The sequence below is a fragment of the uncultured Alteromonas sp. genome (assembly GCF_963976965.1).
Taxonomy (GTDB): Bacteria; Pseudomonadota; Gammaproteobacteria; order Enterobacterales; family Alteromonadaceae; genus Alteromonas; species Alteromonas naphthalenivorans.
Genome location: NZ_CAXBMP010000027.1, coordinates 1 through 57671 on the forward strand (window position 1 = coordinate 1; position 57671 = coordinate 57671).

The window sequence follows — 57671 nt, forward strand, 5'->3', positions numbered from 1 at the left end:
CTACCATCTAGTACCGCTTTCCACCAACCTTCGTTGTTTAAGTACCATTCAACGGTTTTGCGAATACCGCTCTCGAAGGTCTCTTGGGGTGACCACCCTAACTCGCGTTCAATTTTAGATGCATCAATCGCGTATCGCATATCGTGACCAGGGCGGTCTGCAACATAAGTGATTTGCTCTGAATACTTACTGTCTTTAGGTTGAACATCATCCAAAATGTCGCAAATTGTATTCACTACTTCAATATTTTGCTTTTCGTTATGGCCGCCTATGTTATAGGTTTCGCCAATTTTTCCTTCAAGAGCCACTAGCACCAATGCACGGGCATGGTCTTCCACATACAACCAATCTCGAATTTGATTGCCTTTACCGTATACAGGCAATGGCTTGCCTGCTAAGGCATTTAGAATAACTAACGGAATTAGCTTTTCAGGAAAGTGATACGGGCCATAATTATTCGAACAGTTGGTTACCAATGTAGGTAGCTTGTAAGTACGTAGCCATGAGCGCACTAACTGGTCGGAAGACGCTTTACTTGCAGAATAAGGCGAGCTTGGTGCATATGGCGTAGTTTCAGTGAATAACGGCAGTTCAGCGCCCTCTTCTACTTCATCTGGATGTGGAAGGTCACCATAAACTTCATCAGTTGAAATATGATGGAATTTAAAGCCTTCTTTTTTCACATCATCAAGCGTTGACCAATAAGCTCGAGCTTGCTCAAGCAAGGTATAAGTGCCTACAACATTGGTTTGAATGAACTCACCAGGGCCGTCAATTGAACGATCTACATGAGATTCTGCCGCTAAGTGCATAATGATATCGGGTTGATGGGTATTAAGAACGGCTTTTACGCCGTCGGCATCACAAATATCGACTTGTTCGAACGCATAGCGCTCGTTATCTGATACAGACAAAAGCGACTCTAAGTTACCCGCGTAAGTAAGCTTATCTACGTTTACGACTTTATGTTCTGTATAATTAATAAGATGGCGAACTACCGCCGAGCCAATAAACCCCGCACCACCTGTTACTAAAATTGTTTTCATACGTGTGTTACTCAATAATTATGCTTTTAACTCATCCATCATGGCAGACAATTGAGTACGCCAATGTGTAAGATTAAGTGATGAAAAAGTATCTCGTGTGCTGGTTTTATCTAGCACGCTATAATGCGGTCGTGAAGCCGGTGTGGGGTACTGAGAAGAAGGAATAGGCAATACCGGAATAGCCGAAGACAACAAACCTTTTTCAATACCAAGCTCTTGAATGGCTAACGCGAAATCGTACCAACTAGCTACGCCTTCATCAGTCCAGTGATATACACCTTGGGTTTTATTTTGCGCTGCACTTACGCACACTTCTGCCAACCCTTTTGCCCATGTAGGCGTGCCGATTTGGTCATCAATAACCGACAATTGAGGCTTATCTGCCATTAAACGCAGCATGGTTTTCACAAAGTTATTGCCATGTGATGAATACACCCACGCAGTACGAATTAAGCAACTTGCGTTAGGAAGTAATTCCAGCAAGGCTTTTTCGCCATCAGCTTTAGTTTTACCGTAAACCCCTTGAGGCTCAATAGTGTCATCAGTGAGGTAAGGCGAACCTTTGTGGCCGTTAAATACGTAATCTGTAGATACATGTACTAAAAATGCACCTGACTGCTTACAGTACTTTGCTAAATTTTCAACGGCAGTAGCGTTGATCGCGTGGCATAAATCGAAATCTTCTTCTGCTTTATCTACCGCAGTATAAGCCGCTGCGTTAATAATGACGCTTGGCGCTAGTTTGCTTAGCGTTTCAGATAATACCGATTCGTTGGTAATGTCAGTATCTTCAGGGCCTAAACATATAGTGTTTTCACCTAGAATACGAACCAATTCAAACGACAACTGGCCAGCATTGCCAATAACTACAATACTCATGTTTAATCCTTAAAACGTAGGGGCATCAACGAAAGCGACGCCATTTTCATCTTTTCCAGATAAAGACGGCTTTTCACCGTTAACTAAAGGCCAATCGATGTTTAAAGTTGGGTCGTTAAACTTAACCGACACTTCTGACTCAGGGTGATAGTAGTCAGTACACTTATATACGAACTCAGCAGACTCACTGGTTACATAAAAACCGTGAGCAAAACCTGCAGGTACCCATAGTTGACGTTTATTTTCAGCCGACAGTAAAACGCCGACCCACTTTCCATACGTAGGTGAATCTTTACGCATATCAACAGCAACATCATATACTTCGCCGCTGACTACGCGAACCAATTTACCTTGGGTCTGCTCCAACTGATAATGCAGCCCACGAAGGATTCCTTGGCTGGATTTTGAATGGTTGTCTTGCACAAATTCAACGTCTGCACATTCTTTTTTAAACCAGTCGGTGCGAAAGGTTTCAAGGAAGAAGCCGCGTTCGTCGCCAAATACTTTTGGCTCAATGATTTTAACGTCTGGGATGTCTGTTGCTATTGCTTGCATGTTTTACTTAATTCCGTTGGTAATACTGTGTACTTGAAAAGTACAACGCACTTAGTAGCCTTACTTAACGCGGTCGTTGATTACTTTTAGTAGGTAATCGCCATAGCCACTCTTTTTAAGTGGCGCCGCTAATTGCTCTAACTGTGCTGCATCGATGTAACCCATTCGATAAGCCACCTCTTCAGGGCAACACACCTTTAAACCTTGGCGCTTTTCAATAGCAGCTACGAAGTTTGCTGCATCTAACAGAGAATCAAGCGTTCCTGTATCAAGCCAAGCAGAACCACGCCCCATTAATTCAACTTTTAAGCTGCCATCTTGCAGATAAAGATTATTAAGGTCGGTAATTTCAAGCTCACCACGGTGTGATGGCTTCACTTCTTTAGCAAAATCAACCACACGATTATCGTAATAATATAACCCAGTAACAGCGTAGTTAGACTTTGGCGCTTCGGGCTTTTCTTCAATTGAAAGCGCGTTCCAGTTGTCATCAAAATCGACCACGCCATAGCGCTCGGGGTCGTTTACATGATAACCAAACACGGTAGCACCATGCTCTTGTTTAAAAGCATTTTGAAGTGAAAGCTTCAGGTCGTGACCATAATAAATATTGTCACCTAGTACTAATGTACAGCTTTCCCCTGCAAGAAACTCCTCGCCAATTAGAAAAGCTTGGGCTAAGCCATCTGGGGAAGGTTGAACGGCGTATTGAACATTAATACCTAATGCGCTGCCATCACCTATAAGTTCAATAAAACGCTGCTGTTCTTGAGGAGTAGTGATGATAAGAATATCTTTTATACCCGACATCATGAGTGTAGTAAGCGGGTAAAAAATCATAGGTTTGTCGTAAACCGGCATTAACTGCTTACTGACTACTTTTGTTAGCGGGTGTAGGCGTGTGCCTGAGCCGCCCGCCAGAATAATTCCTTTTCTCATTATATGCTCTTCTAATAAAACTAAGTTTAGAATTGATATGATAGCGAATAGTTAGCCTAAGTAACAGAGCCCATACAAAATCATAAACGCCAAAACTACTTTGGTTACTGGTTGTAGCGTTAATGGAGTAAGACTGTATTTTTCGTTTGTTATTTTTGCCCTGGCAAGGAGCAAAAAAAAACCTGAATAAATTCAGGTTTTTTTTGATACTTAGTGGTTAGTCGTTCATATACCTAGTTTGGGGCGTACCATCCAAGGCGTGCCCATATAACAACACATCTCGATGCCCGTCACCGTCTTTGTCATCTCCAACTGCAATCAAGGGTTTGGAAACCCAGTCTTTGCCAATAACAAACACTCCATAATCGTTATTAAGTGTATCCCTGACATTGAGCTCCCACACGCCAGTCGTTCGAAGACCATATAGCGCTATTTCAGCTTGACCATCGCCATTCAAGTCGCCCAATACATGGTAGGTTACTTGAGTCCATTTATTGGCCCAGCCAATGTTTGCATAAATAACATCTCGGTTTGCACCATTTTTAACAATGAATTGGTTCCGGTCCTGACTACCTCGATAACCAGATGCTGCAACTTCATCAATACCGTCGCCAGTTACATCAGGGATGATATGAAAATCGGCTGAATTTAGGTCTTCTGGCCATGCAAATATTCCCAACGAGCCGGAAATATCTGTTCCACTTTTAGTTAATAACTGCGGGCGGTTGTCGTCAGTTCGAATACCAAACATGCCCCAATCGTTTTCTCCATCACCATTTATATCCGACAACTCATGCCAACTGTTTTCTACCCAGTAATCTGGATAGTTGTAAGCTGGTAGCTTACCCTCGCTATCAGTTCCGTCAGTAATTTTAATCTGATATTTATCGTTTCGTAATAACTTTCCGAACAAACCAATTTCACGAATGCCATCACCGTTAAAATCACTTAGTTGAACATAGCCTGGCTTATCAAATAAACTTGGGTAGCTATAGGTCAATTCAGAATTACCATTAACCCCATTTTTGACCATAAGTTGCGGTCTAGCATCTTCAATGATAAAACGCCCCTCTAAAGCCACATCTTGTATACCGTCGCCTGTCACATCTTCTAATACGACAATTCCAGCTTCAAGCCAATTTGCAGGCCAGTTATATGTGGCAATCCGCGCTCCTGTAAGAGCATCACGTACATAAAGTTGAGGTTTGATAACGTCGGTATCGTTTTCAGATGTTAGATACATACCAAATACACCAATATTAACGAATCCATTCTCGTCAATATCATCCAGTACATACAACTGAATATCTTGGTACGCTGTAGGCCACTTTATACGCTTGATTAATGAAAGGTCTTCAATATTAACAATATCGATAGTGACAATACCTGCATGAATGGCAACTTCAGAAGCTAGTTCACTAGATTCCACGTACACCATAGCAACATCATCAATTCCATCGCTATTTACATCTCCAATGTTATCCAACACTTTCAATAAGCCATCTTGCGCAGAGTTAAATACCGTTGGCCGGTTATCTAATCTATCTATGATACCGTCGCCATCAGTATCATTACTATTAGGATCTAGACCTAATGCTATTTCCACACTATCGAATAGATTGTCAGTATCAGTGTCCTTAGGGTCACTATTATCTGGCGCAAGGCCATTCAAATATTCTTCAAGATTCGTATAGCCGTCACCATCTAAATCGTCGTCTGCATCAGTTGCATCCAACCAATTAGCAAAACCTGAATACTGAAGTTCCCAGTAATCTGGTATTCCGTCACCATCACTATCGTGCTCCGAGTCCACATCGAAATTACCACCGGCGCCCAACGTAGAGGTCATAACAATATCTGAACTGGGTGTAGAGCTATGCGTCACTCTTACAATAGAAGAAAGCAACTGGCCACTTTCAGGGGCCTGACTGCTTGAACGAAGGTAAGTATTTGCGTTGAATGATATGCTTTCTCCATCATCCATATTACCTAAACTAAAGTTCATCCAATCATATTCGTAACAATAACTTCCATTTGAACAACTACCGGTAGGGTGCTCACTAGCTGGCATGTAGGTTTTTCTTGCAGCCTTAACACTTAAGCTTACATCTGCAACTTGCACTTCACTGCCATTCACTACATCGAGGTTCAATATATATTTACTGTCTTCCACCATGGGAACGGTGTAACTATTATTAATTGACAGAGCAACCCCTGCACTTTCCTGCACAATAACAACATCTGACGCTATGCTGATAGCACCCAAGTTGGATGAATTAAGCAATTTACTTTCCACATGTAAGAGCTCTCCATTAGTTGCACTTGCTGAAATTGCTAGCGTAAGTGACTCTTTCCTCCATGTGCCTATTGGTATATCACCCAGAGGCCAGTACACTTTATCATCAATAACTTCGTACAACCCTGAAGCGCTGACAAATGCCATATTTTCTGGTATTTGAGTAATTACCATTCCGTTTTCTACCACATCCTCAGACGGGTTGCCGATGGCCACCGAAAATGTGACATTGTCTCCTGGATCTTTTATTGCTCCGTCACTTTCAATGTTGACTAGGGGCTTAAGGCCGTCATATTCGCTTCCACGTAAAATGGTTGGGTTAGCACTTAATGTATAACTAGCACTTTGGTCTGAAACCATTACATGTGAAATCCAAGGACTCCCCTCTACCGCATTCGATGCGTAAATAGGTAAGTAAATAGTGCGAGATTCACCCGGTTGAAGTTCATCAAAGGAATAGGTTAACCAGTCTCTAACATAATAATAGGATGAAGATATGGCTGGAGCACCATTGTTTGGTCTTACGCGGCTGCCATAACCAGGAGACAAAACAACTTGAACGTTGGTCTTAGACGTTTCGCCATTATTTGAAATAATGTATCGATAATGTGCATCGTCTTCATTGCCTTCTTCCCAACTTGTACCTGAAGTGGCTACCGCAAGCTGTAAACCGATGTTATTCTGTAGAACTACCGCTTCACTTGCGCGTGAAATGCTTGCCCCTCCTGTATTCAATGTAGCTTTAACAAGAACGACATCGCCTTCCGATAATTCGTCATCTGTAATTGCAGTGAAAAAGCGCTTTCCATTATTAAGTGAGTTAACGGTTCCTATATCCCAGTAAACTTTACCTGATGAGAAATACCCATTATCGCTAATGTCTGTAACCGAGAGTTCATCTGGGATATCTACAATTAATTCAACATTTTGTGTTGCAGAAGACGCTAAATTAGCGAAAGTAGCTTCATACTCAACCTTTTCACCAACCGAAACAGTTTGCTTATCGGCGGATATTGAGGTTAATAAGCTAGCACTACTGTCATAAGTAACCGTAGGTCTCATTGCTTGAATGTAGCTGCTACTGCCGTCGGTCAATACAGCCTGTGAATCTAAAATCATGCCATCTGTAACTTGTCCCGTTGTTAAAAAGGGAATAATTACTGTTTTTGATTGCCCAGGATCTATTTGGCCTAAATCATAGCTAAACCAGTCGGCCATATATTTGTTGCCGTAAAATGAAGGGAGGCTTTCATAAGAGCCCAAGTAGGACCACCCCGCCATACTAATAAATAGTTTCACGTCTGTTCTAGACAATAGCCCATTGTTTGTGACGTTATAGCGGTAAAAAGACTGCTGATTAGGTGTACTCACATCACCAGTCACACTAACGTATAATTCAAGATCTCTATTATTATTAATTGAGTTTATTACCGTACTGTGAGCGACAGCCTCACCGCCCACCTTAGTTGTTAAATGCGCTTTTCGAGTAGTGCCATCTACTAGTCCAATTGGAACATGCATTTTCACGGAGCGCTTTGTGCTTGTTCCTGAATTTACAGTATTAAGACTCCAAGAAATGGTATTCCCTTCATAAACTCCACCATCACTTATATCTGAAACCGTGAAGTTTTGAGGTACATCTAGTTCTACTGTTACATTTTGTGTAGCTGTAGACGATGGATTACCTACAGAAACTTCATACTCAAAGACATCACCAGCGCCTACAACCTCTTTACTCGCAACCAATGTGGCGATAAGCGTATCTTCGATTTTATTTATGATGGTAGGTTTTGTTCCCTGCACGAAGAATGACGTGGCATCAGAAAGAAAAGCTGTGGTTTCCCAAATTTGACCATCGATAGCGTTACTTCTTTGAATAGGTAAGGTAACGGCTTTCGTCTCTCCAGCATTAATCTGCCCTAAACTGTAACTAAACCAATTTCCATAGTATCGGTTTCCGTAGTTACTAGGTAAGTCGTCGTAACTCGTTACAATCGAATTTTTTGCCAGCTTTAAATATAAAGTGACATCGGTTTTAGCTAGTTCGCTATTGTTAGAAATTATGTACCGAACCCATGTAGCTTGATTGTCGCTATTAACGTCTGTACTTAACGCAATGTCTAAACCAAGGGATTGATCATCGTTGATGAATACTATCTCGCTTCCATCACTTAATATTTCATTGCCTAGTTGCGCTGTAATATTTGCTTTTAATTGCGTTCCGTTTTCAAGCCCCTCATCACTAACTACATTGATGCTTCTCTTGTTATTTACACCAGAGTTTAGGGTACTGTAAGTCCAGGTGACGGTATTACCAACGATGGTGGCGTCGCCTTCAGCCGATACTACTGTTACATTCTCTGGCAACTCTGCAATTATATCTATATTTTGAAATGCAGTTGTTCGTAAATTTCCTAAGGAAACGTCATATCTAAACTCTTCATCTGCAGCAACTGATTGCTTACTTGAAGATATTGTTAGTGCCAAGGAGTCGGTTGTATCGTATCTAACTGTAGGTTTAATTGCTTGCCAAGAATCTAACTCATCAATTGTTAGAATAGCTTGAGAAATGAAAGGCTTACCATCTGTTTCATTATATGGCCTAACCGGAACGTAGATAACCTCTGATTCGCCGGGTGCTAATGCATCCACCGTAAAATAAAACCAATTGCTATTATACTTATTGCCGTAAAATGTAGGCATAGATTCATAGGATGCTAAGTAGCTGCCGGTGCCCATTAATACCGAGAGTGTCATAGCTGATTGTGTTGTTGTACCATTATTAGATATTACATATCGATAGTCAGTGCTGGTAGCATCGGTTTGCAACCCACCGGATACGGCAACGGAAAGCTCTACTCCACTATCATCACCTATAACTACATTTTCTGACGTAGTTTGTTGCACTGCGCTCGAACTCGTCTGTGCCCAAGATACTTCAGTGGTATAAATTGACCCCGCAGAACCTGCAGGTAACTGAACAGAAAAGTATCTTCTTTCACTTTCGCCTATGTTTAGCACACTAGAACTGTCCCAAACGACTTTACCATTAGACAACACGCCGTTACCCGATGCGGAAACGAAAGTCGCACCACTAGGAATGTCAGCTGAAATATATTGTCCTACAAACCCTGAAGTTCCTACATTTCCAAACGTTATTTCGTAGTCAACAACATCATTTGCCTTAACTACTTTTTTACTAGCGGAAACCGACATATGTATAGTTTGTGCAGCCACAGCTAGCGTTGATATCTCATCTATTATTGCGTTGGCAGTTCCTGAATGAGTAACTGAAGCAATGAAACTTAGAGAATTCCCTGTTTGATCTGCTAAATTACTTGAATAAAAAGGGATAACTAATTCAACACTTTTTCCGGCAGCTAATGAGTCAAATATCCAGTAAGTTGAGCTACCAGAAGAGCATGTATTACACCCTGAGGCTTGAATGGACGCTTCCGCTCTGGAAAATCGCCAGCCAGAAGGAATACTCAAGTCTAAACGTACATTTGTTCGAGTTACATTATCGGTATTAGAAATTAAGACCTTGTAAACCAACCTACCGTTGCTGTCTTTTTGGTAATTCTCCAAGCTGCTTTTCACTTCAATTGCAGATACTGACATAGAAATAATTAGTGCAGTTAGAAACGCTATACTCCTCAGTAATAACATTACATAACCGCTTGCTTGGATTCGAGACTGCTCTATCCACAAACATCCTGAAATACGCATAATGAACTCCGTCTAAAAAATACGTCTGTTTTTATTTGGATGGGAGGCTTTTGAACAACTTATTTTCATATTATCGAATAGAACAGGTAGTCGGTAATCAACGCGAAAAAAGCGACAGACACAATAGTTTCCCTACTAAAACTAAAATCTATTAAGTAGGTTTTTTTTTCAACACTAAGGTAGTCATTTAACGCCACTTAAGAGAATATAGCCGTAGATAGCATGCTGAATTATATTCACTTTGTTTAAATAAATTTACTTAACAGAAGTTTATTTGCCTTTGTGCTGAAAACTGGTGTACGTAGAAGTTATAAATTACTGCATAGTAATTTTTAGTTCATTTGAAAGCTTGACTATATCAGGCGATTTCCAAAATACTGGGCAACTCGACACCGCAGTATTTAGGCTAGATTTAGCCACGGCATCGTTACGAAGTAAGAAACCAATTACCGCGATTCTGATCGCTGTTGCGGGAGATAAGTGAGACTGAGTAGCGGCATACAATTCTTCTAAATTTTTGTTGTGAGATTCAATTTTACTTAGGCGTTCTGTACTTGTGAGCATGCTTATTTCGTAATACAGTCTATATATATCCATTTCTATCGACCTAAGCCCTAAAAGCTCATCTTGATGAATAATATCCAAAGCTTTTTGGTAATAGGTTTTGGCTGTAGCAAGCTGTTCCATGTGACGATACACGTCCGCTAAGTTTCCCCACGTCTGGTGAATGTTATTTTCATCTGATAACGATATCGACCACTTGATAGACTTCTCTGCTGCATGAAGCTCGTTTTCAAAAAAATAAACTCTACCCAACATTTCATGCCCAAGAGGCGATGATGGGAAAAATTGTATTGCCTCTTGATATCTACTTTTCGCTTCGGGTATATCACCCTGACAAAATAGCAGCGTACCTAGGTTTGTTAACAGTAGCACGTTTCTATTAATATGGGTGGCCGCATCTATGTGATTCATTGCTGAGCTAATATCTCCATTGTGAAAATCAACTAAACTTAGGAGATGGTGAATTCGCCAGAATGCAGGGTAAGTCGAAATAATTTTACTACTCAATAATTCGATTTCATTTAACAATAGCGCTTTTTCACTGTTTTCTTTCGAATATTCGAATTTTAAAAAAGCGATTTCATATAGCATTTGCGCCGAATTGTACTTTGCGTTTTGTAGTGCTTTTTTCATCATAGATAAAGCGCTTTTTAATGAGGCAGTACTCCTAAATAGCGCAAGGTTAGCTGCAAGCACATAAGGAGATGAAGGTGCTAACTCCAGTGCGTGTGAACATGCTTTACTGGCATCCTCTAGAACAATTTTTTCGTTTCCAGCCCAGCTTTCCAAAATGAGAGCTTCACATAAGCCGGCATACGCTTGAGCAAAATCTTTATCGCGCCTTATTGCAGCACTAAATCTGCTTTGTGCATGAATCGCCTGCTCATCTTGATAAGTCGTATCTAACTTTGCCCTTCCCTCTAAATAGAAGGCTAATGCTTCATTAGAAACGTTGAAGCCAAACTTGGGGTTAATTGTTATAGCCTCTTGCTTAAAAAATAATGAAACAACCTTTGCCACTTCGTTCGCAATATCGGTCATATATAAATTGAATTGCCCGCTAGATAAGCTTGTATTCCAAAGTGTGGTACTCCCTTTATTGGTCCAAGCAACTAAAGCGATGCTCCAAAATCGCCCCTCACTTTGCGTAACTATTTCTAGAACTGCATCGGCTCGATAGCGCTGTAGAAGTTGAAGAGGTGCGGTTTTAGAAGCTTTTTCACCTAAAATAGTTAGCGCAACTAAATCGCTATCAATAGCCTTAGCTGTAGCGTCAGCAAAAGAAAGCATAGAATCATTAACGGTTAATATAGCGGAGTAATGTTCGAATGAGGGGTCGTCTAGTAAGTTTAGAGGCTCGTCTGACTTGATGAATTCAGGTAATAAGTATGTAACCGAGAAAAACAGCCCTAACCCGAAACTGCTTACTATGAAAATCCAGAAAAAATTTTTCTGAGGTAAATATTCTGTGCTGTGAAATTCACTAGAGGAAACCGTTTGGCTGTAGCCGTTATCGGATTCGGTTTCGCGAGTAGAATATTCGGTATCCAAATGCGCTTTTTCGAGAACGCCAGTTACCAATTTACTTTCTTCTATCGGATCACCAGAAGAAGAGTCGCCTGCATTTCCTTTTTTATTATCTGACTCTTGAGATGTTTGATACAACGTATAGGCTTCTACACCTAATACGGAAGCTACACGTTGTAGATTATAGGGTGAAACAGGAACACCTCTAAAAACTTTACTTACGAGATCTTTTGGAACAGTGGTCGATTCTTCTTGTTTAGCGATAGCTTTAGCAAGCGCAATCTGCGTTTTAAAACCAGCTTCTACCATAGCTTTTTCTAAACGTTTACGAGAAGCAACCACTCCTCTTTTTCGGTGGACGCTCATAGTCTTCTCAAACTCCCTGTAGAGAGATTACTAAATGTGCTTATTTACCACTTTACATCTGTTTAATATTTGATCAAGCCTTTCCAGTCACTAAGCTACCCAATGCATTCACGTGGCAGCCTAAAATGAATTACACAAAATAGGTATTATCTAAGGAATATCCTGACCTTTGCATTTCATCGTTACAGATATCTTTGAACACCGCTTTTTGCTCTTCGCTCCACTTAACAGATTCTAAAGACGAAGCACTAAAATCACTACTACCTGTTTTTTGAGGCGTTTCGGTAGCTTGATAATGCAACATACGTTCATATGCCGAATTATCTAAATTTAAAAATTGTGCTAATGATTTGATCACTTCTGAAGGATTTTTTGCTAGACGGAACTGCTCTACATCCATGAACCAGTTTTGCGCTTTAAAGTATTGGCTGGAAAGCACTTGTTTATTTCTACGCCATAAAAGCATTGCTTGGCGCCATTGTCTGCAATGCCCCTCGAAAGGAACTTGAGGAAACTTTCGAAGTCTCGATTCGATATTTTCAATACCACGCCTTTGGCAATAAATAACTTTAGCATTCGGATACGCTAACATTAAAATTGGTAACGAATTCAGCATGGGTATGCCAGGAGTTTTATCGATAAAAACTTTACCCGGATAATAGCTGCTATACAGCTCTCTAAATTGCTGTACTTGCAACGCTTTCACATAAATGGACTCTACTTCCCAAGTAAGCGTACCTTTGTTTCCCGATGCCGGAGATTTTTTTACGTAGTCGGTAGCGGTGGTTACTAGTGTTGCTAGCAACTCTGCCATATGGGATTCTCCATGACTTTTAATGCCCATTCCCCGTTGTAACATATTACCCACTACGGTAGTTCCGCTTCTAGGTGAACCTAGTACAAACACTGCTTGAGGGAGATCAAAAGAGGGAAGTAACGCAACATGAAAAACCGCAACCGATGATGTAGTGTGAACCAAAACTTTTAACACTACTACTTTAGATGGAAGGTCTTCTAACCCTAAGGTAATCTTATTAATTGATTTGTCGAATTCGATGTTCGATAGATTTTGCTCGCCATGTAACAAGGCAGAGTGCGAAGCAATAGATACTTCAACATTATTTATATCGCCTAACTCTATGGATAGCTGTAACGAAAGTGACGAAGTTGTTAAACCTACAGCGGGCCCTTCGAAGGGGATAATTGAAGCTGTGTTGTCTGCCTCAATAAAATACGACCACTTCATTTTATGGCTCCTAATATAATGCAAGATTTTGCTTGGCTGAGTCTGCGATAGTTAATGGTGCTGTAATTCCCTCGCAACATTTGTGATATAAGTCTGGCTCATGAATGAGCCTTAACAAGGAATTTTTAAGCGACATAACTTTACCCACCGAAAAATGTAACCCATTAACTTCGTGGACTACTTTTTCAGCCATACCACCTATATTACTGGCAATAACCGGTACACCGGAACGAAAAGCCTCTTGAATGACAATGGGAGAATTTTCCCACCAAATTGAAGGTACTACCGCCCAATGTGCGCTATCGAGCAAACTAGGTAAGTCAGCATTTTGATATGCTCCGTGCAAAAACACCGTGCCCTTCAACTTTTCCAAATTTTCAAAAATTTCATTTTGAAAGCGTTTCGGCTGATGCTCTAGGTTAGCACCGTGAATATCTAATACGAATCTTTTGCGATCTTTTCTATCTAATAAGAGCAGGCTATTAAGTAAAACATCTAAGCCTTTATAACTATTAATTTGCCCAAAATAGGCTAAGTGAATAAGCTCTTCATGTTGTTTTGCTTTCACACCTTTTTCATCTATTTTGGCGATACCATTTTCGATAACATGAATAGAACTTTCTTCTAGCCCCCACTCTTTGTAGCGCTGCTTAAGAAAATGTGAAGGGGATATAAATGTATCAACAACAGAAAAAGCACGTTTAATATACATTTCACGCATAAAAAAGTCGGCGGGTGACTTTTCTGGAAAGCACCCATGGCAATCTCGAGGGGATGCCTTACTGCAAAGGGCGTTTGTTTTATTTTTTACCATTAAACCGTTACGATGACATATGGCTAAATATTCGTGTAACGTAAAAACAATTTTTGCATCGGGCAGTGTTTTTCTTACCTCTAACAGGGTTTCAATACCCATCAAAAAAAAGTGATGAAAATGCACTACATCTGGTTTGAAACGAGCTAGTAAATCACGTAACTCTGACCAAATGTATCTTGTACGAATATTCGAAAACATAAAGTCGTCGTCTTGACGAGTATGAAAGAGTAATTCGTTGGGTTTATTGCGAATTGAAAAAGCCGCACCGCCATGAGGCGGCTCTTCGCTTCTAGCCAAAAACATAACATTTAGGCCCTGCGCTTCATACTCTTGAAATAGCTGATAAGCTGCCAGCTCTGCACCACCTTTGTGTACATCTGGGTGACCGTGGGCAATGATGAGTATTTTTTTATTATTCATTTTCAGCCATCACTTCTACTATTCTATCGTTCCATTTATTGGTGTGCCTTAGGCCATTCAACATAGACAGAGTGTGTTTCCACGTGTTGCCCGATACCAACGACTGCGATAGGCGTTCTAGATGATACATTTGCACCACACCTGACACTGCAATACGCTTGTTTTGGTTTCGTACTTTCATGCACAAATCTGAATCTTCAAAATCACCAAGTATGTAACCAATATCAAAACCGCCAACGTCAATGTATTGCTGCTTAGTCATGAGCATAAGCGCACCAGTTACAGCTTGGGCATCACGTATATCGAACTCATCAGTAAGCGATAGTGGAAACCCTTTTTGTGGGTGGTAGTTCATCCACATACCAGGATGTGAAGGGTCTTGCATGTACTCCATTCCTTGATGCTGAATGGTATTGTCTTCGTACAGCAAAGTACCCCCTAAAATGCCTATGTCCTCACTAGCCTTGAACTGCCCTAGCATTTTAAAAAAATGACCGGGCTGTTTAGGAATAACATCTGAATTCATTAAAATGATATGTTCTGCATTCGCATGGTCTACCCCCAAATTATTCGCACCTGCATAGCCAAGGTTTCGTTGGCTTACAACCGTTTTAAAAGGTACTCCGAACGTTTCATATACCCCATGGCAGGTAACCATAAATGGATGCTTAATACGAGGGTCGTCTAATACATACACTATTTCTATATCGGCCATTTGTGCATCTATACTAAACTGTGACATTTGAATTTGCACAAAGTCGTAGCGGCCATAAATAGGAATAATTAGAGACAGTTTAGGGTTTACTACCGCTGAACCGAATTGAGTGACAGTTGCTGAGTTAGGCGCAACTAAGCGACTGTGCCAACTTTTTTCTATAGCTGGAGTAACATGTTTATAGAGCTTGGGATCAGAAGCAATAGTGGTGGCATCAATATTGGATAATAACATTTCAGTTAACCAAGTCTCTTCACGCGCTAAAACTTTCGCCTTTATAGGCACTCCGGTGAAAAAGGTACCATCTACGCTATAGATAAGTTCCATATTAGTATCTAGAGTACTGGGCACTGAAACCGTAAAAATAAAACCGCTTTGCTCTCCATCACTTAGCGGTAAACCAAGTACTTCGCAGACATCATATCTAGGATGAAAAAAGGCATCGTCAAGGATATTGTCCGTAATTGTATTGTTAATACGCAGATTTATTCGCTTGAACAATTGAGCTCTGTCCAACACCCACCCAATAACTAATACTGTGTTAGCGTCCAACATAAATGCATAATCGATTTCAAACTTGCTATGCTGAAGCGATAGCCTCAAATTATTGTCGGCAGCAATACTATCTTTATTCGTTTTCTGCCCCCAATAAAAGCCATTTTTTTCCAAAAGAGAGGACGCTTTTTCGACACTATCTTCAGGTAATTCTTCAATTTTCAATAGTTGGTTTACAAATGTCATTTCTGCAGTGGGAAGAACCTGATACTCCTCGCCCCATTGAACTTCCACTTCATCTCTATTGTAATTGTCGATACAAACTAAAAAGCCACTACTGTGACTTTTTGGGCAGTTCATTACTTTGCAGACATCATTTCTGGTAAAAAGAACAGTATCTTCGTCTTTCGACAAATCGAAAGTAAGTGAGTTTTTTGTAAGTTCTTCTGAAACAATAATCCAACCACAGAGCAACATTTTGTTGCCCACAACGAAACCAAATTCAATTTCAACCTTCACAGTGCAATGTTCCTTTTATACTGCTAATGTGTAGTAATTAGTTTGAAGTAGGCAATTCACTCAAACCTGACTACAACAAAATACTGATTAATTGCAGCTTTCTTTAACTGATAGTCTTATACACCGATTCAGCAATGTAAATACCAAACTATAATTAGTTATTTTCGAAAACCATGCAAATTGTTACTAGAGCCCTATGAATGTTTATATTGTGTTAATACCTGTCTAATACTTATTAATTATTGGATGGTTGATTGAGAAAATTGATGAAGTTCTTTTTTACATAATCTATGATCGTGCAATGAGAGCCTAATTGCAGTATTTATATGATGTTACCTCAGACATTTAAATAGTTGGGCTTGCACTATAAAAACGCTTCTCAGAAAAAATATTTGCGTAATTATATCGATATGTTCATATCATTATGAGCATTAATAAAACAATCATTTCTTCTCTCCCTACTGTGTTCAAAAAATAATCGAACAAGGGCTTTGTGGGATTTTAAGTAGTAACAGGACTAGTTAAGTGGAAACAACCTTTAATGCAAAGTTACCAAAAGTGTACGTTGACGGATTAATTGACGGATACGTTGCCGGTTGGGCTCAAAGCACAGATACCGTCAATCTTTATCTCTCAGATACATTTATCGCTGAACTACCATGCAACGAGTTCAGAGAAGACCTATCTGAAGTGCTGGATAATCCATATGCAAGCTTCGCTTATAAGCTATCACTTGACGATATCAGAGAAGAGTGGAAGTCACGCTCGTCTATTACATTAAAAGTCGAGTTTGTAAAAAACGGGCACATAGAAGACATTGTCAGTTGCCCAATAAACATGTCAGACATTTCTAACGACTTAAGCTTTTCTTTAGAAGAATCAAAAGTACAATTCAACCTTGAGGGCTTAGTCGAAGGCTATATAACTGGATGGTGTAACAGCGCACAAGCCGCAGAGATCTACATTGATGGAGAAAAGCTTGCGTCAGTCGTATGCAACGTTGAGCGGTCCGATTTAAGCGATCTGGTGAACGACATTGTTTGTGGATTCAGCTACACGCTTGACTCGGGTAATTACAAGCCTCATTGGTTTAGAAAAGCTAAATTACAGCTAAAAGTCTTATTTAAGAACGAAGATGATAAGATTCTAGAGCAGACTTCAATTTCCATTTCCAGTATTGACCTACTTAACGTAACCAAATTTGTTAACGGTGAAAGTGTCGAATCAATCGCGAAAACTATAATTGATTCATTTTTGTGGGATGACAACTATTATTCTAAACAATTGGAAGAAGATGAGAGAACTCACCAAGAATTAGTATACGACTTCATCATCAAAGGTGCAGCTACTGGAAAAAACCCCACCCCTCACTTTAATACTTATTATTATTTAGCTAACAACCCTGATGTAGCGCAACATGGTATAAATCCATTTTATCACTACATAGCTATTGGCGAGAAAGAAGGCAGGCGTCCTGTTCCCTATTTTAACCCAAAGCTCTATTTAGAATTAAACCCTGATTTGCAAAATTGGGAAGCCCCATTACTCTTTCACTTAGTGCAGGCTGGTTTCGAGGAAGGCAGAGTTTACAATGAATATCCTCAAGCTACCAAGGACGAATCTTTCGCAAATCCATATGAAAAATGGCGAATACATCACGAAGAATATAACTTTTTAGATACTCAATCTACGTTAAACGGCTTCAAATTAACCCCATTAATCTCGATTGTAGTGCCCGTGTACAATCCTGATAAAGCCCTATTAGAGGAGTGCATTAAGTCGGTAATGCGCCAGTCTTATACTAATTGGGAACTTTGCTTGGCAGATGATTGTTCGCCAGAGCCCCATGTTCGAGATGTTCTAGAACATTACCAAACTTTGGACCACCGCATTAGCGTCGTATTCAGAGAACAAAATGGCCATATATCAAAAGCAAGTAACAGCGCTTTAGAAGTGTCTAAAGGTGAATGGGTTGCACTGCTTGACCACGATGATGAGTTAAGCCAGCATGCATTATATGAAGTGGTAAAAGTTATAAATGAAAAGCCTTCAACCTGTTTAATATATAGCGATGAAGACAAAATAAATGAGGAAGGCGAGCGTTGCGACCCTCACTTCAAATCAGACTGGAACTTAGACCTACTTTACAGTCAAAATTATGTCTCGCACCTAGGTGTTTACCGAACTGATATAGTGAAAAAGATTGGCGGGTTTAGAGTAGGCTACGAGGGTAGTCAAGATTACGATTTATTACTGCGTTATTCTCGCGAAATAGATCACAACGATATCGTACACATCCCTAAAGTTCTGTATCACTGGAGAATGGTTGAAGGGTCAACTGCACTTGGGCATGGTGAGAAGTCTTATACCACTGATGCAGGTATTAAAGCGCTAGAAGACCACTTTAATTGCTTGGGTGAGAATGTAACCGTTGAACAGGGTATGCATCAAAATATTTACAAAGTAAATTGGCCTACGACAATGGAAGATGGCACTGCGCCTTTAGTTTCATTAATAATTCCCACTTACAATGGATATGAAATTACTAAACAGGCTATTGATTCTATATTGGAGAAGACTACTTACCCCAATTACGAGATACTCTTAGTTGACAATAATTCAGACGACCCGTTAGCACTAGAATACTTTGAAGAATTGAAAAGCCATGAAAAAGTAACCATATTACGCTACCCTCACCCTTTCAATTACTCTGCAATTAATAATTTTGCTGTAAGTCAAGCTAATGGTGAAATTATTGGTTTAATTAATAACGATGTAGAAGTTATTAATCCTGATTGGTTGACTGAAATGGCATCTCACACTCTACGCGCTGATATTGGCTGCGTGGGCGCAATGTTGTATTTTCATAATGATACTATCCAGCATGCAGGTGTAATTATTGGTATTGGCGGTGTTGCAGGACATTCACACAAACACTTTAAGCGCGGTGACTACGGTTACTTTAGCAGATTGAAAGTTGTTCAAAATTTATCAGCGGTCACGGCGGCATGTTTGTTGATACGTAAATCTGTATTTGAAGAAGTGGGCGGTTTGAATGAGAAAGACTTAACGGTAGCATTTAACGATGTGGATTTTTGTCTTAAAGTGCAATCGATTGGTTACCGAAATGTTTGGACACCTTATGCAGAGTTGTATCATTACGAGTCCATAAGTCGCGGGGCTGAAGATAATCCTGAAAAAGTAGCGCGCTTCAACAAAGAAGCAGATTATATGATCGAAAAATGGGCTACCAATAAGTTAACAGATAGGTGTTACAGTCAAAATTTAACATCTGTCAAAGAAGATTTTACACTAAGGCTATAAAATGGGAATTGAGCAACTAGAGAATAAAGGTTTTGCATTTCTTAACATCGATAACCTGAATACTGAAAGACGACAGATTGTCGTTGTAGGTTCTGCACGTGGCGGCACTTCATTAGTGGCAGGAGCATTGCATCATTTAGGAATATTTACTGGTGAGAAGAGTAACCCTCCAGTTTTCGAAGATGTTTTATTGAGTGAAGCATTCGAGTCGAGTAATATCGAATTAGCTCATGATATTTGCAATAGATATACTGCACAGCACGAGTTGTGGGCATGGAAGCGTCCCGCAGCGTTGAATTATTTGGACACGATTGAAAAGGTTATTCCAAACCCTTTCTATATATTCATATTTAAAGATATTTTTGCTATTGCTAATCGTAACAATATTTCTATGCAAGCTGACATTTGTGCTGGACTAAATAATGCACTCAGCGACTATCAGAAAATAGTAAAGTTTGTGGCCAGTACAGATAAACCTGTCATGCTAGTTTCCGCCGAGAAGGCGCTACAGAATAAAGAAGACTTTATAGATGCCCTTTTAAAAATAAACCGAGATATCAAAGAGTTATCGTCTAACAGAGCCGACGCTATCAGCTTTATAACGCCTAACCCTAAGGATTATTTGGATCTGACTCGAAACTCTAAATCAATAGGAACCGTTGATGCACTTAATAACTCTATTATTGCTGGTTGGGCGAAATCTATACACCATAACAGACCAGTCAAAATAGAGATATATATTAGCAAAGTTCTACATAAAGTAGTAGACGCAGACCTATTCAGACCAGATTTAAAAGAAAAGGGAATTCACCCTGATGGGCGGTGCGGGTTTGTTTACCACTTTGATAAGAGCGATCTTGAGATCGCTAACTGTTTCATTGAAGTGAAAGTACAAGGAGATGTGGCGAATCTTAAAAATGGAAGTAAGGAGCTTTAACATTGGTTAACGGATTAAGAACTCCAATCAGGTCTAATGGAGCTTTAAAAGAGTTTGGTAGGTTAATGCTAAACCAAAGCATAAGGAGCCTTGTAGGCAACATATCTTACATATCTTCTGATATGAGTGCTGATGAATTGAGAGACGCTGCTCTGGAATTAGAAAAAGTATCAATAGCTCTTGCCAGCGCCTTAATGAACGAGGCACAAAAAAAGCGGCCCAATGGGCCGTTTATCAATCAAAAAGCCATAGAATTTAGTAGATTAGCAAGAGCAGAAGCTCTCATCTATACTGACGATACATATGAGTACGTGGCTGAGCATATTTTCGAACTATTTAAACAAGCTCCACTAGAGGAATTAATAACATTCGTAAACGAGTATTGTGAAAAGAGAAAAAAGCTGGCATTCGAGATAATATGGAGAGCACATCTAAGCTTTCAACATAATAAAGCCATCAAGAACCTTGTTAAACATTATGCTTTTTTGAACTCTATTCCGCTCTTAGAAGACCCTAGGTTGAGTACGGTTACCCGCGTTGATGAGCTTGAATCAAGCTACACAATTTCAGGGTTACACTTAGAGCAATTAGATAAAAAATATAGTAGTGCAACATTAAAGCCACAGAGGCCTCCTCTTCTTTCACCAGAAACACCTGGCGACTACCCTAAACTTCTTCTAGAAAACTGCATAAAAAAAGGGTACCTCGAGTTTTGGTCCCCTTACACAGGAAAACGTGAAACTTCTTCGTCTTTACTTGGTGGCAATTTATTTGTTTTTGGCGAAGGTATAAATAAGTTTTATATTAGTTTTCAAATGGAGCCTTTATTTCAACAGCCAATCAATACTATCTTTCTTTTCTTACCCAAATTAAACAGAATTCTATACTGTAAGTATTCTGAGTCTAATAAAGCATTTCCTTTTTCAAAAAATAGCATACCCAGGATGCTCAATAAAAAATTTAAAAGTGCTATTCAAAACTTCCTTGATATTAGCTTTCAGGTACAGAAGGATTCGAAGAAAGTCATTATTACTACTCCGAATTTGAACCATATCGGTCACTCGCTATGGAACGAGCTATCAGTATTTAGTAACCTTCTTAATTACAATGAGCTGGTTAGACTAAATAATAAACCCAAAGTATTGCTACAAAATAACTTTTTCTTTAATAAAGATAAATTGGCTGATTTTCTAATACGTAATACTTCACTCCGTAGAAAGGATCTAATTTTTAGCTTAAATACCGAAGATGATGATTCAATAGTAATCACATTGAGTGACTCGAGAATGAGCAGAGAGTTTAATAGGGCTTTAATTTTAGAGCAATTTGGAATTAAGCCTCTACTGGCCAAACCTAAAAATAAAATAATTTTATCTCTCCGTGTAGGAAAGAGAAGTTGCGAAAATGAAGCATCTTTGTATATTTCTCTTATAAAAAAATTGACTCAGACACGTAGCGATCTTGATTTCGTTATAGATGGTGTGAATAAACTGCCTGAATGGCTAGATCATGATTCAGGTGATGTCAGACGGCTTGATGGCCACTACGAGCAAGAAAAAAAGATTGCAGAGCTAATTAAATCAAGCGTACCCAACCCTCAAAGAGTTACCACATGTATTTTTGAGAACTTAGGTAATAGCCTCGCACATATACGTGACAGCCTTTGTATAATATCACCTTGGGGCGCAGGGCTAGTTAAATACAGATGGTTAATGGACAAGAGCGTATTTATTTACGGGAGTTCTGTCACAATGTCGACTAGTCATGTCCATAAAGATCTTTATGACTCACATCTTTTTATTGATAGCAATGAAGAGTCTGTTTACTTCAGTGGAAAGTCAGACTTTGTGGATGCTGATAGATCAGATCGAGAGAGTTCTTATACAATCGATGAAGAGCACTTTGTTGAAGAAGCTAGCTCTTTTATTTTTAAAAAACTAGAGAGTTAGTAAATGAATGCATTAATAGGTTTTACTGGATTCGTTGGTGAAAACTTACTTCGATTCGTTAAAACAGATACCGAACTATATAATTCAAAGAATATTCAAGATATCCACAACAAACACTTCAAAACGCTCTACATATCAGCTATTCAAGCAAAAAAGTGGTGGGCGAATCAAAATCCGGAAGAAGATAAGCAACTAATAGATAACTTGTTTTCTCATCTTGAGAATGTTGAGGCAGAAAGAGTCGTATTTATTTCAACGGTAGACGTTTATCAACCGCCGCTGAATTCAGATGAAGACACTGTGCTTAATGCCGATATCCATGCTTACGGGGCCAATAGGTTGTACGCAGAAGAGAAAGTAAAATTGTTATTCAACAAGGTGCACATTATTCGGCTTCAAGGTCTTGTGGCCAGTAACCTTTCTAAAAATGTTATTTTCGATCTTAAAAACAAAAATATACTAGAGACAATTAACCCGGATTCTTCTCTTCAGTGGTATCCGTTACAGCGCCTCTATACAGATATAAATACAGTTATATATAACGATATTGATTTAGTAAATTTAAGTGTTGAGCCTATTACAACTAAGCAGATAATTGATATTGCACCACTTACCCGAGATGAAAGCCAACTTACTTCATCTGAACCTGCCAGCCCGGTTCACTACAACGTAAAAAGTAAATACGCTTCGCTTTTTGGCGGCCATAATGGTTATGTAGTCTCAGCAGAAGAATCGTTAAATGCTATTAGTCAGTACTTTGCAGATTAAAAAGATAGAACAGTAGGAAGTAACATGGATGCAAAAGTCGCCATTATCGGTGCAGGTTGGTACGGTTGTCATTTAGGTATGATGTTGGACGCTATGGGATGTGACGTAAACATCTTTGAAAAGAACAGTGATATTCTCGGGGAAGCATCTGGTAACAATCAGTTTCGACTGCACTTGGGGTTTCACTACGCTAGACATAATCGCACTAGAATTCAATCTCGCGACGGTTATGCGAGATTTACTGAGCGATACCCGACTTTATCAAAGCCAATATCTAATAATCTCTATGTAGTGCCAAAGTACGACAGTTTAGTTGATTTCGACACTTATCGCCTAATCATGTTTTCATCTGGTATTCATTTTCAGGAGTTGCGGAAAAATGAGTGGCCCGAGTATCTGAAAGATGTTGATGGCGTTCTTAAGGTAGATGAACACGTTCTTTTGATTGAAGAAGCAAGAAAGCACTTCAAACAAAAACTTGAAGGCAGCATACGGTTAAATACTAAGGTGAATAGCACCGAAAAAACAGACGAAGGAGTATTGGTCGATGGCGAGAAGTTCGATTTTGTAATAGATGCCACCTGGGGGCACCTTACGGACATAGACTACGATTGCTTTTATGAACCAACTTTGTTGCTTTATTACCGTTATATGGGTGAAGGTGAGTACCCAGCTATTACGATGGTAGATGGCCCACTGTGCTCTATTTATCCCACAGAAAAAAAGGGAATCTACACATTATCAAGTGTAAAACATACTCCGCTTGGAAAGTATGATACTTCTGCTGAAGCTAAACAGCGCTTACGCGAGTTTTCAAACGCCGAACTACAATCAAAAATTGAAGTAATGCAAAAGCATGTGGAACAATTTGTTCCCGACTTCTCTGATAATTTCGAATATGTTTCTCCGCAATTAAATATAAAGACTAAACTGCTTGGTGAGCATGATGATCGTTCGTGTTATGTTAAAACTGACGACCGCATGATTTCTGTATTCTCAGGAAAAATTGACACTATTTTCTTTGCCGCGCAAAAAGTATGTGACTATTTAGAGCGCTACGTTCACGGCGAGATTTAGGCTTAAAACTTATATAAAACGCCCTAGGAAATACTATGCAACTATCGGTAAGCAATTTAGGTTGGCCATCACAAGAGACTGAATGGTGCATTGAAAAGCTACTTCAAAATGGTATAACCGGAGTTGAGATAGCACCACTTAAAGTTTTTAACTCATGGGAAGAAGCTAGTAGCCACGACGCTATTAACAAAGTTAAAACCTACTTTCGTGAACACAAATTAACGGTAAGCTCATTTCAAGCAATAACATTTGGGGCACATGATCTTGCACTTTTAGGCAACGAAAAAGAAAAAAGTAATTTTCTACAACACTTAGAAAAGGTTGCTAGTTTACTTTCTTCATTGGAAGGAGAGTGTGCGGTTTTCGGAAGCCCAGGCCTAAGAAAAGACAGTAACTACAATGAAAAAGAACTAGCTCAAGTACTTACTTCCATAGATAGTATATTCACCAAGCATAAAGTTTATTTCGCCCTTGAAACTGTTCCTAGTTACTATGGTTGTAATCTTCTTAATACCTTGGACCAAACAGAAACACTACTCTCTAAGCTCCAACTCACCCGCGTTGTTAGGCATTTTGATACGGGTTGCCAATTTTTGGCTGGTGACTTTGAACAAAAAACCTTATGCGACAATTTTATAGGTAAGTCAAAGCATCTCCATATTTCAGAAGTAGATTTAAACAACTTTGCTTCGCCTTCTAGCTATAACTTACGAATAGCATCCCAAATTAAAGAGCAATACAAGGGTAAATGGTGCGTTCTGGAGATGAGTGATAAAACTTTTACTAGAGAAACATTCATAAGCTCAATTGAAAATTTCGTCACACTTTTTCGGTAGTTATACTAGATATGAATAAAGTTCTCGTCTGCACAGGATTTCATCGGAGTGCGACATCAGCCACATCACATCTACTTCATCGAGCTGGCCTAAATATGGGTAATGAGCTTATGATTGGGAATATTAGTAACACAAATGGGCACTTCGAGGACTGGCCAGTTGTTCGTTTACATGACGAACAACTAGCTAAAAACGAAACTAATTGGCAGCTTCAAAACACACCGCATTTGCGAGTTGAACAGGGGTTTCTCAACGAGTATATCGCCACACGCAATAGTAAGGAAAATCATTGGGGTGTAAAAGATCCCAGAGCATGCTTATTTCTAGAAGAGTGGAACAGAGCCTTAGGCTCGCAAGGGCAATTTCTCTTTGTCGCTCGCCATTGGACAAGCTGTATTGAATCTCTACTCCATAGACATAGTCGTGACTTCGCTTATCAACTCCCACACTTCAATCGAAATGCAGCAGCTTTCCAATTTTGGATAGAACCGGAGTTAGCCGCTAACATGTGGCTAGCTTATAACCATCGTATTCTAACTTTCACACAACTGAATCCAGATAAAGTACTCCTTGCCTCGCAAAAAGCTCTTTTTAACAATGCACCTGTTATACAGCGTTTAAATGAACGCTTCGGATTTAACCTTGATTCTAATGTTCAAAGCCCTTTTGACAAGCGTCTTTTGAACGAAAGTTCTGCTGAGAGTATCTCGACTAATTTATCGAGTAGCTTACGTTACAAACTCGACAGTATGTGGGAAAAGTTACTAGCATTAGCGGAGTTTAAGGCTTCAGATGAAAGCCCTTTATTATACTCCATCTCTTCATTACCAAGTAACTTTGCTATCTCTTTAGAGAAAAAACTTCAAACACACGTAGAAAAGAGTTTCGAAAAAAGGGGAGAGGAGATACCGTATTCTTTCGAATTACCAAGCAATACTGATAAAAAGTATATTTTAAGCTGGTTAAAAACTCTTCCGCCTTCTTATGTTGATGTAAACACTAGTCAAAAAATAAAGACGTTCATCGAATGTAACCTACCTACCGATTCATCGTTGTGGTTGCAATTTGGACTTCTGAATTTTCGGGCAAACCTTTTTAAACAATCTATTTCAGCATTGAAAATGACTATTGTCTTAGGCGAGTATTACCCATATATGAGTATGTATCTCGCACAGTGTTATCAGAACTTGAATAATGAAAGCAAAGCAGAGTATTTTTTCGATAAAGCTATAAATGACAACCCTAAAAACCCAGTATTTTATACTTCTAAAGCCCAGTACTTTTTAGGCCGTTCAGATCGAGTGCAAGCAGAAAACTGCCTTAATATGGGTATAGATAAAATAGGTTTTGTGCAGCAACTCGTTATCAAGCTTGCGACTCTATATTTGACTTCTAACGAAATAAACAAAGCAGAGGAATTATTAAAGCAGAGTACCGATCAAACTAACTTAGTGGTTGCTACGCTACTAACACAGGTCAAATTACAAAAAGAAGTAGAGTTAGGGATTAAAGATTATAACCAAAAAATCTCAGCGCAATTAGCCGGTAAAGACTGCATAGATTGGTTGGCCTCACATAGTCTTTTAATAAAAAATGCTCATTCCGAAAGAGACTTTATTTATAGGTGCTTCTCTCACTGGGAAAAACTAGATAGCTTGAAAGTGAATCTCGCTCAAACCTAATCCGATAGAGGTACTGGAAAAACCAGCTAGCTGAGTCGACCCGTCAGATTCTAACTTTCATATTGTTTTGTGGATATGCGCACAAAGAGAAATTAGGTATCAGTTATTTATTTGGTATTCCAAGACACACTAGTTCTAATAACGCTTAACACATATCCCTTCTTTACCCAGTTTACAGAAGGATTCTAGGTAATGCATGTTCACCTTATAACTAGGTGAAGTGTAGGGCCCCAAAAGAATAAATCATCTTTCAGTTATTGCGGCACTTGGAAAGAGAAAGCCCTTTAATCTCTAAGTTTATAGTAACTAGCTTATCCATTTTTATCCAAATCTTTCTTAAGGAAGTATGAAGCCTAAGAGAATAAATATAAATCCAGAACCTTAAGTATGTATTTCTACTCCTATAAACTCCCCCCGAACAATTGACCCCAAATTTATTTCAATTAATAATCTATCTAAATTCTCAATAATAAAAAACACCTGTAAGACAAGGATTGTTCTTCGCACTTTCATCAGTATATTCATGGACGAGCTGTTACCTTTCCTATTCGCCTTTAGCGTTTAGACGTGTCATCCAACGAATGTTCTCATGTTTGCGCAACGTCATTGCTAACAATGGATCGAATCCATCTTATAGACAAAAAAGCGCTGTACATTTATATGAAAAATATTCTCCTCCATCTATTCAGCACCGTTAAAAGCGCTAATATTTTACAGTTTCTTTCTTCCGTTCTTTTTTATGTCGCTATTTATGGCTTGGTGAATATTAACGCATACGCCCAGGTGGAAGATGCGTTAAAGGAAGAGCACTCGCAAAGTAGCATAAGTAGCCTTGCCAGATTCGTAGCAGATACAACCGCGTGGAATTACCACAACACCAAAACGCTTATGGTGAAAGACGTTTATTATGATTTGGATGGCGCCCCCGTAGCTTATGTCTTCGCCTACGCCTTAGGTGGAACAAAAAAAACACTTTTAATAACAACCGAACAAATTGATAGTTTTAAACAACAAAAAGTTGAAGTAGCCCTACATCAAAGTGCTCAAACTCAAACTGAAGCACAGATACAGGAAGAAGCAGTTGCAGAACTAAAAGCGCTGGAAAGGAATTTAAGGTTTCGTGATGATTTAGTCACTATTATTGTTTCTGCATCACTCGGCACAAAGCCGGTGCTCGACCGTTTTTTTGGTATTCCTCATCATGTGTATAAAGAAAAGCTGTATTTAAAATCTACTTCCTCCTCTGCTAATAAGGCCGAGTACAATGTAGTTATGGTTTCACCTAAAGAGCTCTATTTTGCTCCCTTAGTTACAGATGAAGTTCAAGATAAAGGCTCGGCTATATCTACCGGCATAGCAAAAGCTATCTCTAATGCCAACCAGTTAATTTCTGTAAATTCCGGTGATGCTGTTTCAATAAATGTAATAAGGGAGGCCATTGCGAAAGAGAAATCAAATACGCAAGGCGGTAACGGCAGCACCGATATAAATTCTCAGTGGGAAATGTACATAGACATTTTTGATGCAAAGGGAGTTGGCAAATGAGGCGCTATTTATTGCTATTAGTGCTTCTGTTCCCTTTGCATGCGTTTTCACAAGACTTCTCTCTTCCAATTAATGGTACGCATTGTGGGCCTCAGGAAAACGGATGGACCTCTTGCGCCGTTACGCTAACTTACGATGTTGATCACGGGGAACACAACTTTAGCGTTGAAGATACAGACTATGGTACTCACTATTATTTCGAAGATAAAAACGGCAATGCTATTGCCGGATGTGAGTCTAGAAGCAGCAAGGGTGAAACTTCTTTTTGGGGCGATTGGACTCCAGATTGCGACTACTCGATTACTGCAGATGGAGAGTACGAGCTTCACGCTTATATAGAAGATGGAACGATAAAAGAAGTACATTCATGGCATTTCACTGTAAAGAAGAAAAAGCCAGATTTAGTGGTTTCTTCATTATCGCTAAGCAACCTAACCCTTGAAGCGGGCGATGCAGCAACTGTGTATTACACTATTAAAAATCAGGGCCAGGTATCTACTGGTAGCGGCTCTCAGCATTGTGTTTATTGGTCTACCGATACGGTTATTACGCAAGGCGATAGCTGTTTAGATGAAGACAGTCAGTTTTCTATTGGTGCTGGCAGTACTAATTCAGAAACTACTTATGTTTCTATCCCTAATTCCGCCGAGGCAGGCACCTACTACCTTGGAGTGTATGCCGACTATAACCTTAAAATTGACGAGTCTGTTGAAAACAACAACTCCGACTTAGTTGAAGTAGTAGTTACAGCCAAGCAAGAAATAACCAATGTATATTGGGAAGCACCTTTGCAGAGGCTTGCGGGTGATAGTGTCGGTATGTTTGCCGATGTTATTGGGTTTGACGAAGGCACTACTATTACCTTTCGAATTTATGAAGATGACATAGTAGGTGACGACCCTATTCAATCTATAGTAACCACAATAAAAAGTGATGCTACTAGCGATAAGCTATACGCACAGGCAACCTGGAATGCGGTGTATACAGATGATGCATCTGGCGATCCAGAGTATTATTTTGATGCCGTTATTTCAGGTATTTCGAGCTCTTCGGGAACGGGGGACTCTGATTTACTAACTGTGCTGAAAGCTGACGTTCCCGATATTGATTTTACTGCCATAGAGCAAGGGGCCATATTACAGTTTACTCCGTTGCCGATTGTTGGGGAAAATACAAACATTAAAGTTGGTATCAAAAATAACAGTACAGTACCCATTAACAGTGCCTTTAGCGTTACGCTAACTGATACAACTGAGAATGTAGAAATATATACTTGGAATATTTCTTCACTTACAGCAAAAGAAACCTTAACTCTTACTGTTCCTGAAGAAGCTTATAGTGCTAGCCATTGCCCTAACTATTGCTTTGTTACTAAAGGGAATCATCGCCTAAAAGTGAGTATATCTGCACCTAACGTAGAAAATGAACTGGCTTCAAATAATGTGTTTGAATCATCAGTAGATGTAAATTTACTAGGTTCCACGACCTCTTATTTAACGGTAATAAGCCACGGCTATACCTTCTCGGGTACTTTGGAAGATTGGCCTAGCGATATGGCTGAAGCTATTCAAAATAGGTCGATGAATCTTGTTGGCAATACACAAATTTGGACCTTTAACCCTAGTTCGGGTTCACTTACAGAAACCGGTGAATTACTAGAAGGCGCAAAGCATCATATTGTTGTCCATAACTGGGCAGAGCTATCGAACAATTTATCCGCAGGATACTCTGAGGCATCTAGTCAGTCACTAATGGGCGCTATAGCGCAATTGCAATTAAACGTAAGTATCGATAGTTTTGACTTTATTCATTTAATTGGTCACAGCCGTGGAACCGTTGTTAACAGCGAACTAGCGCAACGATTGTTAAGTGCCGATATGCCTGTAACTCAAATGACAACCTTGGACCCACACGATTGGGGGCTTATCGATAGGATATATTCAGATTTTGATGTAAACCCCGAACTTAATGACAATGGTGTGGTTAACTGGCAGGGAATAACATGGCTAGATAACTACTGGCAAACTTCTGATCTCCTGCTTACGGGGCGGCACATTTCCGGAAGCTCATCAAAAAAGCTTTATGAAATGGGGCATTCAGATGTACATGAAATGTACTATGGCACCATAGATTTATTTTCCGATACCGTAGAGTCTACTTGGTACCACTTTAACGCAATCGAAAGAAGAGAGCATGGCTATAACCTTTCAGATATCGGTGGCCTTAAAAATTTACGAAATTCTGATAATTACTTGTTTGATAATCAGTTTTCGGCCGAGGGACAATCTACCAACACCTTTGATTGGTTTAATTTGGGGCATGGGATAGTTAATGGCAACTTAAATAGAACTACATATGGGCTAACTGAAAATACAGAGCATAAGCCAGGGTTTGAATTAGTTGATACTGGAGAAACAAAAGCAACGCGGGTTGTCAGTGCTAGTGGAGATACACAGCTTTATCTTGAAAATAGTGCGAAGCCAGTAGTAATAAACCCGTTTTATATTCCAAAACAAGTCTCTGAAATATCTGTTGAAGTCTGCAATGCCTCAGTCAATAAGCAAGCATCGCTTCTAGCCACGTTAACTCAGCAAGAAGTGGTTGAATATCCATATAATGTAAGTGCAAACACCTGCTCTATTATCACTATTCCTACTATTACTTTTGGGGCGGGCAAACTCGTGCTTCGCTTACACAGCGCAATGCCAGGGGATGGCCTTTACGTCGATAATATTATGTTCTCAGGCTACAGAGATTCTTCGCCAGAAACTGATCAAGATAACGACGGCATAGATGATGCTTTCGACAACTGTCCCTCTATTGCAAATGAACAGCAGATCAATACTGATGATGACACTTTAGGTGATGCGTGCGACCTTGACGACGATAACGACGGCATGCCCGATACCTACGAAATTTCAGCAGGTTTAAACCCGCTTATTAACGATGCAGCCATTGATTCGGATAACGACGGCTTAACGAATTTTGACGAGTTTCAGTTTGGTACAAACCCACTTGTAGCAGACTCTGATGGCGATGGGATAAATGATAAACTAGATAATACTCCCTTAGCGCCTGATACCATTGATACTGATATTATCGTTTCTGTTTATAAACTATTCGATATTAACAATGACGGCAGAGATGAAGTTGGCATATTTTCAATTGAAAATAATGCGCCATTCTTGAAAATTGTCGATACGCTTAACGGCAACGAATTAAATACCGTGATTTGGCCCGCTAATTCCTACGTTCAATCTACTATTCGACTGCACATTCTGCCGGATATGGATGGAGACGGCACTATTGATATTGCTCTGTTTGGTATACGTCAAAATGAAGAACACGCTGGTAAAGCTCAATTATTCGTAAAGAATGCTGTAACCGGTAATGCTATTAAAGCCTTTAATTGGCAAGCAAACTGGAAATACAGTTCGGCTAAAGTGCTCTCCGACCTCAATGGAGATGGCATTCCGGAAGTGGCACTAGAAGGTAAATTTAAAGAGGATTCTCGGCCACAGTTAAAGGTTCTAAATGGCGACACTAGAGATGACTACGCAACCTATAGCTTCCCAGACATTTATAATTCACCTCAATATTTTCAACATGGTGATTTTGATGGCGATGGTGTAGATGAAATCTCTATTTTTGGTCGTATAAAACATAATAACAAAATACAGATAAAGTTAATTAGTGGTCGTGACGCAGATAATAAGTTTACCGCTTACAACTATCCTGACCGATGGGACAATATCAGCTGGAACAAACTTTTCGACATGAACAGTGATGGGCTAGCGGATTGGGGGCTGTTCGGTAAAAGCAACGAAGACAGTCGTATTATGCTAATGGTCAAAGACGCGAGAGAAATTAAAGGTTTACTTGCTTCTTATGCATGGCCTGAAATGGATAATCCACAACTACTTATTACACCAGATTTAACTGCAGATAATGTTGCAGAACTGGCTGTCGCAGGCTGGCGCCCAGATACCATGCGTAATCAAATTCAAGTTAAAGATGGTCAAGATAGAAACGCGCTAATAGCGACCTACACCTGGGCTGACAAATGGGATGATGTGGTTTTTCATTCATTCGATGATATGAATAATGACGGCTATCCTGAGTTTGCACTGCAAGGAACCAACAGAGCCACTAGCAATAACGAACTACTTATTGTTGATGGTAGTTCCACCTCTAGCCTTCGCACTATCCGCTTCGGTAGTAACTGGCTTGAAGCACCTGAATTGAAACAGGTAAAGAATGTTAATGGCGATATGATTTCAGATTTGCTTCTAACTGGTTTGTCTATTGATGGGAAAGCGGTTGTTACGCTATACAGTGGTTCAACCGGAAAAATCGTAGCAACTCATCTTCACTAAGAAAAATATAGCGGGATTTAGACGAGAAAAGGGCGGATAAACCGCCCTTCTTGTGCGTGTAATCCAACTTAAAACCTTAGACAAGCTAAAAATAGCTATACAAGATTTACCAAGTTTGATCATATTATTTAATAAACAAGGGGATGGACTACTAACTTGCTTTCACCTTGCTGATTTTCACCGTAAATGACTATGTCAGTGTAGCCGTCACCTGTAATATCTGGTGATATAAACATTGTTGGTTTTGTTTGCCAGTCTGTTCCAAATACTTTTACATCAATGCTATTACCATCCAAATCTTTAATGTTAATCTCATACGCACCCGATGCTCTTAATCCGTCTATTGCAACGTCATGAACCCCATCACTATTGATGTCTCCCAATTCATAAAAAGCAACCTCAGATAAGCTTCCAGACCAGCTAAGGTTATACATAAGTTCATTTCTATTGGTGCCATTTTTAATGACTAGTTGGTAACGCTCCGTATCATTTCGATATCCTCCAACAGCTAGCTCTTCAACACCATCAAAATTTAAATCTTCAATAACTAAAACCTGTGGTGACGTCATTTCAGTAGGCCAGCTAAATATACCTAACGTGCCCACACGACTTATTCCACTTTTAGTAAAAATTTGAACCCTACCATCATCTTTGCGACGGCCAAACATCCCGAAGTCAACTTGGGAGTCATAATCTATGTCAAAGAGTTTTAACCATTGAACATCGTCCCAAAGGTCTGCAAAGTTATAAGCTGGCAAACGATTGGTTGAGTCGGTACCATCTACCACTTTAATTTGTATCTTATTATTTGATTTAAGACGGCCATAAAGCCCAATTTCGTCTATACCGTCGCCAGTCATATCACTCAATTGTGTATACAAGGGGTCATGGAGTAAATCTGGGAAGCTGTAAGTTTGTAGCGATTCTGAAGTAGCGCCGTCTTTTACCACCAGCTGAGGGCGATTTTCTTCAACAAAATGGCCTTGCAAGCCTAGTTCTGGTACTCCATCCCCGGTAAGATCGCTAAGTTCGACTAGCGCCATCCCTGTCCAATTACCTGGCCAAGTGTAAGTATTTAAGGTGTCACCCGTTAGTGAATCCTTAACTACGTACCGTGCTTTCATGCCGGCTGGACTATTTTCATCCTCGTAAATTCCAAATACGCCCAACTCTTGTGCGTTATTACCATTTTTATCATCAATCTTGTGCACTGTTACTGAGTTGTATCGCCCAGGATAGCCAATTTCATGAATCTGACTACCTGTTACCTCATTCATGACTACTGCTGAAATTTTACCTATAGAATCGATATAAACTAATGCGAGATCCGCAACACCGTCATTATCTACATCATTAATATTTGTTGCATACTGTACTCTTTTAACGGGCTGATTTATGGAGGGGAATGGGTCTTCTCCGTCTGTAATTCCATCCCCGTCACTATCAGCGTTAAATGGATCTAGACCTAGTGCTAACTCTGCATTGTCACCTAGCCCATCATTATCTGAATCTTGAAAATCTAGTGGATCGAGAGGAAATACATCATTAGTATCGGCAACACCGTCATTGTCATCATCTTCATCCCTGATGTTTAAAACCAAGTCTCCGTCAGTATCAAGGTAGTCGTTATTTCCGCCTGTCTGCCAATTTGCACTATCCCAGCTTCCACCGTCCCATAGTAAGTCTTGCGCACTTGCAATAGCACTGCTAAAGCACAACGCCACCATGACTGAGCAATATCTTTTTTCCATGACCGCTCCCCCTACTTAGTTCGCTCTACTTTGCTTAAAAGCGTTGATCATTTCTTGGACACCCAATGCATCAAGGCAGCCATTGTTAAAATCACTCACGTCTACATTTTCAATATTGACGTAACCACCGAAACACGAGATCTGACCTTCAGAGATAGTGCTATTACCAAAAATGTTCACTTGAGCATTTGCCGTTATATTCAGGAAAGAGCCTTCTTCGAATATCGTTTCATTAATATAAGATGAAGCATTTTCATACATACGAACATTACCTTGAACAGTAACATTGCCAAATTCTACAAATGCGCCCTTATTAGCCTCTAACTCGTTGATGGTCGATCCCCATGCGCCTAGAGTGGATGCATGTTGAACCATGATGTTTGAAGTAACAGAGTTACTCATATTCATGTTAGAACCACTCTGCAAATCCATGAAAACAGAGACATTGGCGTTAGACAATGTGCTATCGCTGGATACGGATAGAAAGGTTGATGCATTTAATGAATATGCTTCAAAAGTAGAGCTGTACAGGTTAACTGAAGAGCTAGGGATATCGATTAGGCCCGCCACCATGCTACTTCCTCGAGAAATATCAATTCTTCCAGATTCCGCAGTTATTGATGTATCCCAACCGATCCAACCTGATGCGATATCCATGGATACTGCACTTTGCGAAGCGTTAATATTGAAATCTCCTTGTGCTCGCACGAATGCGTTTTGCAACGAAATTCCATTTTCTACATCAGTGATCGCAACATCGCCGACTATTCTTACTAAAGCACCATTTGTAGCATAGATACCAGTATTGAACCCTTCAATACTGAGGTCGGACACATACACCTGAGCGCCTTCTTGGACCCAAAGGCCTGAATACGGTGTACCGTTTATCTTTTTAATCGTGATATTAGTCAAAGAGCCCTGGCCGTTTCTTGAATAAAGGACGGGAAAATCAGATTCTGTTTCTATCGTTAAATCACTAAGATATAAGCCACCACCAAAACCACCCAATAAACCAACTTTACCGGAGATATCGTTGTCTATTATCTTAGCTGTCTCGTCTTTACCGATGATTATCACATCTTGACCGCGGACTTGAACCTCAGGATCATCTTCTGTACGCGGCTGTGCGATATCACCGTAGCAGGATCCTGCAATCTCAAAGATTAGTTGTTTTTGCTGCCAATTCGCTAAGTACGTTTCATTAAGGGCTGCCGGGTTTGCAGTACAATCTAACTCAATTGTTTCATAACCATCTTTAAGTTTTAACCCTAAAGAATGCTGTTCAAGTGAGGTTAAGCGTTGATTCAGCACATCAAAGTTTTCATTTACTTCAGAGGCCTTCGCTGGTGTAGAAGGGGTAAATATATGAGGGATAACTTCTTGAGATATGGCTGAGTGAGTCATAAATAATAGGCCCAGCGCTGATACTGCGAACTTTTTATTAGTTTTCATTGTTATACCGTTTAGTTAATTATGGAAAACTAGGACAGTCATTGAAAACTTCACCTTTAGTATCTCGAATAACTTTCCTTAGTTATGCTTAAAGATAGCACACCTTTCAACCAAGTCTATTGTTGTGACTACTTGTGTCTTACCAAGATGACTAACATGGATAAATTTGACATTAAGGCTCCATCAAGAGCGAAAATTTATGGTAGCTTAACGGCTTACCTTAATAGTTAAACAGAGGAATAAAATGGCGAAGGTATTCATCCACTTTGGGCCACCTAAAACTGGCACATCTGCAATTCAGAAGTGGTTGCTGGAAAATAGAGATGTTTTGAAAACAAAACGTATATATTACCCTGAACATGGTACTGATAAAAATGGCATAAGTTCAGGTAATGCAATGTCAATTTTTAAGAATCCGAAAGACGACAAGCTGAAACAAGCCAGACCGAATAAACTTAAACTAAAAGAGCAATGTAGAGAAAACAACTGTAATACGCTACTGCTTTCATCGGAAATGTTTATGAGGAAGCTTCCCGAGCTTGCCACTCTTTTCCCTAACGCTCAGTTTATTGGGTATATTCGCCCTCCATTTGAATTACTAGAATCCGATTATAACCAAGTCGTCAAACGACACGGTGAAACAAAATTATTTAGTGAAAACAGTCGTTCAGCCATGTGGCAATTAGATATGTTGCGCCCGTTAATTAATGATATTGGGGTGGAACGATTTACGCTAAGAGCTTACTCTCCTTCGGCTTACGTTGGTCAATCCTTGGTAAAAGACTTTTTACATACTCTCAACCCCGCCCTATCCGATTTAGCTGAGATTGACGCGGTCAAAGGCGTTAACCCCTCTTATACGCTAGAAGCTCTAGAGATAAGAAGGTGGTTAAATCAATTTGATATTGAGCCCAACATTGGCCGACAAATAGATAAGCACCTGCAATCAATCTCTACTGGAACCCGAAGTTATTCTTTAATTCCAGTTGACGAATTTGCGGCTCACAAACAAAGTTCAATTGATGCCCTAACGGCGTTTAATGATGATTACCCTATCGAATCCTTTGATTCACTTATTGAAGATATAACTAATAAGAAGCAACAAAACTATTACGAACAGACATTAACCAATGTCGACTTTACGCAGATAGTAACATCTATCATTAAATCCATCCCTGAATCGAAGGCCGCTTTTGCAAACTTAAAAGGTAAAATAAGTGGACAAATGTTTTCGACTGAACGTATCAATTTGATTGAAGAGCTTATTAAGTAAGCTCTATTTAGGCCTGTATTAAAGAATGGAGTCTTTATGAAAATTTCCTGCTCGGCGATAATTCTTTTTTCACTCTCTTTTAGTGTGCTAGCGGAGCTACCTCCGTTTGTTCTTGAAGATGAGCGTGAACTTACGACTGTAAATTTCAGGTATGCGGAAGGCAGTTTACGAACACAGAAATCCGCTGCTTGGATCAAACGGTGGGGTTCCGCTAGTGGTATTGTCCTTAAAGCTTTGAATGAAGAAGTACGTCCTTTCGAAGAGAATACTAGAACTACTCTATCTTTATTTAGAGAGCAATATCCCGACCAGTTGATGTTGTTACATTTCAATGGGCGCTCTAGACTACCGACGTTTGCGCCCGAGAATATGAAAGCTTCCGACTTCTTGTATCTTCTCGGTACTACTAACACTACCTCTATATCCGATAAAGATTCTACGAGTTTGGTTAGTGTAAGTGATGTCAAAGCTTTTAAACGTAATCGTGCCATCCAGGATGGTGTATATGATGATGTGGTACTTGTTCATAAAAATACCGATGGCACCCTAAATTGGGATAAGTATGAACATGCGAAACTTATCAAAGTCGATCCAGCTACACAGACAATTACGATAAAACGTGATTTATTAAAGCAAGGAAAACAAGCCTTTGATAAAGGCCAAGCTTACATAGCACTTCACGCTGCCAAAGGCCCATTTGATAAAACGGTAAAACAACGATTATGGGAATATAATTGGTTTTATGGAGGAATTACAAAAAGCTCTGAGTATGGACTTTCCAATCGCTTGGGTAATGAGCTAGGCACATATTTATTGCAAGATATGAGCTTTTTCAACGGTATCACTTTAGACGTATTAACTGAATACCACCAACCTAAGATTGGTGGCTACCCTGGCCCCATTGACGCCAACCAAGATGGCCTTCCTGACAAAGATGAAATTAGTTACGATCTATGGCATAAAGAAGGCGTTTACCAATTTCTTAGCGCTTTACGCAATAAGGTTAAAGATACCAAGCTTATTTTAGCGGATGGTGGTTATATTCATCAAAAGGCTGTTCACATACTAAACGGTATGGAAAGTGAAGGGTGGCCAAATAACGAAGATGGGACGTTAGAGCATTGGTCAAGTGGCCTAAACCGTTATACTTTTTGGTCTAAATTTTCTCAAAAACCATCTTTAAATTACGTAAGATTAGCGGAATATTGGACCGAAGATAGAAAGCGAAAAATTCCACCAGACAATATCCGTAGATTAACCGTAGTGGCAGCCATGATGACTGATACAGTCATTGTTCCCGGCCATCGTCCTAGAGGTATTCATTATCAAAAATGGCCAGAGTTTAAGTCACTTCGAGACTTGGGAAAGCCTATTGGCAAGTTAAAGCACTATGCCGCGGACGCTTCTATCTCGGTAAAGACCAAAGTAGGTAAGCCATCAAAAGCGCATCTAGAGTTTCCCACACTTAACTTTAGAAATAATAAAGTTTCTAGCGAGCATTGCTTTGGTGTTTCACCTAAAGGGGGACCAGTAACTGTTAGTGTCGATGCAACAAAACAGGGGGGAAAAGAAGCTACTGCAACTTTGATAGCTAAGCCTGATAAAGAGGATGCGCGCTTTAGTTTAGTTAGTAGTGAAGCGTTTACCAGTTGGTTCTACTGGGATGACATGACATCGGAGGAAATCTGTTTTGCTAGTTCAGATGGCAAAGCGTTGTCACTGAATGCGCTGAGTATAAATAATAGTGTTTTAATAAGTTATCGAGAGTATGAAAATGGAATTGTTTTCACAAACCCATTTAATAAGCCGGTGAACATCTTGCCATCTGATATTTCGGTTAGTGGAGACTACAACTTTAAGCAACTAACTGTACCTGCAGACGACATACTTATCCAAAAGAAGATGTGACATTTGGTATGGTAGCGCTATACCTTCTAGCGCTACCCTATCTCAAACTATTAGAACATTTTAGACAAGCTTGTTCCGCCCGACATGCCGTATACAAAAACACTCATACCAACAGCACTATTAATTACTATGTAGTCAGGTTTCTCATCCCACTCGGCACCCAATTCAAATTGATCGTATGACGAGCCATCCAGCGACTTGATATTTAGCTGCCAACGATTATTGACCTCTCTTTGCCCAAAAATAGCAACTTCAGCAACGTTATCACCATTTAGGTCACCTAAATACTCTACGGTCTCATTGGTCCAATTATCCGGCCACCCTATACTTGAAAGAGTGATGTTATTATCTTTTCCGTCTTTAATTACCATCTGATATTTGTCAATATCACTTCGGTAGCCCGCTACAGCGAGTTCATTTACACTATCATTATTCATATCATCAACAATATGAAACGAGGAGTTAGATGTCTCCGGCCAACTGTAAATGCCTAATGTTCCCGCTTTGTCCTTCCCGCTTTTTGTAAAGACCTGACTTCGACCATCATCTCTGCGCGTACCAAATAACCCCCAATCGTCACTTCCATCATTATTCATATCAGAAAGTCTGTGCCATGACGTATTAGACCAATTATCAGGAAAGGTGTACGAAGTATACTTTTCACCATCTACACCATCAGATAGTTTAATTTGTACTTTATTGTTAGATTTAAGACGTCCATAAAGTCCGATATCACCAAAGTTGTCACCAGTAAAATCGCTGTGCTGAAAATAGACAGTATCCGATTGTATCGATGGGTATGAATGAACCACCAACTTATCACCTGTGATGCTATCTTTAACAAAAAGTTGAGGCCTGTTATCCTCTTTAAAAATTCCTTGCACTGCAATGTCTCTAATGCCATCACCACTTACGTCATCCACAAGTAAGAATGATGGGGCTGACCAATTCGCTGGCCAAGTGTGGACTATGGTTCTATCTCCCGTTAAGCCGTCTAACGCAAATAATCTAGATTTAGGTAATCCATTGGTTTCTTCTATATAACCGAATACCGCAATTTCCTGTGCGCCATTACCATTTGTATCATCGATAATCTCAAACGATATATTTGTGAAGCTTTGAGTCCAAACCAAATTACTGATCTGAGTTCCATCAGCGCCCGAATATACTTTTACAATGAGTTCGCCAATTCCCTGATGTGCAACAAACCAGTCATTTATTCCGTCACCATCTATATCAGATAAGTTCTTAGCATCTAAAATTTGATTCGATGCACTAATATTGGCATCCAATGGGTATGGATCATCACCATCAGAAGCGCCATCCGAATCGCTATCCAAACTAGAGGGATCTGTTCCTAATAAGTATTCTTCATAATTTGTTAAACCATCACCATCTATATCATCTGAAGCATCTGATGCTTCAAGGTGATTCAGGCTAAATGAGTTTTCGAATAAATCAGGCATTCCATCGTTATCATCGTCTTCGTCTTGACTATCATTGATTCCATCACCATCGTGATCGCCTTGAAAGCCAGCACTTGTATATTCATCTTCGTACCGACTAAGATCTAGAACACCAATTGAATTTATTCTAGATTTTATAAAATTACCTTCTGTATCCGCAAACCCATCTCCATCATTATCGATGCTCGCGTAACTATGCTCTAGTACACGCGTTAATCCAGTTGAATCAGTGGCAATAGGGTACCAGTAGCGAACTCTACTTTTGTAGTAACCGCTAGTATTGGTTAGTTGTAAGGTTACTGTATCAGAACTATCTACATGCCACTCCCAATCGCGAGTACCTGTGTATATATATGGTGAATAAGACCTACACGTCAAACCGCGGTCTAGGCTATTGTCGTTATTGAATACATAACCAAAAACACCTATACAATCTAAAAGGGCGTCATCTTCGGCTGCTCTGCCATTGAGAAATCCATTCTGAATGAAAGGAAACTGCGTCGTTAGGTGTTTAGTAAAATTTTCCGTACTGTCATCTTTTTTGATCATCACCCCTGCAAACGAATATCGAAGTTCGTTGCCATCATAAACATTTACAAGTACTTCCCATTCTTTACCATCTCTTCCATAAGGTAAATATTCATGCCTATATTCATCTGTGGAAAGAACAATTTTTTCGTCAACTTCAGAAGCCGCAAATTCTATCTGATTAGCGACTGTCATTCCTAATCCAGAAGAAATATTGCCAGTAAGATCTGCTACAATATTGGGCCCTGAAGCATAATTTATGGATTCATAATCAGTAACGAAGGGAAGCGCCCATTGCCCGCTCGTAAACTCTTCTACATCGGCTAGCAGGCTTACATCTGCACTTACTAAACGGGCCAAATAAGACACTGATGAATAAATTGTATTTTCAGTGCTAATATTCCAATTACCCGGCACGTTATCTATCATGGTTTGAGGAATTAACAGCGTTTCAAACCGTCTTTCAACAACATTTACTTGAAACTCCCCTTCAACTACTGAGAGCTCTGAAAGTGTTATAGATTCCGTACCAGAATAAATTTCCATTATTGCTGGGTTATCCGTCTGTGCTACCGAATAAGCTTCTTCTAAAAAAGCTACAACTTCATCGCCCCACCTAGCTAGATCTTCATCTCCATAGAAATAAAAATATGATATCGAATACGTACCCGGATCGTTGGTGAGTATGCTAACTTCACTATCAGAAACAGCCAAACTAGCAAGGGTATTTTCCTTTAAGTCATACCCATTGCCTAAAGATAATAAAGCTGAACTATCTCCACTTTTCTGAATAATAATATTTGGAGTTCTTCCAAACTCTGGCAAGTCTGGACTCGCATCAATCATTATACGCTCGTTGTTAGTGAATACTTCACTAAGAGAACTTGCATTAGTAAAGCTTGTCACCATTGCTAGCATTAATCCTGCCGCAACCTTCATTTTTTTTATGTTTACCATTTATTATTGCTTCCTATCCCTAACAAAAAGCCCCAATCACAGTGTGAAATGGGGCTAAATATATAAGCAATATTACCTATTAGCGCTCTAAGTAATACTTAACTTCATTGCCGCTCAATGTATTTCCATAAATAATTACCTCATCAGCAATACTTAAGTTGCTGTTTGAAGCTGGCATTAGGCTTGGCTTAGCGGCCCAGTCTAAGCCTAAAACATCTACACGATATGTATCACCAGTAGCGCCATCATTAATATTCAGTTCCCACGCCCCTGAACTTCGCTGACCTAAAATAGCTACTTCTACTTTCCCATCAAAGTTAAGGTCATTAATTACGTGTATCGATACATCACTTAGATTATTTCTCCACCCATGACTCACTAGGGTTATACCTCTGTCAGAGCCATCCTTGATAATCAATTGGTAGCGGTCGACTGAAGAGCGGTAACCGAATACCGCTAATTCTGGCACGCCATCGAGCGTCATGTCAGGAATAACCGTTAAATCAGGGCTTGTTAGATCTTCTGGCCAACTAAATATTCCTAATGTTCCTACGCGATCAGTTCCATCTTTAGTGAACAGTTGAACACGCCCATCATCCTTACTGATACCGAACATACCAAAATCAGTCTCGCCGTCGAAGTTAATATCAAATAGCTCGTGCCACGATACATCCTCCCATTTATCCGCAAAATTATAAGCTGGTAAACGGACATCTGTATCATCGCCATCGGCAATCTTTATCTGAATTTTGTTGTTAGATTTTATTCTACCAAACAAACCAATTTCACCCAGTCCATCACCATTCATGTCTGACAATTGATGGTAGACCGGTGTATTAAGTAGATCAGGATAACTAACTGTCTTTAGCGTACTGCCTGATGCTGCGTCCTTAATAATAAGTTGAGGGCGATTTTCGATATAGAAACGGCCTTGCAAACCAAAATCATCTATACCATCACTATTGACATCATTAAGCTTCACAAATGACATTTCCGTCCAATTTGCCGGCCAGTTGAATGCTCTAATAGTTTCCCCCGTATAAGCATCTTTAACAAAAAGTTGAGCTTTACGTTCAACGCTTCCGTCTGTCAGTATTGTTTCAACAATACCGAATAGGCCAATATCTGCATAACCGTTAGTATTTAGATCATCTAAAACAAATACCTGAGGTTCGGCATACGTTCGTGGCCATTCAATACTTGTGATTAACTCGCTGCTAGCTCGACTGTAAACGTCAACACTGATTTCATTCTCTCCTGACATATCGCGAACATAAGCGATTAAGCCATCGTCTTGAGACCAAACGTAAGGAATAGCCATAGCCGAAAGCAGGTTCGCGTCATAACTAAGAGGGCTTGTATCGTCAATATCTAAAATTCCGTCGTTATCATCATCTTCATCGATAGCGTCAGCTAACCCATCGCCATCGGTATCTAACGGATTAAAAGAACATAAATACTCTAATTCGTCATACGAAATGTAATATGCAGTATTTTCTAAACACGTTAACGCCGAATTGCCAGTTAGATATATATATACCAATGAGGTCATGTTCTCTAACACGCTTATATCCGATATATTGTTTCCCTCCAAGCGGAGAGTATAAAGATTCATTCCTGCTAAAAAGCTAATATCAGTCAGGTTTGAACTCTCAATATCTAACCAAGTTAAATTTGGCAGTTGGGCCAACGGAGTAAAATCAACATCGTTTTGATTACGTACGCTAAAGTCAGTTAATTCCACTAATGCCGTTATCCAATCCAACTCGCCTAATGGAGTAGAGCCCAATGTGAGGGAGTTTAACTTAGTCAAATTAGCTAACTTAGGTAAATCGTTAGTGATTAGTGGGAAGTTTTGTAGACTTAAGGTTTCCAACAGGGTTAAGTCTTCTATAAAATCTAAGTTAGAGACAGTTTCCCCGCTTGCTAGCCATAGTGAAGTTAGACTAGTTAACTTCGAAAGCTCTGTAAGATTACCTTCGTATTCTGTGAGGTCGATTGTAACCTCTGTTAGCTTTGTTAATTCACTTATGAAATCCAAGCTAGTTGGCCTCAGTGGCCATATATCAAGGGCCGTCAAGTGAGTGAGTTTAGCTACGGGTGTTAGGTCAGTTATATTAGTTTGAGACAACGTTAGACTCTGTAAGTTTACAAACTTACTGATCCCGTCTAAATCGTCCATCGCCCCCTCATAACAATTTAGGTTTTTTACTTCGTGAAGGTATTCAGCACCCCAATTTTCCCATTCATAAATGCTGTAGGATAGACATGTCTCTAAGCCTGTATTTTCAAATACTGCTTCGTCTATTAAAACTGGATAACTTGTCGCACTTGTTTCATCTAACCCAAATAATATTTCAGTAATATCTGCCCATCCGTCAGAGTCAGAGTCGTCATCGGTATTAAAACCACCCAAACCGTCAAACATTTGAGAATTTACATCATCCCCATCAAGGATTCCGTCACCATCGGTATCTGAAGAGTTTGGCGAAGACATGTTTTGGAACTCTTCTAAGAACGTTAAGCCATCCTGGTCCAGATCACTGCCGGCCTCGTTATCACCAAATCTATTCTCATAAAAGTCTGGTACACCATCTTCATCATTATCCGTTACTGTAAATTGAGCTAGATAGACAATATCAGTATGTGTGTTAGTAACTACTGCTTCCTCACTGTAAAACGATAAATCAAGAGGTAGCACATCTCCTTGAAGTTGAAGCGATGTATCACCAACTGGAGAAGTGAGCGTGACTATTCCTTCTGAATTGGATACTCCGCTATGGCTTGCGTACATATAATCAATATCGTGTAACCCAGCTGGACTTGAATTTCCTGAGAGCTTTATAACCATTCCTGATATTGGGTCACCGTCACTATCAACAACTTTATAAGATGCGCTTACTACAGGGACTACAAGGTTAAATTCACTATCGCCAATAACAGAGAAACTCTCAGACCGATTAACTAGGTAGTTACTACTGTATGATGTGCCAGCAGTCCAATAGTCATTATATTGGGCTTCCAATCTATACTGACCGTCGTATGGAGCTTCTATCGAATATCTTCCGTTAGAATCAACTAGGGTGTCGTCAATTAAGTTTCCATCTTTATCATAAAGCGACACTTTTAGAAGGAGTGGATTATCGACTAAGTTAGTTAACTTACCAGTTATCAAAACCCCATCTACTGGTTCGGGATCTACTACCCCACCGTCTTCATCGGGTAACGTAATTGTAAATACCTGACCTTTTTTAGATGAAAAATACTCGGCGTATATATTAGCTAATCCCGAATCATTCGGAGCCTCTACATAGAATTGTGGTAGGTTGATGGGTATGTACACTTCAAATATACCATTATGGTTGGTGGTTACACCATAGTGGTTAACGTTAGTATAAGTATCGAACTCATCTGTACTTATTTGGAAGTACTCATTGAAGGAAACTACCGCCCCTTCAATTCTATTACCCTCTTCGTCTATCACCCTCCCCCGTTGTTTATAAACTGGTAACGTGACATCTAGGAGGTAGTCCTCCACACGCTCACTACCCAACGTTAAATCTAATTCTGCCAGGTTGGAAAAATAATAAAAGTTGCTTACATTACTAGAACCGGACCATTCTGGTGACCAGTTGTATGAGTTAAGAGTATAATTACCTTCTGGTACCTTAAAGGTAACTTGTTGTGTTTCACCACTGGCACACTCGTAAACATCGACTGAGTAACTCTCGTTAGCCAATGAAAGGCATGAACCGTTTAAAGCAATATTATCGACATCGTAGACACTAGCTTCAACGATGAAACCTTCATCTAATAACTCTTGCTCAAAAACGTTCCTAGCGCTGTCATCGGTTGTTTCTAATGATTCTATACTGGTAATAAATACGTTTGTATCGCTATTATCATGCGGGGTAAGGGAGCCAATTATGTTTTCTCCTGCTAAGGCAAGAATATCAGTGTCGTTCACACTATAACCATAAGAATATAGGCTAACGTTTTTATAAATCCCCGTTACTTCATCATACTCCCCAGTATTCTGATCTATACGCGAACTAGCATCAATTAATTCGCCGTTATGTAGGGCATTCAGACGTATCCTTTTCGCTGGGAATACTAAGTCTTCTTCAGTTTGACTCTCTACAATAACTTCTTGGCCATTGACACTTAAATTTACGTATTGATCAACTTCGCCATTGTCGTCAATATCTATATCATCATAGAAGCTATAATTAACGGTATAAGTCCCTTCTTCTAGAGACGTCAAGTAGGTTCCATCTTCATTTGTATACAGGGTGACTGAATTAGATGTTGAATTGTTTACGAACCTAACTTCAGCATTTGGATATATCCGCCCATTTAGATCTTGGACACTTCCACTAACTTCGAAGTAAGTGGAAGTGTCGACTTCGACTTCGCTTAGTAACCAAACGTTATGAATATTTTGAGGGCCAGAAATATCAGTGAAAGATTGCGCAAATGAAAAATCAGAAGACTCTAAACGTACCCTATATTCGCCTAAATCAACGCCAGAAATACTATATACACCATCATGATCTGTTTGAGCTGAGGCAACCTGTACACCGTTTTTAATTAAGATTACCGTTGCATCTGGATAAGTTTCATAGTCGTAATGAACTTGTCCCTTTAATTCCGCAGCTGATGCGCAAAAAGAGGTTGCAATACCGAAGGCGGTAAGAGCGAACGTTCCTTTGATTAATCGACTTTTCATTGCCGAATTCCTTTTAAAGTGAAAGTTTTTGTATTAATTAGGAAGTTTAGTTAACTTTTTAATTCTTCTATCTATATCGGAAACGTTTAAAGACTCAGCTTTTTGATAATATTTTAGCGCTCTCGATTTGTCCGAAAACCGACTCGGGCGGCTCAATAAATCACCAAGTTCTCTATAAGCTTCGGGATTTCCGCTGCGTGCTCTTTCTTCTAGCTTGAGCCTTTTGATTTCAAATGCTTGCTTCTGCTGTAGCAAAAACTTCTCTGATGCGGGTAATTGCGATTTTTCTAGACTCGCTTTAAAGCGCTCGTCGACTTCTTGGGCGTAAGACGGTAATAAAAAAAATAAGCAGAAAAGGAATAACGTGAGGTACCTGTTCATCCTATTGTCCTTAACAAGATTTAAGAACAGTTTTTATAGAACAGAATATAGACAATAGCAAATGAAACTTTAAATTATCTAAGGTGAATATTCCTTAGTTTGTTGATTCCAACGTTGAGGGTTTGTATACCGTTGCTGGTTATAGCACTGAAAAGAAGAGGTTTTATTTTTCTAGTCACAGGGTAAAGCTTTAAAGGCGCTATTAAAGATAGCGCCTTTACGGTAGTAAGAAGGGTTATGACTTCAGGGATGCGATAAGTTCACTATAGCCTAACCTTGATATAAGATCGCTATCTAGCTCTTTCATAACACACCGAATATCATCACTATCAAAAGACGCCATATAGTCGTGAGATAGGTAACTCGATTTATCAAAGGCTTCTTTAGTTTGATAATCATCAGCTTTAGATAAAACTTCACCATCATTTATGCGCTTAACTTTTTTCTCTGGAACAAAGAAATTGCCGGAAGTCCGTTCCAAAGACATTTTTTCAGCCGCTTTATTGATGATAAATTCAGGCTTTTCAATCAACATTTCATATCGAATATGAACAAAGTCTTTGTGAGAAGCGTAATTCCAATTCATAGCATTCCAAAAATCTACGGGACTGGAAAACCTCAATTCGGGCGAGCGAGGATTAGCCTGATCAAACACTATAATCTTTGACCTTATAAAGTTTTTGAAGATCAACGGTGCTTTTAAGTTTCTTTTAACTTCTTGATGGTATTTGAATAAGGAAAATAAAAACGAAAAGGGGTTTTTTGTAATAAAAAACGCCTTGTCGTAATCGAAAGAGTAACTGGCATTAGAGTCAGAGGATATGATTGGAAGAAAACCATGTTTCCAACCAAAAACGTTATTCTTAACATTACAATAATAGTTTTGCTCTAATAGAGCTTTAGCAAAGTTGGTCCCGCTACGAAAGCATCCCATCATCGCAACATTTTTTCGGTCTTGAGAGTCCATGATATTACTTCTTGATCTTCTGTTCATATTCGGCAAGTTTCTTATTGATAAGCGAACCAGTAGGCCTTCCTTTCTTAGCCAACTCCATCAGTTTTTTAGAAAGGAAAATATTCTTATCTTCTAATAGAATAGCTGCGTCCCTTAACTCGTTTACAAACTTACTCAGTAAACCCAAATTCATGTCTTTCGGTTCATTGGCAATAGAATTAATTAATTTAACATATTCGTAGCCGTTAGTGACACAAGCAGAAAATGAATCCGACACAAAAAGTTTTTGGAGCTTCGCGTAGTGCGATACTATTGCCTTCATTTGCTTCGTATTAGCATCACCCGCATTATGCGATAAATACAATGCATCCTCTTGCGTACCATCTATAGGGTGCATTGAAGCCGTTCTAGAAATTGGGATAATTACTGTTGGCGTCCCGTTCAACATGGCCATAGCCTTGAACCATAAATCATCAGCTGTTGGGCACAATGACTGAAACAACGAATCTTTAATTACATCTTTATGTAAGGCACCAGGGGGATATAAGATGCCTGCATAACCAATCGGTATTATTGCTAGCTTACTTTTTAATTCATGCTCTAGTTGTATAAATTGCCAGTCGGGATAAGGTTTTATTTCTTTATCTTCAACTCGAATAACCCTTCCTCTTGCGCCAATAACACAATTTGGATACAAAGAATGGTACGTTAAAAGACTTTCTATGAGTGTCGGGGGATATTCAAAATCATCATCTACTGTCACGATAGTCGCGTTTGGGTACTTTTTGATAGCTGGTACCAGCTTTTTGAAACTTCTTATATTCTCACAGTAGTCTATCTCAAACCTTTCTGAACGGAGGTCAGCCAACATAGCCGGAATAGTATTATCCGTAAATTCGTCTTTATCTAGCCACAAGACGATTTTATCAATTTCTGCTGTTTGATTTAACAGTGAAATAATAGTCTTGTGAACAGTGTTAGCTCTTTTCGCGTAAGTGGTTAGTGAAACGATTAAGTTCATATTATTTAGAGACATTATTCAAATTGCTTAATATTTATTGTATTAATGACATCTGCATATTCGCAGAGTTTTCGATTTATCAGCTCACCTTGGGGTCTAAAGAATTTTGCTCTATTCATATATTTGAACGCTTGAAGAATATCACCTTCGGCTTCGAAGTATAGCGCTAGTTCTCTCAAAAACTTCCCCTCATCCATATGTCGCTTAACTCTCAATGCCTGCATTAATGAAGCTATATTTTCACGAGTCGGACTACCAGTAGGACTGTAGGGGACCTCTGGCTTTACTAATTTTCTCATTAGCGTTGAAAGGCTACGCTTCACAGGGCTGATTGGTCTTGCAATATAATCAAACATTTGATCATTTAAAGGGCTGAAATCTAAAAATGAAAGGTATTTACTAGAAACAATATTTCGTACTTGTGAAAATAGTGATGGAGAATATTCATACATTGATTGCAGTATTTTCGACGCTGCTGGCTCTGACAATACTTGAGAGAATCTCTCTCGCTGAGTCTGTTCCTCAACTACCTTCTGAAATGAAGAGTTTTCTAAACCTAATAACGAGAACATATTCTCTAGTGCTACTGTAGCCTTGCCCTTATACTCTTCAAACTGCTCTTCTGAATATACTGAAAATGATGATATATCCCCCTGATATTGTTGCAGAAAAATATCTAGTTCTTGATGTAACTCAATTAAGGGAAACTGATTAAGTAAACGTTTAAATTCTAGAGCTTCAAACGAATATGAACCGTTGATAACTTTTGCATTGGTAACAGTTATTCTTCTAAGGCCAATGGTCTCTAAGAAATCTTGAACGATATTACCACCTGAAAAAAAGTTATCTCCATAGAAACGCAAACTCAATCTATGAGCAAAACTCTTCGTTAATTCATGCAACTTGAGTAACTTGTTGAAACTTACGACTTTAGGTGTAGTGATTAATAAGGTATTAAAATGACGTTTAACAGATTGATTATATAGTGACTCACTAGATTCAATTGGATTTCGCAGATAAAAAATGAAATGGACATCTTCAAAATATTCAGCCAAAGGCTTTACTAAATTTATAAAGGCTTCTGATGACAGAAGAATATATTCGACTCCGTCCCTTTCAGCGTGCTCAATAAGTGAGCTGGCTTTATCAACATCGAAAATAAAACGACCATTTTTATCCTCGGAAAAGATACTTCTAAAATTACCAGAGCTTATGCCATTTTTGTCCACTTTGTGCTTAGGATATAGATACCCTTCGTCAAGTAACAATTTCCTATTGCTGGACAACCACTCCTGTATTACAGAGGAGCCTGTCTTTCCAGGCCCGACATGTATAATTAATTTGGGTTTATTACTCACCTAACAACCTTCAATTCAGCTTAATATTACTGGCCTTTTAATGCTCTAAACTCATCAAGCTTTTTTAGAATAATGGAGCCAGTAGGGTTTAACTCTCTAGCTTGTTCCATCAATTCGATAGCTTCATCAATATTTTGAGAAGCAGCATCAATTGCTAAATCCCGGATAAAACGGAAATCGTCTGGCCTGAAACTAATTAAATTTTTGCGGACATCTTTAAAGGTTTTTGTAACTTCTGGTAGCTTTACTCCCCTAAACATCTGCATCATTAATGGATAGTTCGCCAATGAATGCTTCGCTAAATTAGCTAAAGAAGCCTTGTAGCGCTCTTCGACAAATGATTCTGCTGATAGTTTATGATTGAAGTAATTAGTTTTCCTTTCAAAATTCACATAACTTTGTTCGTACTTTAAAAATGCATCTAGCGGCAACTCTATCTCTCTATGCATATCATCTTTTACAGGCAAACCATATCTGTTCGTCTTATAAGGAAAAGCATCTCCAGGCCTGCCTCTCAGTAATAGAGATACATATTCTTCAGCTGAACGGTGTGCTCGATGATAGATAAAGGCATCCTTCAAGCTTTGCAGCTCTGGAGAGACGGCCTGAATAAGAGATGGTCTTGGTCGAAAATCTACTTTATTAGCCAACAAATGAGCTACTTTTTTTGAAAAAAGCGGCACGTGGTGGCGTAATTCCTTAACAGGTGCATGCAGCGGATAAATCGTTTTGACTAATGGAGACAAATTCCCAGATATTGTTCTGGGTACATGTGATAGTTTTGGCAAAGTCCCCATGTCATTCAACCACTCGAACGATATGACATCATCATCGGAAAAATCTGCCAAAAATTGTTTTATCGATATATTAAAGTGTCTTGGGATCCAATATTCGTCAATATCTAGAAAAATAATATGAGTAAATTTATTTTCTTTTTTAGCTTCATGCCAAACTTTATTATAAACAACAAACTGGATTTGCTTCTTTGCTTCTTCTGGGCACATATCTACCCAGTCAGCGCTATCCCAAGTCACACTTGGATATGAGCGCGAAATATCATCTAATACTTCAGAAGAGTTGTCTGTTGTACGATTGATAAATATTTCGATATCATCAAAGCCAAAAAATAAGTGATGATGTACCCATTGAGTAAAATAAGCGCCTTCGTCTTTTGCTATAGCTACTAGTTTTACGCGTATATCATCGGCCGAGCGCACACTGCTCTTTCCAACTTTACTGAGAAAACTTGCGTTAATCATTCTATATCCAGATATTTTTGTGCTATTCCCCGAAAAACGGATACCGTCCAAAGTTTGAAATTTGTTTTCCCCACTTGAGAATACTCTTCTCATTGTTAAGAAGGGGCGTTTCAAATCCGGCGATTGCCCATTTATCCATGGGGTTTAGTATGTGTACATTTTGCAGACCAAAGTCTCCGCAAATTTGTGCATCAGAGCGAACATTGTCACCAACGTGGATGTAACTTTTCTTAGATTCATCTACTAACCCCTTAATGAAGGTCCACATAGTGCCTGCATCTTTTCTCTTTCGTAAATCAGAACTTACGAATAATTTATACGGTACCGCAATACCTATCTTTCGTAACATGGTGGCAATTTGCTCTTTGGTGTAGTAGATGTCGGTAACAAACCAGATTTCTCTGCCCATTGCATAAAGCTCTTGGACTATCTTGACCATTTCTTCTTTTGGTAACGCCATTGATAAATCAAAATGAAATTCTCTATTAGCCCAATCTTCTGTCAGCGTTTTGTCCAAGTCTAATATCTCAGATAATTTTTCATAAGCTTCATAGATATTTACATCACCTTCGAAGTTTCGTTGTTTTCTGCACGCTAGCTCAGCGTTATTTCTCTGTGTTATGAAATCCAACTCAGACACAAAGTAGCCTGCTACTACTAGCTCCTTACCTAATTTAAATTTCGCGTAATCGGGTTCAGAAAATTCTCTTCTCAATACCGTGTCAAAAATATCAAACGAAACGATCTCAAAATTTTGTATATCCGACTGCAATCCTTCAGGCGACTTGTAGTAACTTGACGATATATATGATTTATCAGTGGTAAATTTGCCTTGAGGTGGATAGTAAAAAAACTGTTGGTAGCCTTGCTTTTCAGCTAACAAACCTAATGTTCGCTCTAGGGCATGTAGCCAACTACCGTCATTGGGAAGAGGCTCTTCTGGAAAATCACTGTAGGTATAATTTTCGTTCAACAATGGCGCCAAGGCTTGAGGTCTAGCCCAAAACATTCCCCCAACTGGGTAATTTAAGAAATTATCACTTATATCTATGCCCCATTTGTTAACAAAGCCTTCAGCAAAACCTTTATTGCATGTCCAATGGTTTACCCATGCTGGCATCATCCAAAACGATGTTGGGTAATAGATTCCTAGCTCTTTTTGTTCGTCAAATAAGCGCAAAACTGATTTCACAACATGCTTATCGTTCAATAAGTAATTATTCTGATAATCGAACCATTGGGTTTGTTCTCGTCCACTGTACAAGGATTTTTTCGAATGCAAGTGGCACATTAAATCATAATCTAGTAGTTCTTTACTGAAGTTAACTAGAAAAGGGCCAAAATTTCGTCCACGGTTTTCACATAAAACTGCTTTTACTTTTTTTACATTTTGAAGCTCATTGAACGTTTTTAAAGAGCTAGTTTTTATTGATTCAGTAGCGGCTGTAACAAACACATCTACTTCAGTTGGGAAACGCTTAAGAGAAGCTGCAAACTTCTCAACAAAGTCAGGGTAAAAAATGTGTAAAACAATAGCTATTTTCTGTTGCTTCCAGCTACCCGTTTCTTTAGCAAGCAACTGGGTAGATGGTAACCACCGATTAATCACACCTGAAGAGGCTCTGTGTTCATATCTACCGTGGTACATATAGTGTGTTAAAGGCTCAACTCCACCTAGGTAAATATCTACATTACTGCGTAAGTAAAATTCGGTATCGAAATGTGCAGACGGATTTATGTTAGAAGATTTAGATTTTTCGTTATAGTCATTAAATGCTGCTAACGGATGCGGAAAAGTACCATAGTGTTCTTGATACCACTCCACATCGAATAACCCCTCAGCGACGGCTCTTTTAAAAGCCTTTGCAACCTTTGGACGAGTTGTCATTTCAAATGATTGTTGAGCACGTCGTACAATTTTTCTTAGTTTATTTCGCATTCTATAACCCAAAGAAATCTAATGGATTCAAATTACCTTGCCCAGAGATTGCATCATCTAATTCAAACAACGGCCATGAGGCACGAGGTAAAAGGTTACGTTGTGTGACATGGGCGTTAAATATAGTTTCAACTTCTTCTATTGAATATTGAATGTTATTGACGTGACAATCAAAAACGCACTCTAGTGCACCTGATAGCAACATCTCAAGATCTGTAAAATTCTCTTGTGTATATGTTCTTTTACCAAAACAAAAGTGATATTTATTACTATTTTTATCTAAGAGGATATCTACAAATTGACCATTTGGGGCCGTTAGAAGAGACTCAAGAAACATAGAGCGGTCTAGCATCATATACCCTCCCCCCATGTTCACATTTGTCTTGTATACATGATCTATGGAAACTGTATAACCATCGATATCTATTTCACCGGAAGCAGTAGTGATCATATAGACACCGTATATTTCACGCTTGGTTATCATGGCAAGAAGCTTTTGAATCGTACCCGAATAGCCAACATCGGTAACAACCGGCGTAATTTCTATGTCAGTGAAACCTATTGATGACAAATAGTTTTGATAAATGCTACGAGTTGTAGAAACAATGTCACTGATAACACTCTTTTTTTCATTGAGGATTTCTACGACTTTCGTATAGTCTCGCGGCAGTTTAATCTTTGAGCTTTTATCATAACCTAATAATATCGCTTCAGTTTGCTCTGATGTGAACGCATATCGAGATTTAAAAAACTCTCCGAGCAAACCATCGAAACTATGCTTAACACTTATTGACCAACTACTTTCTATATCCAACGTAATCCTAAACAGAAAGGTTCGAGAAACGTAGAGATAGTCTGAAGAAGTGTTGTTTTCATCAACGATATTAAACGCCTGTTTTAATGCATAACCTTCCCTAGCTAGGTGAAACACTTTAGTTTTACCTGGTATGGGTTTCAGTTTATCAACTAATTTTGAGGTATAAACAGATAAAATAGGGCCCAGAAAATTATATCCAAACTCTTTCAGTGAAGTATTTTTAAGCATGCTGCAGATTCATCTCTTTGTCTTAGTCGCTTCCTTTCGCCCTATTTATATTAAAAAGAGCTGTTTCATAATAACATTTTCAACTCTTACTCGTCTCTTATTCGTCTCTATTTAATAAAAGAAATGTACTAAAAACAAAAAACCCGGCCTAAGCCGGGTTTTTTAATAATTCTGATAACTCAGAATTAAGAGTATTTATTACTCTTCAGTTGCTTCTACTGCTTCTTCTTCAGCTTCAACAACTGGACGGTCTACTAGTTCAACGTATGCCATAGGGGCATTGTCGCCAGCACGGAGTCCGCATTTAAGAATGCGAGTGTATCCGCCTGGGCGAGCTTCGTAACGAGGACCAAGCTCGTTGAATAGTTTACCAACAACTTCTTTATCACCAGTGCGGGCGAAAGCTAAACGGCGGTTTGCAACGCTGTCTTGCTTAGCCATAGTGATAAGAGGCTCAATAACGCGACGTAATTCTTTCGCTTTTGGTAACGTCGTTTTGATCACTTCGTGCTTGACCAAAGAGCCGGCCATGTTCTTGAACATAGCTTGACGATGGCTGCTGTTGCGATTCAACTGACGACCACTCTTACGATGGCGCATAGTTTTATCCTTCTCTACAAATCAGTTTATTAAAAACCTGATTAATCTTTTTCAGCGATGCTCTCAGGCGGCCAGTTTTCTAGGCGCATACCTAGAGAAAGTCCACGAGATGCTAGAACATCTTTGATTTCAGTTAGCGATTTTTTACCAAGGTTTGGCGTTTTAAGTAGCTCAACCTCAGTACGCTGAACCAGGTCACCAATGTACTGGATAGCTTCTGCTTTTAAACAGTTAGCAGAACGTACAGTTAGCTCTAGGTCATCAACTGGGCGAAGTAGAATCGGATCAAATTCCGGCTTCTCTTCTTTCGCTTCTGGCTCAGACACATCACGTAAATCTACGAATGCATCAAGCTGTTCAGCTAGGATAGTCGCAGAACGGCGGATCGCTTCTTCAGGATCTAAAGTACCGTTCGTTTCCATATCGATAATCAATTTGTCTAGGTCTGTGCGTTGTTCAACACGGGCAGACTCTACACTATAAGCTATACGCTCTACTGGGCTGTATGAAGCATCAACTAACAAACGACCAATTGGACGATCATCTTCTTCAGAGGAGCGACGGGTAGAAGCTGGTACATAACCGCGACCCATTTCTACTTTAATACGCATGCTGATTTCAGCTTCGCCAGTTAAAGTACAAACTAAGTGGTCAGGGTTAACAATTTCTACGTCGCCATCATGCTGAATGTCACCAGCAACAACAGGGCCAGCGCCAGATTTCACTAGAGTTAGGGTTGCCTCAGTTTTACCTTCAAGGCGAACCGCTAAACCTTTAAGATTTAGCAAGATTTCAATTACGTCTTCTTGCACACCTTCTTTGGTGCTGTACTCGTGAAGAACGCCATCAATTTCTACTTCAGTAACTGCGCATCCTGGCATGGATGACAACAAGATACGACGTAGGGCGTTACCTAGAGTGTGGCCAAAGCCGCGCTCTAGTGGTTCCAAAGTTACTTTGGCACGAGTAGGAGAAACGTTTTCGATCTCAACTAATCTCGGTTTAAGGAATTCAGTCACAGAACCCACAATGCTTCCTCTTTAGTTAGCTTTACTTAGAGTAAAGTTCAACGATCAACTGTTCGTTAATTTCCGCAGACAAATCAGTTCTTTCTGGTAGGCGCTTAAAAGTACCTTCCATTTTAGTGCTGTCTACTTCAATCCAAGTTGGCTTCTCGCGTTGGTCAGCCAGTTCCAAAGCAGCTACGATACGAGCTTGCTTCTTAGCTTTTTCACGAACAGAAACCACGTCTTCGGCAGAAACGTTGAATGATGGAATGTTCACAACTTGACCATTTACCATGATCGCCTTGTGGCTAACTAGCTGACGTGCTTCTGCACGTGTGCTAGCAAATCCCATACGATAAACTACGTTATCAAGACGCTTTTCTAAAAGTTGTAACAAGTTTTCACCTGTGTTCCCTTTTAGACGTGCAGCTTCTTTATAGTAGTTACGGAATTGCTTTTCAAGAACGCCATACATACGACGAACTTTTTGTTTTTCACGCAGCTGAACACCGTAGTCAGACAAACGGCCACGACGGGCTCCATGCTGACCAGGCGCTGTATCGATTTTACATTTAGAATCGATTGCGCGAACGCCGCTCTTAAGGAACAAATCAGTTCCTTCGCGACGGCTAAGTTTGAGTTTTGGACCCAAATATCTTGCCATGATCTTTCTCCAACTGTCCGTCGATTAAACGCGACGTTTTTTCGGTGGACGACAACCGTTGTGAGGAATTGGTGTCACATCGGTAATATTTGTGATCTTATAACCAGTAGCGTTAAGAGCACGGATCGCAGACTCACGGCCTGGACCTGGACCTTTTACAAACACTTCTAGGTTTTTAAGACCGTATTCTTGTGCAGCAACACCTGCACGCTCTGCAGCAACCTGTGCAGCAAATGGGGTAGATTTACGTGAACCACGGAAACCTGAACCACCAGATGTCGCCCATGCTAATGCATTGCCTTGACGGTCTGTAATAGTCACAATTGTGTTGTTGAAAGACGCATGGATATGAGCCATACCGTCTGCAACCTGACGTTTAGCGCGCTTACGCGTACTACGAGCTGGTGCTTTAGCCATAACTTATTCCCCGTTTACTTCTTAATTGGCTTACGAGGACCTTTACGGGTACGCGCATTTGTTTTAGTGCGCTGACCACGTAGAGGCAAGCTACGACGGTGGCGAATACCACGGAAGCAACCCAGGTCCATCAAACGTTTGATGCTCATAGAGACTTCACGGCGTAAATCACCTTCAACGGTAAATTTAGCCACTTCGTCACGAAGCTTATCAATAGTCGCTTCGTCTAGCTCTTTGATCTTTGTATCTTCTGCAACACCAGCACCTACACAAATGCTTTTAGCACGTGTAGGACCAACGCCATAGATCGCTTGGATAGCGATTACAGCATGCTTGTGCTCAGGAATGTTAATG

At 39.6% G+C, this 57671-nt stretch carries 36 protein-coding genes (1 of these 36 running past the window's edge); 11 read left to right on the forward strand and 25 right to left on the reverse strand.

The window, feature by feature from the left end:
• The 9 genes from rfbB to AAC006_RS16900 form a co-directional block, all read right to left on the reverse strand.
• On the reverse strand, positions 1-1046 hold a 1046-nt coding region (rfbB, locus tag AAC006_RS16860), incomplete at its 3' end, for a dTDP-glucose 4,6-dehydratase (protein ID WP_339891953.1).
• A gap of 18 nt (positions 1047-1064) precedes the next feature.
• On the reverse strand, positions 1065-1925 hold the full coding sequence (gene rfbD / locus AAC006_RS16865; protein WP_339891955.1) for a dTDP-4-dehydrorhamnose reductase: 861 nt from the start codon (positions 1923-1925) through the stop codon (positions 1065-1067).
• Positions 1926-1934: 9 nt separating this feature from the next.
• Positions 1935-2480, reverse strand: a complete 546-nt coding sequence (gene rfbC / locus AAC006_RS16870; RefSeq protein WP_013786182.1) for a dTDP-4-dehydrorhamnose 3,5-epimerase — start codon at positions 2478-2480, stop codon at positions 1935-1937.
• 60 nt (positions 2481-2540) lie between these two features.
• Positions 2541-3419 (reverse strand): glucose-1-phosphate thymidylyltransferase RfbA, encoded by an 879-nt coding sequence (gene rfbA, locus AAC006_RS16875; RefSeq protein WP_013786183.1) that lies wholly within the window; start codon positions 3417-3419, stop codon positions 2541-2543.
• Between the two features lie 217 nt (positions 3420-3636).
• Positions 3637-9444: a DUF11 domain-containing protein gene (locus AAC006_RS16880; protein ID WP_126871793.1), complete on the reverse strand. Its 5808-nt coding sequence runs from the start codon at positions 9442-9444 to the stop codon at positions 3637-3639.
• A gap of 315 nt (positions 9445-9759) precedes the next feature.
• Positions 9760-11901, reverse strand: a complete 2142-nt coding sequence (locus tag AAC006_RS16885; protein ID WP_339891958.1) for a hypothetical protein — start codon at positions 11899-11901, stop codon at positions 9760-9762.
• A gap of 130 nt (positions 11902-12031) precedes the next feature.
• Complete coding sequence (locus AAC006_RS16890; protein ID WP_339891959.1) at positions 12032-13147, reverse strand: sulfotransferase; 1116 nt, start codon at positions 13145-13147, stop codon at positions 12032-12034.
• Between the two features lie 10 nt (positions 13148-13157).
• Positions 13158-14384 carry a glycosyltransferase family 4 protein gene (locus AAC006_RS16895; RefSeq protein ID WP_339891961.1) on the reverse strand — a complete coding sequence of 409 codons (1227 nt, stop codon included), beginning with the start codon at positions 14382-14384 and terminating at the stop codon, positions 13158-13160.
• Positions 14377-16113 carry a glycosyltransferase gene (locus tag AAC006_RS16900; RefSeq protein WP_339891963.1) on the reverse strand — a complete coding sequence of 579 codons (1737 nt, stop codon included), beginning with the start codon at positions 16111-16113 and terminating at the stop codon, positions 14377-14379. The genes AAC006_RS16895 and AAC006_RS16900 overlap by 8 nt, the downstream gene beginning before the upstream one ends.
• Before the next feature lie 525 nt (positions 16114-16638).
• Here AAC006_RS16900 and AAC006_RS16905 point away from each other — a divergent pair.
• The 9 genes from AAC006_RS16905 to AAC006_RS16945 all read left to right on the forward strand — a co-directional run bounded on the left by AAC006_RS16905 (position 16639) and on the right by AAC006_RS16945 (position 32607).
• Positions 16639-19437 (forward strand): glycosyltransferase family 2 protein, encoded by a 2799-nt coding sequence (locus tag AAC006_RS16905; protein WP_339891964.1) that lies wholly within the window; start codon positions 16639-16641, stop codon positions 19435-19437.
• A 1-nt stretch (position 19438) separates the two neighbouring features.
• Positions 19439-20374, forward strand: coding sequence for a hypothetical protein (locus tag AAC006_RS16910; RefSeq protein WP_339891965.1), 936 nt, complete (start codon positions 19439-19441; stop codon positions 20372-20374).
• 2 nt (positions 20375-20376) lie between these two features.
• Positions 20377-22323: a hypothetical protein gene (locus AAC006_RS16915; RefSeq protein WP_339891967.1), complete on the forward strand. Its 1947-nt coding sequence runs from the start codon at positions 20377-20379 to the stop codon at positions 22321-22323.
• A 3-nt stretch (positions 22324-22326) separates the two neighbouring features.
• Positions 22327-23091, forward strand: a complete 765-nt coding sequence (locus tag AAC006_RS16920; protein WP_339891968.1) for a hypothetical protein — start codon at positions 22327-22329, stop codon at positions 23089-23091.
• 24 nt (positions 23092-23115) lie between these two features.
• Complete coding sequence (locus AAC006_RS16925) at positions 23116-24168, forward strand: FAD-dependent oxidoreductase (protein ID WP_339891969.1); 1053 nt, start codon at positions 23116-23118, stop codon at positions 24166-24168.
• A 35-nt stretch (positions 24169-24203) separates the two neighbouring features.
• Positions 24204-25004 (forward strand): TIM barrel protein, encoded by an 801-nt coding sequence (locus AAC006_RS16930; RefSeq protein WP_339891970.1) that lies wholly within the window; start codon positions 24204-24206, stop codon positions 25002-25004.
• A gap of 95 nt (positions 25005-25099) precedes the next feature.
• Positions 25100-26686 carry a hypothetical protein gene (locus tag AAC006_RS16935; protein WP_339891971.1) on the forward strand — a complete coding sequence of 529 codons (1587 nt, stop codon included), beginning with the start codon at positions 25100-25102 and terminating at the stop codon, positions 26684-26686.
• A gap of 660 nt (positions 26687-27346) precedes the next feature.
• On the forward strand, positions 27347-28231 hold the full coding sequence (locus tag AAC006_RS16940) for a hypothetical protein (RefSeq protein WP_339891972.1): 885 nt from the start codon (positions 27347-27349) through the stop codon (positions 28229-28231).
• A complete protein-coding gene (locus AAC006_RS16945) occupies positions 28228-32607 on the forward strand; it encodes a CARDB domain-containing protein (RefSeq protein WP_126871774.1) in 4380 nt (1459 codons plus the stop codon). Before AAC006_RS16940 ends, AAC006_RS16945 begins: the two co-directional genes overlap by 4 nt.
• Positions 32608-32735: 128 nt before the next feature.
• Here AAC006_RS16945 and AAC006_RS16950 read toward each other — a convergent pair whose 3' ends face one another.
• Together AAC006_RS16950 and AAC006_RS16955 are read right to left on the reverse strand one after the other, a co-directional pair.
• The gene (locus tag AAC006_RS16950) at positions 32736-34358 is read right to left on the reverse strand and encodes a hypothetical protein (RefSeq protein WP_208806293.1); all 1623 of its coding nucleotides are present in this window, start codon (positions 34356-34358) and stop codon (positions 32736-32738) included.
• Between the two features lie 15 nt (positions 34359-34373).
• Positions 34374-35810, reverse strand: coding sequence for a hypothetical protein (locus AAC006_RS16955; protein ID WP_126871772.1), 1437 nt, complete (start codon positions 35808-35810; stop codon positions 34374-34376).
• Positions 35811-36054: 244 nt separating this feature from the next.
• Here AAC006_RS16955 and AAC006_RS16960 point away from each other — a divergent pair, with 244 nt between their 5' ends.
• Positions 36055-37083 (forward strand): hypothetical protein, encoded by a 1029-nt coding sequence (locus AAC006_RS16960; RefSeq protein ID WP_126871771.1) that lies wholly within the window; start codon positions 36055-36057, stop codon positions 37081-37083.
• Between the two features lie 36 nt (positions 37084-37119).
• The gene (locus tag AAC006_RS16965; protein ID WP_339891976.1) at positions 37120-38991 is read left to right on the forward strand and encodes a hypothetical protein; all 1872 of its coding nucleotides are present in this window, start codon (positions 37120-37122) and stop codon (positions 38989-38991) included.
• Positions 38992-39041: 50 nt separating this feature from the next.
• Here AAC006_RS16965 and AAC006_RS16970 read toward each other — a convergent pair whose 3' ends face one another.
• From AAC006_RS16970 to rpsM, 14 genes are all read right to left on the reverse strand, one after another.
• A complete protein-coding gene (locus tag AAC006_RS16970; protein ID WP_208806291.1) occupies positions 39042-41942 on the reverse strand; it encodes a hypothetical protein in 2901 nt (966 codons plus the stop codon).
• 79 nt (positions 41943-42021) lie between these two features.
• Positions 42022-46671 (reverse strand): hypothetical protein, encoded by a 4650-nt coding sequence (locus AAC006_RS16975; RefSeq protein ID WP_339891977.1) that lies wholly within the window; start codon positions 46669-46671, stop codon positions 42022-42024.
• A 33-nt stretch (positions 46672-46704) separates the two neighbouring features.
• Complete coding sequence (locus tag AAC006_RS16980; protein ID WP_339891979.1) at positions 46705-47052, reverse strand: hypothetical protein; 348 nt, start codon at positions 47050-47052, stop codon at positions 46705-46707.
• A 235-nt stretch (positions 47053-47287) separates the two neighbouring features.
• Positions 47288-48019 carry a hypothetical protein gene (locus tag AAC006_RS16985; RefSeq protein ID WP_126871766.1) on the reverse strand — a complete coding sequence of 244 codons (732 nt, stop codon included), beginning with the start codon at positions 48017-48019 and terminating at the stop codon, positions 47288-47290.
• Between the two features lie 4 nt (positions 48020-48023).
• Positions 48024-49043 carry a glycosyltransferase gene (locus tag AAC006_RS16990; protein WP_126871765.1) on the reverse strand — a complete coding sequence of 340 codons (1020 nt, stop codon included), beginning with the start codon at positions 49041-49043 and terminating at the stop codon, positions 48024-48026.
• A complete protein-coding gene (locus AAC006_RS16995) occupies positions 49043-50386 on the reverse strand; it encodes a hypothetical protein (RefSeq protein WP_339891981.1) in 1344 nt (447 codons plus the stop codon). The genes AAC006_RS16990 and AAC006_RS16995 overlap by 1 nt, the downstream gene beginning before the upstream one ends.
• Before the next feature lie 26 nt (positions 50387-50412).
• Positions 50413-51645, reverse strand: coding sequence for a glycosyltransferase family 92 protein (locus AAC006_RS17000; RefSeq protein WP_339891983.1), 1233 nt, complete (start codon positions 51643-51645; stop codon positions 50413-50415).
• Between the two features lie 22 nt (positions 51646-51667).
• Positions 51668-53584 (reverse strand): rhamnan synthesis F family protein, encoded by a 1917-nt coding sequence (locus AAC006_RS17005; RefSeq protein WP_339891985.1) that lies wholly within the window; start codon positions 53582-53584, stop codon positions 51668-51670.
• A 1-nt stretch (position 53585) separates the two neighbouring features.
• Positions 53586-54629 carry an HAD family hydrolase gene (locus AAC006_RS17010; protein ID WP_208806287.1) on the reverse strand — a complete coding sequence of 348 codons (1044 nt, stop codon included), beginning with the start codon at positions 54627-54629 and terminating at the stop codon, positions 53586-53588.
• Positions 54630-54827: 198 nt separating this feature from the next.
• Positions 54828-55229 (reverse strand): 50S ribosomal protein L17, encoded by a 402-nt coding sequence (rplQ, locus tag AAC006_RS17015; RefSeq protein ID WP_013786212.1) that lies wholly within the window; start codon positions 55227-55229, stop codon positions 54828-54830.
• Between the two features lie 41 nt (positions 55230-55270).
• Positions 55271-56260 carry a DNA-directed RNA polymerase subunit alpha gene (gene rpoA, locus AAC006_RS17020; RefSeq protein WP_041452624.1) on the reverse strand — a complete coding sequence of 330 codons (990 nt, stop codon included), beginning with the start codon at positions 56258-56260 and terminating at the stop codon, positions 55271-55273.
• A 19-nt stretch (positions 56261-56279) separates the two neighbouring features.
• Positions 56280-56900 carry a 30S ribosomal protein S4 gene (gene rpsD / locus AAC006_RS17025; protein ID WP_013786214.1) on the reverse strand — a complete coding sequence of 207 codons (621 nt, stop codon included), beginning with the start codon at positions 56898-56900 and terminating at the stop codon, positions 56280-56282.
• 24 nt (positions 56901-56924) lie between these two features.
• Positions 56925-57317 carry a 30S ribosomal protein S11 gene (rpsK, locus tag AAC006_RS17030; RefSeq protein WP_013786215.1) on the reverse strand — a complete coding sequence of 131 codons (393 nt, stop codon included), beginning with the start codon at positions 57315-57317 and terminating at the stop codon, positions 56925-56927.
• A 14-nt stretch (positions 57318-57331) separates the two neighbouring features.
• Positions 57332-57671, reverse strand: the 3' portion of a protein-coding gene (gene rpsM / locus AAC006_RS17035; protein ID WP_013786216.1) for a 30S ribosomal protein S13. It continues 17 nt past the right edge of the window; 340 of the gene's 357 nt are visible here — the last part of the coding sequence; its start codon lies off the right edge, out of view; its stop codon occupies positions 57332-57334.

Excerpts from the sequence above, each read along its gene's own strand:
- rfbD (WP_339891955.1), bottom strand. The coding sequence starts at position 1,925 with ATGAGTATTGTAGTTATTGGCAATGCTGGCCAGTTGTCGTTTGAATTG.
- rfbC (WP_013786182.1), bottom strand. The coding sequence starts at position 2,480 with ATGCAAGCAATAGCAACAGACATCCCAGACGTTAAAATCATTGAGCCA.
- rfbA (WP_013786183.1), bottom strand. The coding sequence starts at position 3,419 with ATGAGAAAAGGAATTATTCTGGCGGGCGGCTCAGGCACACGCCTACAC.
- AAC006_RS16880 (WP_126871793.1), bottom strand. The coding sequence starts at position 9,444 with ATGCGTATTTCAGGATGTTTGTGGATAGAGCAGTCTCGAATCCAAGCA.
- AAC006_RS16885 (WP_339891958.1), bottom strand. The coding sequence starts at position 11,901 with ATGAGCGTCCACCGAAAAAGAGGAGTGGTTGCTTCTCGTAAACGTTTA.
- AAC006_RS16890 (WP_339891959.1), bottom strand. The coding sequence starts at position 13,147 with ATGAAGTGGTCGTATTTTATTGAGGCAGACAACACAGCTTCAATTATC.
- AAC006_RS16895 (WP_339891961.1), bottom strand. The coding sequence starts at position 14,384 with ATGAATAATAAAAAAATACTCATCATTGCCCACGGTCACCCAGATGTA.
- AAC006_RS16910 (WP_339891965.1), top strand. The coding sequence starts at position 19,439 with ATGGGAATTGAGCAACTAGAGAATAAAGGTTTTGCATTTCTTAACATC.
- AAC006_RS16920 (WP_339891968.1), top strand. The coding sequence starts at position 22,327 with ATGAATGCATTAATAGGTTTTACTGGATTCGTTGGTGAAAACTTACTT.
- AAC006_RS16925 (WP_339891969.1), top strand. The coding sequence starts at position 23,116 with ATGGATGCAAAAGTCGCCATTATCGGTGCAGGTTGGTACGGTTGTCAT.
- AAC006_RS16930 (WP_339891970.1), top strand. The coding sequence starts at position 24,204 with ATGCAACTATCGGTAAGCAATTTAGGTTGGCCATCACAAGAGACTGAA.
- AAC006_RS16935 (WP_339891971.1), top strand. The coding sequence starts at position 25,100 with ATGGGTAATGAGCTTATGATTGGGAATATTAGTAACACAAATGGGCAC.
- AAC006_RS16940 (WP_339891972.1), top strand. The coding sequence starts at position 27,347 with ATGAAAAATATTCTCCTCCATCTATTCAGCACCGTTAAAAGCGCTAAT.
- AAC006_RS16945 (WP_126871774.1), top strand. The coding sequence starts at position 28,228 with ATGAGGCGCTATTTATTGCTATTAGTGCTTCTGTTCCCTTTGCATGCG.
- AAC006_RS16950 (WP_208806293.1), bottom strand. The coding sequence starts at position 34,358 with ATGGAAAAAAGATATTGCTCAGTCATGGTGGCGTTGTGCTTTAGCAGT.
- AAC006_RS16955 (WP_126871772.1), bottom strand. The coding sequence starts at position 35,810 with ATGAAAACTAATAAAAAGTTCGCAGTATCAGCGCTGGGCCTATTATTT.
- AAC006_RS16960 (WP_126871771.1), top strand. The coding sequence starts at position 36,055 with ATGGCGAAGGTATTCATCCACTTTGGGCCACCTAAAACTGGCACATCT.
- AAC006_RS16965 (WP_339891976.1), top strand. The coding sequence starts at position 37,120 with ATGAAAATTTCCTGCTCGGCGATAATTCTTTTTTCACTCTCTTTTAGT.
- AAC006_RS16970 (WP_208806291.1), bottom strand. The coding sequence starts at position 41,942 with ATGGTAAACATAAAAAAAATGAAGGTTGCGGCAGGATTAATGCTAGCA.
- AAC006_RS16975 (WP_339891977.1), bottom strand. The coding sequence starts at position 46,671 with ATGAAAAGTCGATTAATCAAAGGAACGTTCGCTCTTACCGCCTTCGGT.
- AAC006_RS16980 (WP_339891979.1), bottom strand. The coding sequence starts at position 47,052 with ATGAACAGGTACCTCACGTTATTCCTTTTCTGCTTATTTTTTTTATTA.
- AAC006_RS16985 (WP_126871766.1), bottom strand. The coding sequence starts at position 48,019 with ATGGACTCTCAAGACCGAAAAAATGTTGCGATGATGGGATGCTTTCGT.
- AAC006_RS16990 (WP_126871765.1), bottom strand. The coding sequence starts at position 49,043 with ATGTCTCTAAATAATATGAACTTAATCGTTTCACTAACCACTTACGCG.
- AAC006_RS17000 (WP_339891983.1), bottom strand. The coding sequence starts at position 51,645 with ATGATTAACGCAAGTTTTCTCAGTAAAGTTGGAAAGAGCAGTGTGCGC.
- AAC006_RS17005 (WP_339891985.1), bottom strand. The coding sequence starts at position 53,584 with ATGCGAAATAAACTAAGAAAAATTGTACGACGTGCTCAACAATCATTT.
- AAC006_RS17010 (WP_208806287.1), bottom strand. The coding sequence starts at position 54,629 with ATGCTTAAAAATACTTCACTGAAAGAGTTTGGATATAATTTTCTGGGC.
- rplQ (WP_013786212.1), bottom strand. The coding sequence starts at position 55,229 with ATGCGCCATCGTAAGAGTGGTCGTCAGTTGAATCGCAACAGCAGCCAT.
- rpsD (WP_013786214.1), bottom strand. The coding sequence starts at position 56,900 with ATGGCAAGATATTTGGGTCCAAAACTCAAACTTAGCCGTCGCGAAGGA.
- rpsK (WP_013786215.1), bottom strand. The coding sequence starts at position 57,317 with ATGGCTAAAGCACCAGCTCGTAGTACGCGTAAGCGCGCTAAACGTCAG.